General features: G+C 65.1%; 54 protein-coding genes and 3 tRNA genes (1 of these 57 only partly in view). 25 read left to right on the top strand and 32 right to left on the bottom strand.

The window, feature by feature from the left end:
• The 9 genes from Q1L50_RS05640 to Q1L50_RS05600 form a co-directional block, all read right to left on the bottom strand.
• Window positions 1-1,951, bottom strand: the 5' portion of a protein-coding gene (locus Q1L50_RS05640) for a mechanosensitive ion channel domain-containing protein (protein WP_300336592.1). 803 nt of this gene lie to the left of the window's left edge; the window shows 1,951 of its 2,754 coding nt (coding positions 1-1,951); the start codon lies at window positions 1,949-1,951; its stop codon lies off the left edge, out of view.
• Window positions 1,948-2,514 (bottom strand): PqiC family protein, encoded by a 567-nt coding sequence (locus Q1L50_RS05635; protein WP_300336590.1) that lies wholly within the window; start codon window positions 2,512-2,514, stop codon window positions 1,948-1,950. The genes Q1L50_RS05640 and Q1L50_RS05635 overlap by 4 nt, the downstream gene beginning before the upstream one ends.
• Window positions 2,515-2,532: 18 nt before the next feature.
• The gene (locus Q1L50_RS05630) at window positions 2,533-4,194 is read right to left on the bottom strand and encodes an MlaD family protein (protein ID WP_300336588.1); all 1,662 of its coding nucleotides are present in this window, start codon (window positions 4,192-4,194) and stop codon (window positions 2,533-2,535) included.
• On the bottom strand, window positions 4,187-4,828 hold the full coding sequence (locus tag Q1L50_RS05625) for a paraquat-inducible protein A (protein WP_300336586.1): 642 nt from the start codon (window positions 4,826-4,828) through the stop codon (window positions 4,187-4,189). Before Q1L50_RS05625 ends, Q1L50_RS05630 begins: the two co-directional genes overlap by 8 nt.
• Complete coding sequence (locus Q1L50_RS05620; RefSeq protein WP_300336584.1) at window positions 4,825-5,505, bottom strand: paraquat-inducible protein A; 681 nt, start codon at window positions 5,503-5,505, stop codon at window positions 4,825-4,827. Before Q1L50_RS05620 ends, Q1L50_RS05625 begins: the two co-directional genes overlap by 4 nt.
• Window positions 5,506-5,549: 44 nt before the next feature.
• Window positions 5,550-6,857 carry an outer membrane protein transport protein gene (locus Q1L50_RS05615; protein ID WP_300336582.1) on the bottom strand — a complete coding sequence of 436 codons (1,308 nt, stop codon included), beginning with the start codon at window positions 6,855-6,857 and terminating at the stop codon, window positions 5,550-5,552.
• A 153-nt stretch (window positions 6,858-7,010) separates the two neighbouring features.
• The gene (locus Q1L50_RS05610; protein WP_300336580.1) at window positions 7,011-7,544 is read right to left on the bottom strand and encodes a hypothetical protein; all 534 of its coding nucleotides are present in this window, start codon (window positions 7,542-7,544) and stop codon (window positions 7,011-7,013) included.
• A gap of 91 nt (window positions 7,545-7,635) precedes the next feature.
• Window positions 7,636-7,965: a hypothetical protein gene (locus tag Q1L50_RS05605; protein ID WP_300336578.1), complete on the bottom strand. Its 330-nt coding sequence runs from the start codon at window positions 7,963-7,965 to the stop codon at window positions 7,636-7,638.
• A 129-nt stretch (window positions 7,966-8,094) separates the two neighbouring features.
• Window positions 8,095-8,379 carry a hypothetical protein gene (locus Q1L50_RS05600; RefSeq protein ID WP_300336576.1) on the bottom strand — a complete coding sequence of 95 codons (285 nt, stop codon included), beginning with the start codon at window positions 8,377-8,379 and terminating at the stop codon, window positions 8,095-8,097.
• Window positions 8,380-8,420: 41 nt separating this feature from the next.
• Between Q1L50_RS05600 and Q1L50_RS05595 the strand changes: the two genes are divergently transcribed.
• The 3 genes from Q1L50_RS05595 to Q1L50_RS05585 all read left to right on the top strand — a co-directional run bounded on the left by Q1L50_RS05595 (window position 8,421) and on the right by Q1L50_RS05585 (window position 11,724).
• Complete coding sequence (locus Q1L50_RS05595) at window positions 8,421-8,582, top strand: hypothetical protein (RefSeq protein ID WP_300336574.1); 162 nt, start codon at window positions 8,421-8,423, stop codon at window positions 8,580-8,582.
• A 123-nt stretch (window positions 8,583-8,705) separates the two neighbouring features.
• Window positions 8,706-9,818: an AraC family transcriptional regulator gene (locus tag Q1L50_RS05590; RefSeq protein WP_300336572.1), complete on the top strand. Its 1,113-nt coding sequence runs from the start codon at window positions 8,706-8,708 to the stop codon at window positions 9,816-9,818.
• A gap of 187 nt (window positions 9,819-10,005) precedes the next feature.
• On the top strand, window positions 10,006-11,724 hold the full coding sequence (locus tag Q1L50_RS05585; protein ID WP_300336570.1) for a hypothetical protein: 1,719 nt from the start codon (window positions 10,006-10,008) through the stop codon (window positions 11,722-11,724).
• Between the two features lie 67 nt (window positions 11,725-11,791).
• Here the strand turns inward: Q1L50_RS05585 and Q1L50_RS05580 are convergent, their stop codons facing one another.
• From Q1L50_RS05580 to Q1L50_RS05545, 8 genes are read right to left on the bottom strand one after another with little or no spacing between them, the layout of a single operon-like run.
• Complete coding sequence (locus tag Q1L50_RS05580) at window positions 11,792-12,163, bottom strand: hypothetical protein (protein WP_300336568.1); 372 nt, start codon at window positions 12,161-12,163, stop codon at window positions 11,792-11,794.
• The gene (locus Q1L50_RS05575; protein WP_300336566.1) at window positions 12,156-13,904 is read right to left on the bottom strand and encodes an Hsp70 family protein; all 1,749 of its coding nucleotides are present in this window, start codon (window positions 13,902-13,904) and stop codon (window positions 12,156-12,158) included. Before Q1L50_RS05575 ends, Q1L50_RS05580 begins: the two co-directional genes overlap by 8 nt.
• Complete coding sequence (grpE, locus tag Q1L50_RS05570) at window positions 13,901-14,656, bottom strand: nucleotide exchange factor GrpE (RefSeq protein ID WP_300336564.1); 756 nt, start codon at window positions 14,654-14,656, stop codon at window positions 13,901-13,903. The genes Q1L50_RS05575 and grpE overlap by 4 nt, the downstream gene beginning before the upstream one ends.
• Before the next feature lie 5 nt (window positions 14,657-14,661).
• Window positions 14,662-14,952, bottom strand: coding sequence for a DnaJ domain-containing protein (locus tag Q1L50_RS05565; RefSeq protein WP_300336562.1), 291 nt, complete (start codon window positions 14,950-14,952; stop codon window positions 14,662-14,664).
• Window positions 14,945-17,479: a tetratricopeptide repeat protein gene (locus Q1L50_RS05560; protein WP_300336560.1), complete on the bottom strand. Its 2,535-nt coding sequence runs from the start codon at window positions 17,477-17,479 to the stop codon at window positions 14,945-14,947. Before Q1L50_RS05560 ends, Q1L50_RS05565 begins: the two co-directional genes overlap by 8 nt.
• Before the next feature lie 39 nt (window positions 17,480-17,518).
• The gene (locus tag Q1L50_RS05555; protein ID WP_300336558.1) at window positions 17,519-18,283 is read right to left on the bottom strand and encodes an arginyltransferase; all 765 of its coding nucleotides are present in this window, start codon (window positions 18,281-18,283) and stop codon (window positions 17,519-17,521) included.
• A 4-nt stretch (window positions 18,284-18,287) separates the two neighbouring features.
• Window positions 18,288-18,995: a leucyl/phenylalanyl-tRNA--protein transferase gene (gene aat, locus Q1L50_RS05550; protein ID WP_300336556.1), complete on the bottom strand. Its 708-nt coding sequence runs from the start codon at window positions 18,993-18,995 to the stop codon at window positions 18,288-18,290.
• On the bottom strand, window positions 18,992-20,101 hold the full coding sequence (locus Q1L50_RS05545; RefSeq protein WP_300336554.1) for an ABC transporter ATP-binding protein: 1,110 nt from the start codon (window positions 20,099-20,101) through the stop codon (window positions 18,992-18,994). The genes aat and Q1L50_RS05545 overlap by 4 nt, the downstream gene beginning before the upstream one ends.
• Window positions 20,102-20,225: 124 nt before the next feature.
• On the opposite strand from Q1L50_RS05545, the gene Q1L50_RS05540 reads away from it, so the two are divergent.
• Complete coding sequence (locus tag Q1L50_RS05540; protein ID WP_300336552.1) at window positions 20,226-21,878, top strand: iron ABC transporter permease; 1,653 nt, start codon at window positions 20,226-20,228, stop codon at window positions 21,876-21,878.
• A 45-nt stretch (window positions 21,879-21,923) separates the two neighbouring features.
• Here the strand turns inward: Q1L50_RS05540 and Q1L50_RS05535 are convergent, their stop codons facing one another.
• Window positions 21,924-22,904: an extracellular solute-binding protein gene (locus Q1L50_RS05535; protein WP_300336630.1), complete on the bottom strand. Its 981-nt coding sequence runs from the start codon at window positions 22,902-22,904 to the stop codon at window positions 21,924-21,926.
• A gap of 222 nt (window positions 22,905-23,126) precedes the next feature.
• Window positions 23,127-23,699, bottom strand: coding sequence for a C40 family peptidase (locus Q1L50_RS05530; RefSeq protein WP_366145215.1), 573 nt, complete (start codon window positions 23,697-23,699; stop codon window positions 23,127-23,129).
• A 337-nt stretch (window positions 23,700-24,036) separates the two neighbouring features.
• On the opposite strand from Q1L50_RS05530, the gene Q1L50_RS05525 reads away from it, so the two are divergent.
• From Q1L50_RS05525 to pyk, 7 genes are all read left to right on the top strand, one after another.
• Complete coding sequence (locus Q1L50_RS05525; RefSeq protein WP_300336550.1) at window positions 24,037-25,032, top strand: oxidoreductase; 996 nt, start codon at window positions 24,037-24,039, stop codon at window positions 25,030-25,032.
• A 19-nt stretch (window positions 25,033-25,051) separates the two neighbouring features.
• Window positions 25,052-26,176, top strand: a complete 1,125-nt coding sequence (locus tag Q1L50_RS05520) for a diguanylate cyclase (RefSeq protein WP_300336548.1) — start codon at window positions 25,052-25,054, stop codon at window positions 26,174-26,176.
• 70 nt (window positions 26,177-26,246) lie between these two features.
• Window positions 26,247-28,148: a propionate--CoA ligase gene (locus Q1L50_RS05515; protein ID WP_300336546.1), complete on the top strand. Its 1,902-nt coding sequence runs from the start codon at window positions 26,247-26,249 to the stop codon at window positions 28,146-28,148.
• Between the two features lie 141 nt (window positions 28,149-28,289).
• A complete protein-coding gene (locus tag Q1L50_RS05510) occupies window positions 28,290-29,222 on the top strand; it encodes a transglutaminase family protein (protein ID WP_300336544.1) in 933 nt (310 codons plus the stop codon).
• Between the two features lie 44 nt (window positions 29,223-29,266).
• Entirely contained in the window at window positions 29,267-29,743 is a 477-nt protein-coding gene (locus Q1L50_RS05505) for a TerB family tellurite resistance protein (protein WP_300336542.1), read from the top strand.
• Between the two features lie 86 nt (window positions 29,744-29,829).
• Entirely contained in the window at window positions 29,830-30,054 is a 225-nt protein-coding gene (locus Q1L50_RS05500) for a hypothetical protein (RefSeq protein ID WP_300336541.1), read from the top strand.
• 132 nt (window positions 30,055-30,186) lie between these two features.
• Window positions 30,187-31,596: a pyruvate kinase gene (pyk, locus tag Q1L50_RS05495; RefSeq protein ID WP_300336540.1), complete on the top strand. Its 1,410-nt coding sequence runs from the start codon at window positions 30,187-30,189 to the stop codon at window positions 31,594-31,596.
• A gap of 40 nt (window positions 31,597-31,636) precedes the next feature.
• Here pyk and menD read toward each other — a convergent pair whose 3' ends face one another.
• The 3 genes from menD to Q1L50_RS05480 are packed head-to-tail and all read right to left on the bottom strand — an operon-like array spanning window position 31,637 to window position 36,212.
• The gene (gene menD / locus Q1L50_RS05490; protein WP_300336539.1) at window positions 31,637-33,415 is read right to left on the bottom strand and encodes a 2-succinyl-5-enolpyruvyl-6-hydroxy-3-cyclohexene-1-carboxylic-acid synthase; all 1,779 of its coding nucleotides are present in this window, start codon (window positions 33,413-33,415) and stop codon (window positions 31,637-31,639) included.
• Complete coding sequence (locus Q1L50_RS05485) at window positions 33,412-34,830, bottom strand: isochorismate synthase (protein WP_300336537.1); 1,419 nt, start codon at window positions 34,828-34,830, stop codon at window positions 33,412-33,414. Before Q1L50_RS05485 ends, menD begins: the two co-directional genes overlap by 4 nt.
• A complete protein-coding gene (locus tag Q1L50_RS05480; protein ID WP_300336535.1) occupies window positions 34,827-36,212 on the bottom strand; it encodes a fatty acid--CoA ligase family protein in 1,386 nt (461 codons plus the stop codon). The genes Q1L50_RS05485 and Q1L50_RS05480 overlap by 4 nt, the downstream gene beginning before the upstream one ends.
• 180 nt (window positions 36,213-36,392) lie before the next feature.
• On the opposite strand from Q1L50_RS05480, the gene Q1L50_RS05475 reads away from it, so the two are divergent.
• The 3 genes from Q1L50_RS05475 (at window position 36,393) to Q1L50_RS05465 (ending at window position 39,426) form a co-directional block, all read left to right on the top strand.
• Window positions 36,393-37,079 carry an SOS response-associated peptidase gene (locus Q1L50_RS05475; protein WP_300336534.1) on the top strand — a complete coding sequence of 229 codons (687 nt, stop codon included), beginning with the start codon at window positions 36,393-36,395 and terminating at the stop codon, window positions 37,077-37,079.
• Window positions 37,076-37,432, top strand: coding sequence for a cupin domain-containing protein (locus Q1L50_RS05470; protein ID WP_300336532.1), 357 nt, complete (start codon window positions 37,076-37,078; stop codon window positions 37,430-37,432). Before Q1L50_RS05475 ends, Q1L50_RS05470 begins: the two co-directional genes overlap by 4 nt.
• A gap of 74 nt (window positions 37,433-37,506) precedes the next feature.
• Window positions 37,507-39,426 (top strand): HDOD domain-containing protein, encoded by a 1,920-nt coding sequence (locus Q1L50_RS05465; RefSeq protein ID WP_300336530.1) that lies wholly within the window; start codon window positions 37,507-37,509, stop codon window positions 39,424-39,426.
• A gap of 42 nt (window positions 39,427-39,468) precedes the next feature.
• Here Q1L50_RS05465 and fghA read toward each other — a convergent pair whose 3' ends face one another.
• From fghA to Q1L50_RS05445, 4 genes are all read right to left on the bottom strand, one after another.
• A complete protein-coding gene (fghA, locus tag Q1L50_RS05460) occupies window positions 39,469-40,329 on the bottom strand; it encodes an S-formylglutathione hydrolase (protein ID WP_300336529.1) in 861 nt (286 codons plus the stop codon).
• Between the two features lie 6 nt (window positions 40,330-40,335).
• Window positions 40,336-41,448, bottom strand: coding sequence for an S-(hydroxymethyl)glutathione dehydrogenase/class III alcohol dehydrogenase (locus Q1L50_RS05455; RefSeq protein WP_300336528.1), 1,113 nt, complete (start codon window positions 41,446-41,448; stop codon window positions 40,336-40,338).
• An 85-nt stretch (window positions 41,449-41,533) separates the two neighbouring features.
• Window positions 41,534-42,004, bottom strand: coding sequence for a DUF1178 family protein (locus Q1L50_RS05450; RefSeq protein ID WP_300336526.1), 471 nt, complete (start codon window positions 42,002-42,004; stop codon window positions 41,534-41,536).
• A gap of 34 nt (window positions 42,005-42,038) precedes the next feature.
• A tRNA-OTHER gene (locus Q1L50_RS05445) sits at window positions 42,039-42,171 on the bottom strand.
• Window positions 42,172-42,272: 101 nt separating this feature from the next.
• Between Q1L50_RS05445 and Q1L50_RS05440 the strand changes: the two genes are divergently transcribed.
• The 3 genes from Q1L50_RS05440 to Q1L50_RS05430 all read left to right on the top strand — a co-directional run bounded on the left by Q1L50_RS05440 (window position 42,273) and on the right by Q1L50_RS05430 (window position 45,499).
• On the top strand, window positions 42,273-43,538 hold the full coding sequence (locus tag Q1L50_RS05440; protein ID WP_300336525.1) for a tyrosine-type recombinase/integrase: 1,266 nt from the start codon (window positions 42,273-42,275) through the stop codon (window positions 43,536-43,538).
• A gap of 204 nt (window positions 43,539-43,742) precedes the next feature.
• Window positions 43,743-44,882, top strand: coding sequence for an N-6 DNA methylase (locus tag Q1L50_RS05435; RefSeq protein ID WP_300336524.1), 1,140 nt, complete (start codon window positions 43,743-43,745; stop codon window positions 44,880-44,882).
• Complete coding sequence (locus Q1L50_RS05430; RefSeq protein WP_300336522.1) at window positions 44,870-45,499, top strand: hypothetical protein; 630 nt, start codon at window positions 44,870-44,872, stop codon at window positions 45,497-45,499. Before Q1L50_RS05435 ends, Q1L50_RS05430 begins: the two co-directional genes overlap by 13 nt.
• On the opposite strand, the gene Q1L50_RS05425 is transcribed toward Q1L50_RS05430, so the two are convergent.
• Window positions 45,410-46,309 carry a hypothetical protein gene (locus Q1L50_RS05425; RefSeq protein WP_300336520.1) on the bottom strand — a complete coding sequence of 300 codons (900 nt, stop codon included), beginning with the start codon at window positions 46,307-46,309 and terminating at the stop codon, window positions 45,410-45,412. The genes Q1L50_RS05430 and Q1L50_RS05425 overlap by 90 nt on opposite strands.
• A 418-nt stretch (window positions 46,310-46,727) precedes the next feature.
• On the opposite strand from Q1L50_RS05425, the gene Q1L50_RS05420 reads away from it, so the two are divergent.
• From Q1L50_RS05420 to Q1L50_RS05385, 8 genes are all read left to right on the top strand, one after another.
• Entirely contained in the window at window positions 46,728-46,979 is a 252-nt protein-coding gene (locus Q1L50_RS05420; RefSeq protein WP_300336518.1) for a helix-turn-helix domain-containing protein, read from the top strand.
• Entirely contained in the window at window positions 46,976-49,612 is a 2,637-nt protein-coding gene (locus Q1L50_RS05415; protein ID WP_300336516.1) for a primase-helicase family protein, read from the top strand. Before Q1L50_RS05420 ends, Q1L50_RS05415 begins: the two co-directional genes overlap by 4 nt.
• A 585-nt stretch (window positions 49,613-50,197) precedes the next feature.
• The gene (locus Q1L50_RS05410) at window positions 50,198-50,635 is read left to right on the top strand and encodes a hypothetical protein (protein ID WP_300336514.1); all 438 of its coding nucleotides are present in this window, start codon (window positions 50,198-50,200) and stop codon (window positions 50,633-50,635) included.
• Between the two features lie 46 nt (window positions 50,636-50,681).
• The gene (locus Q1L50_RS05405; RefSeq protein WP_300336512.1) at window positions 50,682-51,257 is read left to right on the top strand and encodes a hypothetical protein; all 576 of its coding nucleotides are present in this window, start codon (window positions 50,682-50,684) and stop codon (window positions 51,255-51,257) included.
• On the top strand, window positions 51,235-51,468 hold the full coding sequence (locus tag Q1L50_RS05400; protein ID WP_300336510.1) for a hypothetical protein: 234 nt from the start codon (window positions 51,235-51,237) through the stop codon (window positions 51,466-51,468). The genes Q1L50_RS05405 and Q1L50_RS05400 overlap by 23 nt, the downstream gene beginning before the upstream one ends.
• Window positions 51,469-51,674: 206 nt before the next feature.
• Window positions 51,675-52,385 carry a hypothetical protein gene (locus tag Q1L50_RS05395; RefSeq protein WP_300336508.1) on the top strand — a complete coding sequence of 237 codons (711 nt, stop codon included), beginning with the start codon at window positions 51,675-51,677 and terminating at the stop codon, window positions 52,383-52,385.
• The gene (locus Q1L50_RS05390) at window positions 52,378-52,749 is read left to right on the top strand and encodes a hypothetical protein (protein ID WP_300336505.1); all 372 of its coding nucleotides are present in this window, start codon (window positions 52,378-52,380) and stop codon (window positions 52,747-52,749) included. Before Q1L50_RS05395 ends, Q1L50_RS05390 begins: the two co-directional genes overlap by 8 nt.
• A gap of 5 nt (window positions 52,750-52,754) precedes the next feature.
• A complete protein-coding gene (locus Q1L50_RS05385) occupies window positions 52,755-53,036 on the top strand; it encodes a hypothetical protein (protein ID WP_300336503.1) in 282 nt (93 codons plus the stop codon).
• Between the two features lie 170 nt (window positions 53,037-53,206).
• Here Q1L50_RS05385 and Q1L50_RS05380 read toward each other — a convergent pair whose 3' ends face one another.
• The 5 genes from Q1L50_RS05380 to Q1L50_RS05360 form a co-directional block, all read right to left on the bottom strand.
• Window positions 53,207-53,695, bottom strand: coding sequence for a JAB domain-containing protein (locus Q1L50_RS05380; protein WP_366145214.1), 489 nt, complete (start codon window positions 53,693-53,695; stop codon window positions 53,207-53,209).
• A gap of 5 nt (window positions 53,696-53,700) precedes the next feature.
• Window positions 53,701-54,225 carry a hypothetical protein gene (locus Q1L50_RS05375; RefSeq protein ID WP_300336501.1) on the bottom strand — a complete coding sequence of 175 codons (525 nt, stop codon included), beginning with the start codon at window positions 54,223-54,225 and terminating at the stop codon, window positions 53,701-53,703.
• A 222-nt stretch (window positions 54,226-54,447) separates the two neighbouring features.
• Complete coding sequence (locus Q1L50_RS05370; RefSeq protein ID WP_300336499.1) at window positions 54,448-55,029, bottom strand: hypothetical protein; 582 nt, start codon at window positions 55,027-55,029, stop codon at window positions 54,448-54,450.
• Between the two features lie 118 nt (window positions 55,030-55,147).
• Window positions 55,148-55,232 (bottom strand) — tRNA-Leu (locus Q1L50_RS05365).
• A gap of 214 nt (window positions 55,233-55,446) precedes the next feature.
• Window positions 55,447-55,522: transfer RNA gene (locus Q1L50_RS05360), tRNA-Gly, on the bottom strand.
• Between the last annotated feature and the right edge of the window lie 272 nt (window positions 55,523-55,794).

Below are 55,794 nucleotides of genomic sequence, written 5' to 3'. Positions count from 1 at the left end.
GCGCGCCGATGTTGCGCACGACCACGGCGGTGACCGCGCCGACGAGCAACGCCAGGAACAGATTGCCGACGGTCAGCGGCAGCGTCGTCGCCTGGCCATCGACCTTCGCATTGTAGGTCCACAGGGCGTAGTCGCCGATCACCGACAGCGCCGGTATGCCGCCCCGCCACACCAGCCAGATGCCACCGAGCAGCAGCAGCGTGATCAACACGTCGAGGAGCGATCGCGTCTGCTCGCCGATCGCCGCAATATCGAGCTGCGGCGGGCGCGCCTCGGCCACTTCGCCGCTCTCCTCGGTGTCCGCGTCCGCCAGAGCCAGACGCCTGGCCTCCTCGGACTGGTGACGGTCAAGCCGCCAGCGCTCGACCTGCACCCATAGCGCGATCAGGCCATACAGCGCCACGGCGGCGAAAGTCAGGAACACCGAGTACACCGTGCGCGTGAAGAAATAGCCGGCAGCGACGAAGTAGCCAGCCGCCGAGAGCGCGGCGATCGCCAGCGGCCCGGCCAGCAGGGCACCGAACCAGAGCGCGTGCAGGCGTGCCGCCCAACTGCGCGGTGCGCTCGCGTAGAGCCGCTGCATCAATGGGCTCTTGCGCCGCAGCAAGCGCATCAGGAAGACGGAGAGAACGATCATCGCCACACTGAAGGACATCCGCCCGACACTCTCACGGTTGGCGTAAGGGGCGTGGTCCAGGCCGTTCAGCGCGACGAAAAAGAGCAGCGGCACGAAGAACACGGAAAAACGCCGCAAGGCTTGCGCGCTGTAACCCGTCAGGGACTCGTCCCAGCCGAAATGGCCGCCAGCCACGCCGCGGCGGTCGAGCAGCCAGGCAAAGGCCGACAGCGCCAGCAGCAGCTTGGCGATCGCCGTCAGGGCGTCGCTCAGCGCGAGGGCGAAGGACTGCGTTTCCGGCGCCGCGGCAAGGACATTCCCCGTCGTCCACAGCACCAGCGGCACGGGCAACGCGAGGGCCATGGTGATCGCCAGCGCGGCTACGGTGTGTCCGATCCAGTAGCGGTCATAGGTCGCCGTTGCCGGCGCGAGGACGACCAGCCGGCCTTGCAGGCGTCTGCGGCCGAGATACAGGGCGCTCGCGACCAGCAGGGCCAGCGCCGGCCAGAACGGCCGCGGCGGCACCTGGTCAACCAGCACCTGGCCGGCAGCGCGCCAGTTGGCGCCCGAGAGCATCCACGCCATCGCCGCAGGAATCTCGCTGATCGTCTGCGCCCCGGGACGTGCCGGTACCCAGAACAGCAGGCGGGTCAGTTCCGAACGGGCCGCCTGCGTCCTTCGCGCGAGGTCGAGATCGGCCTCGTCACTGTCCAGCAGCGCGCGCAGCAATTGGCGCTGGACCTCGTCGAGCCGGGCCAGCAAGACGCGCTGCTCTCCGAGTCGGGCCCACGCCGCCGCCTGAAAGTCCGGCCACAGCGCTTCGGCAAGCGGTGGCTCGGCCTCGGCGAAGCGCGTCGCGACCACCGCCTGCAGGTCGCCGAGTTCGTCGAGCGCACGCTCGGCGCGCAGATTGGCGTCGCTGGTCGACGCCAGCAGTCCTTCACGCTGCCGGCGCTCGGCGTCGAAACGCTCGGGCTTGGGCAGGACGCGCAATTGCCCGATCACCGTCTGCGCGAACTCCCGGCCCAGCGCATGCACCTGCGCGTGCCTTTCGATGCGCTCCATGCTCTCCGCCAGGTCGCGCTGGCTACTGCGCAAGCGCGCGAGGTCGATGCGCGCCAGTTCGAGCGCCGTCGTCGCGTCAGCGATCTGGACGCCCAGCCTGATGTTTTCGGTTGTCATATCGCTCGCCAGACTTGCCGGCAGGCCACCGGTCGCCCGCGCCGGCAGTACGGCGAGACAAAACCAGACCAGCACGGCGCACGCCCAGCGACCGACCCCGGCCACGGATCGGCGCACCAGCCAGCGATCCAGCACTGCCAGCAAGCCGTTCACGGCGCCCTAATCGCCGCCGCGATATCGCCGCTGACGCGGGCCAGCGCGCGACTGTGGGCGGCGACCAGTGCTTCAAAGCCAGCGCCGGCGGTCGGCTCGCGCACTTGCGAGCGGCCGCTCTTCGCTGCGCCGCCGGCCGCTGGGCGGACCGTCCACAGCGCTTCGATCAGCACCCCCTCGCCGAGCGTCGAGTCAAGACGCTGGAAGTCGATCAGCACCTGGTGGTCGGGGCTCGACCGGGTGGCCTGGCCGTAGGGCCAGACGCGCGCCGTGCCGAGTTCCCGCGCCAGGTTGTCGGCGAGCACACGCACGATGTTGTCGGCAAGTGGCGACGCCCAGCGGTTGAACTCGTCCAGCCGCACCTCGTTGGCGCCAGTGCTGACCACGATCTGCGGTCGGTCGACGACCGCCGGCAGCGACACCGGGCCGACAGCGACCGACACCGTCGATACCGTCGCGGCGGGGGCGGCGGCGGCACTCAGGGTGTAGAAGCGCGACGGCGGCGAAGCGCAACCGCTGGCGATGGCCAGCAGCAGGCAGGCGATGACAGCCGGGTGACGCATCGGGATTCCTCCTCGGTCTCAGTTCTTGCCGCGCAGCAGCGCTTCGGGATGGCGTTCGAGATAGTCGGTCAGGACCCGCAACGAACGCGCCGCGCGGGCGACCTCGCGCATCGCATCGCGTAGCTCCTGCTGGCCGGCCGCGTCCGGGGCAAGCAACGCGGTGTCGGTGTTCTTGATCGCCCGGTCGGCCGAAACAGTCGCCCGGCGGAACTCTTCCAGCGCCTTCTTGAGCTCCGGGGTAACCTCCGAGTCCAGGCGCTTGATCGCCTTGTCGGTATCCTTCAGCGTCTGGTTGAAAGTTTCGAGCACCTTCCGGGTATCGGTACCGATGGCCTCGTACGGCAGCTTGTCGAGCTTCGCGAGAATGCTGCCGATCTTCGCCTCGAAGTTCGGGAGCGTGCTGGGGATTGACGGCACCACCGACGTTTCCTTGCCCCAGTCAACCTTGACCTTCGGTGCATCCGGGTGAAAATCGAAAGATATGTAGCGCTGGCCGGTAAGCAGGTTGCCACTCTGAATCTGCGCCCGCAGGCCGAAATCCTCGACCATCCGCTCGAAGAACGCCTCACGTCTGGCACTCACGCGCGCGAGCATTTCACCGCGGATTTGCTGCGCGTTGTGCACTTGTGCAACCAGACGCTCGGGATAGACGACGAACTCGACGCGGCCACGAAGGCGCTCGGTCTTCGGGTCGATGTCGAGGCCGACACTGGTCACCTCGCCGCCTGGCAGACCGAGCAGCGTAACCGGCGCGCCGAGCGACAATCCACGCAGCGATTCATTGAAATAAAGGACATAGCGTCTGGCCATCGGCTCGGGCTGCTTCATCGCTGTCGGCCGATCGTCATAAAGCGTGAATTCGGTATCGGCAGCGGCGGGTTCCGTTTGCTGCGAAAACGGTGGCGTCTCGAATGCCAGGCCACCGGCGATCAACGCGACCATCGACTGCGTTCGCACATCCAGACCGCTGGCGCCGAGCGACACATCAACGCCGCTGGCGTTCCAGAAACGCGTTCCCGGGTTTACGAACTGGTCGTATGGCGCGTGCACGAAGATCTTGATCTCAACCGACTTGCCGTCCTTTGCCAGTTCGTAAGCGACGACTTGGCCGGCCGGCAAGCGTCGGTAGTATACCGGCGAGCCAATGCCCAGCGAACCCAGATCACTTGCCTTGAGCAGAAACTGCCGCCCAGGCTGATCGCCGGTGATGATCGGCGGCACTTCGAGGCCGTTGAAGCGGCGCTCGCTACCGTCCGACTGGCCGGCCTCGAAACCGATATAGTTGCCGGAGAGCAGCGTGCCGAGACCCGATACTCCGCTCAGCGTGATGCGCGGCTCGACGACCCAGAACTTGGCGTCCTTGACCATCAAGCCAGCAGCGCTCTTGGCAATCTTGGCGGTCACCTTGACAGTGGAGTAATCGTCGGAAAGCTGCACAGCGGCTACCTGACCGATGTTGACGTCCTTGTATTTGACGACCGTCTTGCCAGCCTCGATACCCTGCGCATTCTTGAAGACGATGGTGACCGTCGGGCCTTCGCTGAGAATCCGCTGCACAGCGATGCCGAAAGCGACCACGGCTGCCAGGATCGGGATCACCCAAACCGTCGACAGCCGCGTCCGCTTCCTTGGCACGACCGTCGCCTGCGGTAGATCATTGCGTTCGCCTCCTTCAGCCATCGTGCTTCTCCATACTATTTGCCGAATCCCAGATCAGGCGGGGATCGAAGCTCTCCGCCGCAAGCATGGTCAGCACCACCACCGCTGCGAAGAACAGGACTCCCGGCCCTGGAAGCACCGACATCAGCGGCTGTAACTGCACCAGCGCGACGGTAAAGGTGTCGACGAAAACGTCGAGCATCGACCAGCGACCAATGAAGGTGACGATCCGGAACAGGCGCGCGCGCTCGTGGTGCCGCCAAGCCATACCACGCTGAACGCTGACCAGAAGGTAAGCGAGTGCGAGCAGCTTGCCAAGCGGCACCATGACGCTGGCGACAAGCACGATCAGCGCCAGTGGCCACGATCCGGAGCCATACAGGAAGGCGACGCCGCCCATGATCGTTTCGGCGTCAGACGTTGCGAAGGTGTTGCTGACCATCACCGGCAGCAGGTTGGCCGGAACGTAACAGATTGCGGCGGCGATGATCAGCGCCCAAGTACGCTGCAGCGACTGCACGCGGCGAAGTTCGAGCGCCGCGCCGCAGCGCGGACAGTGGCCGGCATGCTCGGCGTCCAGCGGCCGCGTCAGCAGGTTGCAGGTTTCGCAAGAGACCAATCCGGCCTGCGCACCGGTAACGAACGTGCCACTCATCGTCCGCGCCCCGCGAAATTCTCTTCAACGAGAGCCGCTGCAGCGCGATCGTCGCCATGCTTCCACTCGACCAACTCCCAGACTTCGCGGGCGTCAAAAGTAACCGAAATCGCCGGCAGCAGTACAGCCAGCAAACCCATCGCGTACATCCCGACGCCGGGTTCTACGGTCGCCAGTTCGGCGATCTTGATCAATGCCACCAGGATACCCAGCAACATCACGTCGTACATTGCCCACGGTTGCATGTGCAGACCCCAGCGCAACAACTCGCCGCTCCAGTGCGGCAGTGGTGGCCGCCTCGCGGCGAGCAGCACGGTCAGCATCAGCAGAATGTAGCAGGCGGGCGCGATCACCGCACAGAACGTGACGATAATGGCGGTGAGCCGTTCACCGTCCAGCCACATCTGGCGGGCACCGCCGAGAATCGTCGTGCTCGCATAGCGCCCGACCGCCTCAAGATCCATCAGTGGCATGGCGTTGGCGACGATGAACACGATCAGCGCGGTGAGCGTCAGCGCCAGAGGAAGCTCGAGCGGATCGGTGGGCCTCGCCGCCAGCCCGAAACCGCAGCGCGCACAGCGTGCCCTGCCGCCGACCGGCAGCGGCGGAATCCGCTGCAGCAGATCGCACTCCTGGCAAGCCATCAGCGCTGGCGACGACGGGGCCGGATCGCTCATCGCTCCGGCCTCGGCTGGCAAGCGCCAGGAATGCCCATCGCCGCCTAGAATTTCCAGTTGTGGTAGACCGCAACAAAGATCGTGCCGGTGTTGTGGTACGCGCCGGCGACGTCACCGCGCCCACCGACCAGCACCGGCGCCGAGCCCTGCAGGCTGGTGTCGAGCGTCCCGCCGTACAGGTACTCGGCGGCGATCCCCCAGGCAGCGTTCTTGCTCAGCTGCTGCTCGCCACCGATGGCGAAGCGCCACGCCGCGTTAACCGGCAGCAACGGCGAGACATCGCCCGACTGCATCGCGGAGTCGTAGGCAACGCCGAAGTTGAGCAGCCACGGTTCGCTCAGGCGGTGTTGCGCGCCCAGCGCGAGGTGCCAGGTGTCCTTGAATTTCAGGTCCTTCGTCAGGCTGAGGGGATTCATGGTGTCGTCGATTCCGATCTGGAGCTGGCCAAATTTCGACCACTGCTGCCAGCCGATACTGCCGAGCAGCGCCCACCGATCGTTGACCTGTGTGAAGACACTGGCCATCGCCTGCTGCGGAACCTTGATTCCGACCTTCAGCTCGGCGTTCAGCGCGCCACGGCTGGCCAGTAGCGAGGCCAGGCCAGGAGCGAGGTTCGAAAACTTCGCCGGGGCCGCGAAATCAAGATCGACCTGCGAGTTCCAGGTCAACCCGACCCGGGTGCCCGGATCGACTTCGTAGAGCAGACCGAGGTTGAGTCCCCAGCCCCAGGTGCTGTCGTCGAGCTTCAGCCGGCCATCACCGAAGCGGGGTGCCGGATTGTTGATCGCCACCTGGTTGGTATAAACCCCGTACAGGGCATTGACGCTGGCGCCGAGCGAGAGCTTGTCGTTCACCTTGTAGGCGATCGACGGCAGGAGCGAAATTCCCAGCAGCGTCGCCTCCTGGACGTAGTAGCGGCCGACCCAGCTGTTGTCGTACTTCAACGGCGCACCGAAGTTGCCGGTGACGGCGAACCCGAGCTTCAGATCCGGCGATACGCTGTAGCTTGCGAAACCGCCGCCGCCCGGAAACCAGCCGTCCGAGCCGACGACGTAGCCTCCGTTGTCGCTGCCGAGCCCCGGCGAGGTGCCAGAGCTGGCGGAGAAGCGGGTATTGCCCCACAGCGCTTGCCCACCCGCCAGAACCTGGGTCCCTTCCAGCCGCGTCATGCCGGCAGGATTGGTGAATACCGTCGACGCGTCCTGCGCACGCGCGCCGTAGCCCGCCGAAGCGAGACCGACGTCGGCCGTCCCGACCTCGTAGGCGATCAGGCCGCCGGCGGTCGCCTGCCCGGCAGCCAGCGCGCCGGCACACCAGGCCACCCTCGCTGCGGCGCGACACCGCCCTGTCATCGATACCCGCCAGGCCGTCATCTCCTCTCCCATTTCCTGAACAGCAGTCACCATCTTCGAGCCAGCATCAGCCTTCGCCGCGACCAACAACGTGGACCGGTGGCACGCCATTCGTCGCCTCGGCCAGCGGCGCGCCTGGCGCGCGCCCGACGCTTACCGCCAACCCACTCCCCGACCACCGACACCGACGCCGTGGAAGCCGACGCCGACGCCGCCGCCAGGACCGATCCAGTCGATGAACAAGGACGTCGCGCCACCGGCCGTCGGCACCTTGCCTTCGATCAGCCTGTAACTGTACACCAGGTCCTTGCCTTCGACGACCGGCTTGCTGATTTCGATCACGGTCAGCGTGTTGGTGCTCTGCCCCGGCTCATACACCGACAGCGTGGCGTTCGGAGGATCCTTGCTGAAGTTGTCCGGACCGGCAGCGGCCGTCCACTCCTTCAGATACGCCGGCATGGTGATATGCCCGGCGATGCGCTCGGGCCGGTCGGAAAAGTAGATTGTCTGCGGCGCCACATTGATCAGGCGCAGCGTCTTGTCGTCCGCCTTGAGGCCTTCGGCGCTTTGCACGAACATCAGCTGGACCTTGCTTTCCGCGGCAGCCGCCGGGTTGAGCACGGCACCGATCGGGGCAGCAACTGCCGCCAAGGTAGCGGCAATCATGAACTTGCGTCTGCTTTTCATCTATCTTCCTTTCTATCCAAGAATGTGCCGCGCTCCGCGACCGCCGCGCGCCGGGCGGAACCCGCCTCCTCGCCCTCGTCTGCTCCCTGCATCAGGGGGTGGGGACGACGCGATAGTACACGCCGTTTGCGCCATATGCCGGTTTGAACCAGGTATTGCCGCACAGGTAGTAGGTCTGGCCAGCGACGACGGGGTTGGCACAGCCCGCCGGAATACTGGCGTAATTGATCCCGACCACGTAGGCCACCCCTCCGCTGTATGCCGCTGCCGTGCTGGCGCTGCCAGCCGCCACTCCGGCCGCATAGGCATTCGACGTTGCTGCCTGCGTGTTGGCGGATGCGACTGCCGCTCCGGCGGCCACGCCGACGACCGCTCCGGCGGCAGCCGCACAGCCGTAGCAGCCGCCAGAGTAGTACGGCACGGCGGTCGGCGGATGATACCCCGGGTAGCCATGCCCGCCAGCAGCCCGAGCACCACGGTCGTCGCTGGCAGGCGCCCACAGCGTGTTCGCGTGGTGATGTCTATCATCTGACTCATGGCATCAAACGGATCAGGGGATCATGCCGCAGTCGAACATCTTGTTCATGACCGGCCCGGCAATCTGGTTGAAGAAGGCCTGTCGCATTTGCGGGTCGCCGCGCAGCACGCTCATCGCGCGCTGTTCCTCGGCCGAAGCCGGCTTCCCGCGGCTTTGCCATAGCTGCTCGCAGGTCGAGGTCTGATACTTTTCGATGACCCTCTGGGCGATCATGTCCATGATCGGGTATTGGGCGACAGCGGCGCCCGCAAAGAAAGCGGCGGGAGCAACTCCGATGAGCCAGAACCGTGTGCGCATGACATCCTCCGTGCGAGTAAGTAGACAACAAGACAACAAAGGTGCAAGCCAACACTGACCGCGTTGCACCCGCCGCGGCCAACGCCGACGAGCCGAAGGTCATCGCTCCCAAGCACTGCGACTCGACGATGATCCTGGCAGCAAGCAGCTTCGCCGCCAGACGAGGAGAAGCCGCCGGAAACGCCAGCGCGGCCGCCCAGTGACCATTTTAGCGTGCCGCACGGAACGCCCCAGCGAACGTCCGGGAGCGATTGTCTACTTGCCGCGTGCAAACTGCTTGATAATTTGCGACAACCCCACGCCGCTGAAAGCGAGTGCAGACGACCATGGAGAAGTTGGACAGGGCACCCGTAGCGAAGATTGAGAAGCCCTACGGCGACGTTCCGGAGGGCTTTGTTCGAGTTGCTCCGCTGGCCAACCTGGCGCAGTCAATCCGTCGCTTCGGCGTCGATCCCGAAGCGCTGTTCGCCAGTATCGGGCTTTCAGGCGAACTGTTTGCCAACCCCGACAACACGATCTCGCTGCAAACGGTGGGAGAGCTGCTGGATCGCTGCGTTGCAGCGACCGGCTGTCGCCATTTTGGCCTGACCCTGGGGCGAACGGTTACCGCACGGTCGCTTGGCATGATCGGCGAGCTTCTGCCGCACTGCGCCGACGTCGGCACGGCGCTGGTACACCTGCAGAACTTCTTTCACCTCAACGACCGCGGGGCGATCCCGACACGCACGGTAGACGGTGACACCGCCACCCTCGGCTACACCTTGTTTGCCGGACCGGTCGCCGGCGTTGACCAGATCCTCGACGGCACGATGGTAGTTGCGCTGAACCTGATGCGCCTGCTCTGCGGCCCGCAGTGGAAGCCGCGGGCCGTACTGCTCTCGCGGTGCCGGCCGGAGAACCAGCGACCGTATCAACAGATCTTTCAGTGCCCGATCGAGTTCGATGCCGAGAACTCGTCACTGGTCTTTCCCGCCGGTGATCTGAAACTCCCGATTGCCGGCGCGGACCCCAATCAATTCAAACTGCTGAAGGAACAACTAGACAACATCAGCAGCCAGCACGGCCTAGATACCCTCGCGCAGGTCCGCCGACTGGTGCTGGCGATGGCGGTCCTGCGGCGGTGCTCCCTGGCCGCCGTCGCCGGCGCAATGTCGATCAACCCTCGCCGCCTGAACCGGATGCTCGAACGCGAGGGGACAAGCTACCGGGAATTGTTCGACGACGTTCGCTGCGGCCTGGCGCTACGCCTGATTCGACATACCGACCTGTCGCTGGCCCAGATCGCAACCGTGCTCGACTATTCCGGCGCCAGCGCCTTTGCGCACGCCTTCAAGCGCTGGCAGAACGTCTCGCCGCTGGCATGGCGCCGAATGCATGGGCGCCCGGTCGCGGCGACCGCGGTGACGCCGCCATCACCGGCCGACGCTGAACGTCCCTGATCGTGCCCGGGTCGGCCTACCGGGCAATGCGGGTCGACACGGCTTCGACGCTGCCGATATACTCTGTCTTCAACAGCTTTTCGTCCCCACCTGCCGACCCTGACCGCTCGCCTTGCCGCGTGCGCTGCGACGCCGTGCAGGTGGCCCAGCCACACCGAGCACGAGTTGCACGACCCGGGAGCACGAAGTGGACAAGTTGGCCAGCAGGTTGCGCATCGGTGAGAAGATCGGACTCGGCTTCGCGCTGGTCGGACTGCTGTTCGTCGGTGTCGTCTGGCAGTACCACCAGACGCTTCAGTCGGTCCTCGGCGACTACCACCAGCTGCAGGGTTTCGAGCTGCGAAAGTCGCTGGCACTGGAGATCGAGATCGAGCTGGCCGCCGTTCGCGACGCGGAGAAGAGCTTCCTCATCGAACGTCGGGAGAGCTTCGCCGGCGAGGTCGATCAGCGCCTGCAAACCTTGCTCGGCAAAATCGCTGCCCTGGCCGCGGTAGACCAGGACTCGCGACAGACGGCGGCCTCGCTGCAGCAACTGGTGACCACCTACCAGCAGAGCTTCGAGGCGGTGGCCGGCGCCTGGCGGATGATGGGTCTGGACGAGAACTCGGGGCTGCAGGGCGCCTTCCGCGAGAACGTCCATCGCTTGCAGGAGCTTTCGGCGGCCTACAACGTCGACCGCCTCTACACGCTCCTGCTGCAGATCCGCCGTAGCGAGAAGGACCTCGCCTTGCGGCAGGACGCGGCCTATCGCGAGCGCGTTCGCAAACTGCTCGGCGAATTGCGTCGACTGCTGGAAACGTCTGAACTTCAGGCAGCGGTCAGGCAACAACTGCTGGCCGAACTGGCGACGTACGCCAGGACCTTTGAGCCTTACGCTGAACGCGCGCTCAAATCGGGCAATATCGACGGCGGCAAAGGGCCTTTCCGCGACGCCGCACACCACATCGAGGCGATCCTCACCGCTTATCACGTCCCCAATCTGGAGACCAGCGTCCTGCAGATGCGGCGGCGCGAGAAGGACTTCCTGCTCCGCGGCGACGACTCCTACCCGCCGATGGTCGTCGCCATCGCCAGGTCGATTCGCGCGCAGATCACCGAATCGGCACTATCGGACGCCGACAAGACGCTGCTCACCGGCTTGTTGCACGATTACGAGCGCGACTTCCTGGCGCTGGTCGCGCAGACTTCCAGCATCGCGACGCTGACCAGGGAAATGAACTCGGCGGCTGATCGCGTCGCGCCGCTGGTCAAACAGAACGTCGACCAGGCCAATCAGGTGATGGCCAGCCGCGTCGCCGAGATCGACCAGTCGTCGCAGGAGAGCGCCCGCGCGAGCCTGCTGCTGATGAGCTGTGCAATCGTGCTGTCGGTCGCCCTGGCTCTGGCGATCACCGCGCGCATCGTCCGCCCGGTCCGGCAAATGGCCGGCCTGCTCGACGGCCTGGCCTACGGCAGGCCGAGCGACCATGTCCCGACGATCAGCGGTGGTCGCGACGAGATCAATTCGATGGGCGAGTCCCTGAACGCACTGGTCGATCACCGGACGACATTCCTGCGTTGGTGGAAGGAATCGATGGACGAAGTAAGCGCCCGCCGCGAGTTGCTGGGCGCCAGCACCGATGAGGAAAAGGACGAGGCGATGCAGGATCTGCGCCGCGCCACGATCGCCAGGCTTCAGCAACTCAACGCCATCCGTGGCCGCCTGCTGCGGCACGGCGAGCAAGTGATCGAGGTCGCCCAGCGGCTGCAGTCGGCCCCCGGCAGCCTGACTGCCGAAGACGCCAAGTCGCTCGAACACGCGGCCGAGGGAATCGCGACGCTGTTCGAGGTGCTGGCCATGGAACAGGTGCCGGCTGGCGACAGCGCCGCGACGCCGGGCGCTGCGCCACCCGCGGCAAGCGGCTGACGCGGCTGATCTGCTCTCTATCCGACCAACGCCGCGTTTCAGCTCGCGTCCCGGCCGGCTCGCACCATTACTGGGCCTCGACCCGATCCGGGTCAGGCAATTCACCGTGCGGCAGACCGTCCGGGCCGATCTCGGCGCGACGCGATGACGCGTCCGCATTCGCGTCGAACCTCGTTCGGCGGGAGCGCGGTTCGCCGGCGAGGAAGGCCTTCATGGCCAGTGCCAGGCGCGGTCCGCTCAAGGCCAGAGCGGCATCGACCTGGCGCCGGGCCGCCGCCCGGTCACCGACCGCCAGCGAGCGCAGCGCGTCGTCCAGCCAATGCCGGCCCTGCTCCAGCGCCCTGCGTGCGAGCGAGAAATCGCAGCCACAACGCGGACAGACCGCGCTCTCGGTCAAGCGTGCACGGCAGGCCTGACAGCGATCGAGGACTTCAGGCATCAAGATAATAGAGCAGGTCGGCGAGCGCATCGATGGCCGTCTTCAGTTCGGCTTCGGAGCGGGATCCGGCGAGGCAGTCCTTGACGGCCTCGATACCATTCACCAGGTCCTCCGAGTCTTCGGCACCTGTGGAGGTCATCAGGCGCTCGGCTTTTTCGATCAGCGCCGTCGCCTCGACACGCAGCCGCCGACCGCCGACAGCTTCGGCCGCGCCCGCCTCTTCCCGATCGCCGAACATCCCGTCGATCCGATCGCGCGCGGCCGTCAACTTGTCACCGGCAAAACGCCCGATGGCGTTGTCGATGGTGATCGAATGCACCAGGCCGCTTTCCTTTTCGCGCGAAGTCACCTGCAGGATGCCGTTCACATCCAGCGCGAAGGTAGTGATCAGCGGGTTGCCTGCCGGAGCATCGCGCAGGCCCTCGATGGTGAACCGCCCGATCTCGATGTTGTTCAGCGCATCGGGGTCTTCTCCCTGGTAGACGTTGACATCGACCTTGGTCTGGCCATCGTAAACGGTGAAAAAGCCTTCGCTCCTGGAAACCGGAATCGGCGTGTTCTTGCGGATCAGCGGAACGAAGCAGTAGGGATAGATCTCGCCGTTGAGCGGACCGATGGCGCTGGTACCGAAGGTGTAGGGCGTGACGTCGACCAGCACCGTCGGCGCCTGGCCACCGGCGATCACCGCCGCCTGGATGGCGGCGCCCATCGCGACGCAGAGGTCGGGATCGACCTCTGCGCGCGGTTGCAGGCCGAGATCCTGTTCCAGCCGCCGCTGCACCAGCGGCGTGCGCGTCGCGCCTCCGACCAGCAGGATTTCGTTGATCTCGCTGACCGTCAACCCGGCGCCACTCAGCGCGACGTGCACCGCCTCGATCGTTTCGGCAACGAAGGGGGCGATCATTTCCTCGTACTCGTCGCGCGAGACCTCGACCGACAGGTGCACGGGGACGCCGTCCTTCTCCAGCAGGTACTCTTCGGACAAGATCGCGTAGGGCTGGTCCGACAGGGCGATCTTGGCGGCTTCGGCGGCTCGCTGCAGGCGCGCCATGGCGACCGCATTATCGCGAACGTCGATGCCGTTCTCGCGCTGCAGGTGTTCGACGGCAAAGGTGACGAGTTGCAGGTCGAAGTCGTCGCCGCCGAGGTGATTGTTGCCGTGACTGGCGAGGACCTCGACGACGGCACTCTCCAGATTGACCACCGAGACGTCGAAAGTGCCACCACCAAGGTCGTAGACCAGTACCTTGCGCGCACCGCTGTGGCAACTTTCGTAGGCCAGCGCGGCAGCCGTCGGCTCGTTGATGATGCGCATCACCTCCAGGCCGGCGATCTCGCCAGCCTCGCGCGTCGCCTGACGCTGCGCATCCGAGAAATACGCGGGTACGGTAATCACCGCCTTGGTGACGGTCTCGCCGGTATGCGCCTCGGCAATCTCGCGCAGCCGGCGCAAGATCATCGCCGAGATTTCCTGCGGGCTGTAATCCTTACCGGCCATGTGCACCGCCGTGAATTCGCCCATCCGGCGTTTGATCGAGCGCACGCTGCGCTCGGGATGCAGCACGTACTGGTTGCGCGCCGCCTGGCCGATCAGCAGCGCGCCGTCATCACCAACGCCAACGACCGAGGGGAGAATACGCACCCCCGGCGCCACTTCCAGGACCTCGACACGCCCGTCACGGACGATCGCCACCTCGGAGTTGGTGGTTCCAAGATCGATGCCGACGATGATTTCTGTCATGTTCTGTTCGCTTTCTTGCTGACGATGACTTCGGCGACTCGCAACAGCTCGCCTTCGTGAAAAAACCCGCGCCGGATCTCGCGCAGAACGGTACCGTCAGGAACCGTCGCCGACGCGGCAGCGGCTTCGAGACCGACCACGCGCATCCGTTCGGGGTCGAGAATTTCGCCGACCACGCGCATCGGCCGCACACCATTGCTGGCGAGCAGCTCGTCCAGCCGTTGCAGGGTCAAGCGCTGTCCATCGGCCAGACTGTTGGCAAGACGCGTCGACCGCGAAAACAGGCGCGCCAGGAGCGACGAGGGCGGCCGCCGGGCCGCATCGACGCCACTCTGCAGGCGATCACGCAGATCAAGCAGCGCCAGCAGAAATTGCCGTGCGGTCCGGCTCTCGATCGACGCCGCGTGCTCGCGCGCACGTTCGAGTTCACGTTGCAGACGCTCGCTGTGCGCGCGCAGGTCGCCGCCGAAGGCACGCAGCTCGTCGAGCGTATTCTTGAACTGTCGCGATTGCAGCCGCAGCTCGTTCTTGAGCACCGCCATTTCGCCGAGCAGGGTGACCAGGTCGACGGCCGGTTGCGCCGCGTCCACGGCTTCGTCATCGGCTTCACGATCTGACCAGCCGCCGGCTTCGGGCTGCCTTGCAGCGTCCTCAAGAGCGGCGCGGAACTGCTCGACCAGAAGCTCCCTTTCCTCGGCGGAGAAGGCTCCCGGGACTGGCCTCGACGGCTGGGCCGGCAGGTACGTCAACACCGGTGTCACTTCGCCCCCAGTACGCGCAGCAAGCGGTTCTCGCTCGGCGGACGCGGTACGAAATCGCTGCTGACGGCACTCAGCAAGTCATCGAGCGTTGGCGGCGAATGGTCGAAGAGCTGGTGCGCGAGGCGGCGGCGCCGGTCTGAAATCGCCTCGTAAGCAGCGCGGACGCTTTCGAAACGCTCACGGTCGCGTTCTGGCGGCGATTCGCGAATCGCCGCCAGGTAAGCGCTGCGGATCGTTTCGTCGCTGGCGGCGAACTCGACGCCAAGAATGCGGTAAGGGTCAATCATCGAACAGGTCTTTCTGCCGGTCATCGTGAACGGGCTGCACGGGTGGTGCTGGCGGCTTGCGTCTCGGAGCCAAGCGCGGAGGTGGCGCGGCCGGCGGAGGTGGCAACGGGTCCGATGGGAGATCAGCCGCCCGGCGCTCCACCCGATCGCCGACCGCCTCGACCAACAGCCTGGCCAGTTTCTTGCGGTTGCCGCCGGCGGCACGCTCAAGCTGCCGAAACTCGCTGGCCGAGAAACCTTCGCGAGCCATGCTGATGACCTGCTCTTCGCCGGCCATGCCCAGCATCATTTCCAGGACCGCGCGTGGATCGAGGGGCAGCCCATTGCCCAAGTCCGCAAAGGCGTCTTCCAGGTCGCCCCAGTCATCGGAATCGCCCGTAGGGCAGCTGTGGAAACGCTCCGGCGGCTCGATCAAGCCGCGAATTCGCAAGGCGGTCCGTTGATCGCCATCGTCCTGGGCCTGATCCAGCGCTCGCGCCAGGGCCGTCTCTTCACGCACGGAGATGACGAAATAGGCGCGCGCGCCGTGCCGGGCAAAGGTCGTGAAATAGACGAAGATCGGCCGTGCGGGCCAGCGCTTCAGGCCGACATCCGCATAGGCCTGCAGCAGCGACCGCTCGTCCCAGCGCAGCAGCGCTTCGCAGATCGAAACCCGCTCGGATTCACTGAAGTCTTCACCGGCAGCACGACGCAGCGGTGCACGCAGTGAATCGAGCAGCGTCCGCAGCGCCCGCGGTTCTTCTCGCAGCGTATTCAGCGCGTGCGCCACCGCCAGGACTTCGCTCGCGTTCGGTTTGCCCGACAGATCGATGCCGGCACGACGCAGCGTCGCTGGCGCCGGAATGCCGACGCGGGCGCATTCCAGCAACAGGTGAAAAGCCGCCAGCAACTGGCCGCCGAGTTCGCGCACCACATCGCTCAGCAGCGCGCTCGCCGTCTGATCGGTAGCACTCAGGCCACGCAGCAGTTTGACGACGCTGCGCTCGTCGGCCGAAATGAGCCACTGCTCGGCGAGAGCGAGTTCCTTGGCAGCCGCGTCCGGCCGCTTCGCGCGAATCTGCTTGCGCGCATGCGAAACATGCGCCTGGCCGATCAGCGCGCGCACCCGTGAATTGATCGGATCGAGTTCCAGCAGGCGCTTCGCCAGGGTCACCGCTTTCTTGAAGGCATTGCCGGCCAGGGCCACCTCGACCGCTTCGAGCAGCACCGCCGGATCGTTGGCAAAGCGCGCCAGCGCGCGGTCGACCATCGCCCGCGCCGCCCTGAGGTCACGACCCTGTCGATGGATTCGAATCACTTTCAGGTACGTGGCGAGGTCGTCCGGGTCCAACGCCAGGCTGCGTTGCAGCCAGTCGATGCACTCCGCATCCGGATCCGCGCGCTCGGCATCGCCGACGAACACCTCAAACAGACGGCGCAGGATCAGCGCCGCCTGCAGCGGCTCCTTTTCGGGCGGCGAGTACCATTCTGCGGCACGCAACCAGTGCGCCCTGCTCAGTCTCGAATCGCCCTGATGTTCGGCTGCCAGCGCCGCAATGCACTCCTGCTCGCCTTCGGTCAGCGGACCGAAAGCGCCCTGGTATTCCGACATGCGTTGCTGCGCGTAGGGCAACAGTCGCCGGCAAAGCGTCGCCACGCTCGCCGGCAAGCCGCGATGGCGCCGTAGCAGCAACTCGACCACCTTGGCGGGTGGTGGCGTGCTACCAAGCCGGGCAAGGTCGAAAAGAACGGAACGACGGTCTTCCGGGCACCCCTTGAGGTCCAGCAGCAACTGCCGACCCTCGTCGTCGAGAGCTGGCATGGCGGCAAGCCAGCGGCTGCCGGGAAGAATGGCGGCGCGAACGACCGCGGCGAGGCCTTCGAAAGGGCCAGCGACGACCGCCCGGCCGATCAGGCCGGCGGCCTGGGCCGGGTCACTGCCGACCACCGACAGCGCCTTGAGGATGAAACGAAGGTCGCGATATGGCGAACGAAACGGTATCGCACGCAAGTGCTGCTCCAGCTCGGTCTGGTCGCCGCGGCAGCAAGCGGCGATGGCGGCCAACGCGATCGGACGCTGGCGAAATAGCGGGCTGTCGGCGGCGAGCCGCGCCAGCGCGCTGTCGGGCGAGGTCAGCACCACCGCGGCCAGCCCGGTTTCCAGCTCGGCAGCCGCGGTCGCCGAAAGGCCATCAGCGGTCAGCAAAGCCAGTGCGGCATCGTGCTCGCCAGCGCGCAGCAGCCAGCCAAGGTAGGGTCCTTCGGCCAGCGGCCGACCACACAGGCTGGCGCGATTACGCCACACCACCAGCGCCTCGGAAAGCATGCCCTTGTCGGCCAGTTCGGCGGCGCGGCCGGCATAGCTGTCGGCCAGGCCATCGAGCCACTCGACGCGGCGCTCCTGTTTCAGCAAGGTCTTGTAGTGTTCTATAGCCTCGCGGAAGTGGCGCGTGTCCAGCGCCTGTCGGGCTCTTGCCTCGGGCGAAAGCACGCCCCCGACAGCAGCTGGACGAGCGCGCGCGGCAGAAGGTCTTTTCTTGCTGGACATGGACGAAGCTCAGCGGGGAGCAAAGCGCAAACCGACATTCTATCCGGAAAGCGCGCCCGCTTGCAGCCCCAACCGCGATCTCAGATCGCTCCACCGACCGTCGACCAGTCCCTCGATGGCCTTGAAATTGGCTTTGTAGGCCATTTTCCGGCTACCGCCAATCCAGTAGCCGAGATACAGGTAGGGCAGGCCGTTGGCAAGGCACTGGGAGATCTGCCAGAGGATGTTGTAGGTGCCGAAACTGGCCGACTGCAGGTCCGGATCGTAGAAGGTGTAGACCGAAGACAGACCGTCGCTCAGCACGTCGACGATACTGACCATGCGCAGCTCGCCGTGGTCGGTGAATTCGACCAGGCGGGTGTCCACCCGGCTCTGCAGCAGGAAGTGCGCGTACTGGTCGTGGCTGTCCTGATCCATGCCGCCGCCGGCGTGCCGGGCCGACTGGTAGCGCAGGTAGAGCTGGTAGTGTTCGTCGCGAAAAACGAGCGGCAACTCGCGTGCGTGCAGCGCGCCGTGCATCCGGAGGCTGCGGCGCTGGCTGCGGTTGGGTGCGAAGGCCTTGACCGGGATGCGCACCGGGACGCAGGCCTGGCAGGCATCGCACTTCGGCCGGTAGGTGAACATCCCGCTGCGTCGAAAGCCGCTGCGTACGAGTTCGCCGTAGACCTCGCTATTGATCAGATGGCTTGGTGCGGCAACCTGCGAACGTGCCCGCTCACCCGGCAGGTAGCTGCAGGTGTAGGGCGCCGTGGCGTAGAACTGCAGCAAGGAGAACGGCAGGTCGGAGTCGTTGAGTCGCGCCATGTATCTAGTTCCAGGCCTGGCTGGCGCCGTTCGTCGGCCAGCGGCCGGGCTGCCAGGGGACGGCGACCAGGGCCCGCAGACGCGCCATGAAAACCGCACGAGGAATCTCCCGCGCGCCAAGCGACGCCAGGTGCGGCGTACTCATCTGGCAATCTATCATGCCGTATCCTTCGCCTTCGAGAAAGCGGGCAAGATGCGCGGCGGCAACCTTCGAGGCGTCGGTGACCCGCGAGAACATCGACTCTCCGTAGAACATGCGGCCGATCGCCAGGCCGTATAGGCCGCCAACCAGCTCGCCGTCAAGCCAGGTTTCCACCGAATGGGCGAATCCCAGTTGGGCCAGCTGCCAGTAGGCGTGCTGGATGTCGCGGACGATCCAGGTGCCGTCCTGGCCGCTGCGTGGCGCTTCGGCGCAGGCCCGGATGACCGCCGGGAAATCGCGGTCCAGGGTCACCTGCCAGCGACCGGCGCGCAAACTGCGGCGCAGCGAGCGCGAGACCCGGAATTCGCCGGGATCGAGAACCATGCGCGGGTCCGGACTCCACCAGAGGATCGGCTCGCCCCTCGAATACCAGGGAAAGATTCCATGTTGGTAGGCGTCGAGCAAGCGTTTCGGTGACAGGTCGCCACCCGCACAGAGCAGGCCGTTCGGATCGCTCAGGGCGCCCTCCAGCGGCGGGAAGGGTTCGCTGCCTTCGAGCCATGGAATCATCGATGGAACTGGATAGCCTGCGCGTTCGACGGGAAAGCGCGGGTCGGCGTCTTGAAGGCAACGACGTGGTCAACGTCCAGCCGGATACCGATCTTCTCGCCAAGGGCGTGATTGTGATGCGAGGGGACCAGCGACAGGACTTCGACGCCGCTGTCGAGTCGCAAGGTATAGAGGATCTCGGCGCCGCGAAAGGCCTTGTGCCGGACCTCCGCCAACAGATCGCTGCGATCGTCGTGAATGATGTCATCCGGACGCAGCAGCACTTCGACGCCACAACCCTGACCACAGGCCTCGCAACCCTGGCTGCATTCGAGCGGCAGACGCGATTCGAGGACGCCCAGTTCGACTTCGACGCTGCTGTCGTCGATCACCACGCCGGCGACGAAAACGCCCTGCCCGACAAAATCGGCGACAAAACGGTTCACCGGCTGATGGTACAGGCGGTATGGGGTGTCCCATTGCTGAATGATTCCGGCGGCCATCACCCCGATTTCGTCGGCCATCGCGAATGCTTCGTGCTGATCATGGGTGACCAGCACCGCGGTAATGTTCTGGCTTTTCAGGATCTCGCGCACTTCGAGCGACAGCCGCTCGCGCAGACCGACGTCGAGGTTCGAGAAGGGCTCGTCGAGCAGCAGCAGCTCCGGTTGCGGCGCCAGGGCGCGCGCCAGCGCGACGCGCTGCTGCTGGCCGCCCGAAAGTTCGTGCGGGTACTTGCTGCCCTGGCCACCGAGGCCGACCGTCGCCAGCAACTCGGCGACCCGTTGCTGGCGGTCACGGGCGGCCAGCCCGGCGAGGCCAAAACCGACATTGGCCGCGACGCTGAGATGCGGGAACAGGGCGTAATCCTGAAAAACCATGCCGATCTGCCGCTTCTCCGGCGGCACGCGACGCCCGGCGCGGCTCACCGTCCGGCCGTCGATCCGAATCTCGCCGGCGGCGATTTCCTCGAAACCGGCAATGCACCGCAGCAGGGTCGTCTTGCCGCAGCCCGAAGGGCCAAGCAGGCAGGCAATGGTGCCCGTTTCGACGCCAAAGCCGACGCCATCGACCACCGTATGCGATCCGTAACGCTGGACGATTCCTTCGAGTTCGAGGTGGGCCATCGATGCCTGGTGATCGGGTGCTGCCGGTTGGCGGGATCCGCTGGCGCCGCAGCCGGCGCGGCGCCAGCTGGCAAGGTCAAACGGGGTACTTGTCAATTATAATTCTCATTTAGCCGCTTGAACCATGACCCGCTCGCGCCTCAATCCCCTGCGTCTGGCTTCCCCCCTGCTTGTGGTTTCCGCCACCGTCGCGGCACTGGTCGGCCTGCCGGTGCTGAGCGTCCTGGCGAACATCTTCAGCGGCGGTACCGGCGCCACCTGGTCGCATCTGGCGGCGACGGTTCTTCCGAGCTACGTCGGCAATACCCTGGTGTTGTGCCTCGCGGTCGGTCTGGGGGTGATGGCCGTCGGCGTGGCGACGGCGTGGCTGACGACCATGCACTCCTTCCCCGGTCGGCGGGTGTTCGAGTGGGCGCTGGTCTTGCCTCTGGCGATGCCGGCGTACGTCCTGGCCTACGTGTATACCGATTTTCTGCAGTTCGTCGGGCCACTGCAGAGTTTCCTGCGCGAATCCTTCGGCTGGAGCAAGGCCGACTACTGGTTTCCGGAAGTGCGCAGCCTCGGTGGCGCGGTCAGCATGTTCATCTTCGTGCTCTACCCGTACGTCTACCTGCTGACCCGCGCGGCCTTCCTGGAACGGGCCAGCGGCATGCTCGAAGCATCGCGCACGCTGGGCCTCGGGCCGTGGCGCGGCTTCTTTCGGGTGTCGCTGCCGCTGGCCAGGCCAGCGATCGCGGCCGGTACCGCGCTGGCGCTGATGGAGACCCTCGCTGATTACGGGACGGTTTCATACTTCGGCGTGCAAACCTTCACCACCGGCATCTATCGCGCCTGGTTCTCGCTTGGCGATCGCATAGCCGCGGCCCAGCTGGCGGCGGCCCTGCTGCTCTTCGTAATGCTCCTGCTGCTGATCGAGCGCGGCTCACGCGGTCGCTCGCGCTTTCACGACACCACCGGACGCCACCGCCAGAGGGCGGGGCGCCCCTTGCCGGGCTGGCTTGGCTGGCTGGCCAGTGCGCTGTGCGCGCTGCCGCTGACGATCGGCTTCCTGCTCCCCGCGTACCTGCTGCTGCGCCTGGCGCTGGCCGACGGCCAGGCACGCTTCGGCGAGCATTTCTTCGGCATGGTGCGCAACAGCTTCCTGCTGGCCGGGCTGACCGCCGTCATCGCCGTCGCCCTGGCGGTCCTGCTCGCGTACGGCGCGCGCCTGTCCAGGGGCTTTGTCGCGCGGACGCTGAACCGCCTGGTTGGCCTCGGCTACGCGGTCCCCGGTTCCGTGATCGCCGTTGGCGTCCTGATTCCGGTCAGCCGTCTGGACATCTGGCTGGCCGGGCAATGGCAGGAGTGGTTCGGGGGCAACCCCGGCCTGCTGATCACCGGCGGCATTGCCGCGCTGATCTATGCCTACCTGGTGCGCTTCCTCGCCGTCGCCTTGCAGGCGGTCAGCACCAGCCTGGCCAAGATCACCACCAACATGGACGATGCAGCGCGCAGCCTGGGCCTCGGACAAGCAGCGACGCTGCGCCGGGTACACCTGCCGATCCTGCGCAGCAGCCTGTTCACCGCCGGCCTGCTGGTATTCGTCGACGTCATGAAGGAGTTGCCGGCGACGCTGGTCATGCGCCCTTTCGATTTCGATACGCTGGCGACCCAGGCCTATACCCTCGCTTCGGACGAGCGGCTCGCCGAGGCGGCCAGCGCGTCACTGGCGATCGTCGCCGTCGGGCTCCTGCCGCTGATCGCGCTATCGCGCCAGATCGCCCGTCGCCGCCGCTGACGGCGCGTCGCGGCAACCCGATACACCGCCGCCCGCCGCAGGATATCAGCGGTAGCCGGCGCGATCGAAAATGATCTGCGCCTTGGCACGATACATCGCCAGCGACGCCACCGGCAGACTGTCGGCCTTGAACTTGCCGAGCGCCTCCAGCGCCGGATTGTCGATCTTGATCCCGGCGACGACCGGCCACTCGTTGTTGCCGTCTGCAAAATAGCGTTGCGCCTGGTCGCTGGCGAGATATTCGAGGAACCTGACCGCCGCTTCCCGGTGCGGAGCGTGCTTCAAGACGCCGCCGCCCGAGACGTTGATGTGCGCACCAACGCCCCGCTGGTCTGGCCAGACGACGCCGACCTTGTCCATCGTCTTGCGATCCTCGGCCTTGTCCGACCGCATCAGGCGCGCCAGGTAGTAGGTATTGGAAACCGCCACCGCACACTCGCCGGCGGCGACGGCCCGAATCTGATCGGTATCGCCTCCCTTGGGTGCACGAGCAAAGTTGGCCACCACGCCCTTCGCCCACTGCTCCGCTTCCGCCTCACCGTGATGGGCGATGATCGAAGCCATCAACGACAGGTTGTAGGGGTGCGAGCCCGAACGCGAGCAGACCTTGCCTTTCAGGCGCGGGTTCGCCAGATCGCCGTAGGTCTTCACTTGATCGGGGTCGATCACGCCCTTGGCGTAGATGATGACCCGCGCGCGGGTCGAGAAGGAGAACCAGTCGCCGGTCCTCAGGTTGGCCGGAATGCGCTTCTCCAGAGTTGGCGAAGTGACCGGTGCGAAGAGCCCCAGTTCGTGCGCGGCCGACAGCCGTGCCGCATCGACGGTCAGCAAGACATCCGCCGGGCTATAAGCGCCCTCGTTCCTGATCCGTTCGAGCAACTCGTCTTCCTTGCCCTCGATGCGCTTGATCTTGATCCCGGTCTGCCGCGTGAATCCCTCGTACAGGGCCTCATCGGTCTGGTAGTGGCGAGCCGAGTAGAGGTTCAGGACCTTCTCTTCGGCCTGCGCCTCGGGCAGCGCCACCATCACCGCGAGGGTCGCCAGGGTCAACAGCGAACGCGAAAAAAACAACTTCATTGTCATGTCTCCAGGTTATTGCATGCGAACCACGATGGCTCCTGGAAGATCATAGCAACCGTAATCACGTCTGTAAATGAGAATCGTTCTTGACTGGTGGCTAAAAAAAACGACGCGTCACGTCGTTTCACGGTGCTTCCGGGAGGTTCTTGCCACCCGGCGTTGCGCTACTCAGCGCACCAACAGGCGGCGCGCGCCGTTGTAACGACGCACCCAGTAACTCTGTCGCATGTCCTCGATGCGGACTTCGGCGCCGGTGCGCGGCGCGTGCATGAAACGGTTGTCGCCCAGATAGATTCCGACGTGCGAAAAAGCGTTGCGCATGGTGTTGAAGAAAACGAGGTCGCCCGCCTTCAACTCCTGAAAGTCAATGACCGCCCCCACCTCGCTTTGCTCCCTGGCAGTACGCGGCAGCAGCACGCCGATCGCGTCCTTGAAAACAAGCTGAACAAAACCGCTGCAGTCGAGGCCGGAATCCGGATCCGTGCCGCCCCGACGATAGTTGATACCGATCAACTCCAGGCCCTTGAGGATCAGGTCCTGTGCGTTGTTGGTATAGCGCGCGAAGAGCGAAGGTTCATCGAGCGGCCTTTGCTGCTCATCGGCGTGGGCCAGGTCTGCTCCCGAGAAAGCAATCAGGGCAGCGGCGAGAAGAGATGCGAAGGGGTGTTTTCTGGACATGGGGACGAAATCTATGTGAAAAATGTCACACTGTAAACCCCTAATCAAGCTCTCGCCATCCAAGAAACCCGCTCAGCATCACGCTGCAAGCATCTAATTTACATATGATACTTCTCCAAAAAGCACGTTTGAGTCGGCGATCAGCCACACGTGCGATTGGTGGAACAAACGACACATATTTCTTGTCGCGGTGCCGCGACCTTTGAAAACTTTCTTGTCGCGGTGCCGCGAGCATTGAAAGACCTGACTTGGCGCCGCGATTGCGGCGGCTCTTGCCAGCACCGCTTCGCACGGGAGGCTGCCGGGGTTTGTGTTTATAATTCTTGACGTTCATCATCCGTGCGCCGCTCGACGCCTGTCGTTGCGCCAACGCGGCCACCCGCCACCGCAAGGAAGCAGCATGACCCCGTTCAAGGCCTACCTGATCGACGAAAAGGAAGGGGTGACGAGAAGCGACTTCGTCACCGTTGACGAGTCGCAACTCGACCCGGGCGAGGTCACGATCAAGGTTGCCTACTCCAGCGTCAACTTCAAGGATGCGCTGGCGGCGACGGGTGCCGGCCGGATCATCCGTCGTTATCCCTGCGTCGGTGGCATAGACCTCTCTGGCACCGTAGAAGCGAGCAGCGACCCCCGTTTCCAGGCAGGCGACGCAGTGATCGCCACCAGCTTTGACATCGGGGTCGCTCACCACGGCGGCTACGCCGAATACGCCAGGGTGCCGGCCAAATGGGTGGTTCCCCTGCCCAAGGGGCTGTCGCTTTACGAATCGATGGCCCTGGGCACGGCCGGCTTTACCGCTGCGCTGGGCGTCGTCCGGATGGAGGAAAACGGTCTCGATCCGACCAGGGGGCCAGTGCTCGTCAGCGGCGCCAGCGGTGGCGTCGGCAGCCTGGCGGTGGACATGCTGGCCAGACGTGGCTACCAGGTAACCGCATTGACCGGCAAGGCAAGCGAAGCGGAGTACCTGGCTGGCCTAGGCGCAACGAAGGTGACGCTTCGGTCGACGATCGATCTGTCGCGGATCCGGCCGCTCGACAAGACGCTGTGGGCGGGCGCGGTCGACAACCTCGGCGGCGAGGTCCTGGCGTGGATCGCCAGCACCATGAAGCAGGGAGGGACAATCGCCAGCATCGGCCTGGCGGCCAGCCCGTCGCTCAACACCACGGTAATGCCTTTCATCCTGCGCGGTGCGTGCCTGCTCGGCATCGATTCCGGCTACATCGGCGAGCCCTATCGCACCGGCATCTGGCAGCGGCTGGCGAGCGACTTGCGCCCGCAGCACCTGCACACGATGACGCGCAGTATCGCCTTCGACGACTTGCCCGGCGTTTTCGACGACTACCTCAAGGGTCGCGCGCACGGCCGGGTGGTCGTCGACATTTGCGGCGCCTGAGCCACGACCGCAAGACTCGATGGACGACCCGCAGCAACGGCCTCGCATCCTGATTGTCGACCAGTCGCGGATCGTCCGCGCGACGCTGATCAAGCTGATTCGTGAACACTACAGTTTTCGCGAAGAAATCAATGGCGAAGGCGGTTGGCAGGCGCTGGTCATCGACCATTCGATCCAGCTGGTGATCTGCTCGCTGTCGATGTCGCTGCCGGCGCTCGATGGCGACGGCCTGCTGGCTCGGGTACGTTCGTCCAGGCTGGCGCGGCTGCGCCAGATGCCGGTGCTGCTGATCGCCGGCGACAACGAGGAAGCCAAGGAGCGCGCCCGGGCGCTGGGCGCCAGCGACTTCATTGCCAGCGGAATTGGCGCCAGCGAACTGCTCGCCCGCATCGACTCGCTGCTCCGCCTGGCCAAGGCCCAGAACGAACTGAGGGAGAACCCCGAGCGCGACTCGCAGCACCCCGACACCGGACTTCCGACACGCCAGCGGGTCGAAGTGCAGGCGGCGCAGGCGATGTCGCATGCGCTTCGCCACGACAGCCCGGTGAGCATACTGGTGATGGGGTTTGACCGATTCGACGCGCTGCGTGAAGATCTCGGAATCGATCTGGCGAGGGAATTGCACAAGCGTTTCGCCAGCATCATCGCCAACAAGGTGCGCAAGGAAGACAGCCTCGGGCACTATTCCGGCGACAGTCTGGCGGTGGTTTCGCCGGGCACCCCCTACCCGGCGTGCGAGGCCTTCGCCAATCGCCTGCGCGAAGCTTTTGCCGTGGCCAACATCGCGGTACATGGTCAGCGCCTGAATCTTTCGGTCAGCGTCGGGGTAGCGAACATCCCGGTTGATCAGTTAAGCTCCGCAGCTTCCTTGCTCGAATTGGCGGCAGAACGCCTCCAGGCCGCGCAGCACGCTGGTGGCAACCGTGTCGTGGCGTGTGGCAGCAAAGCGTCGACCGAGCTGCCAACGCCGCGCCTGAGCCACGCCATCGACCTGATCAAGGCCGGACACGAGAGCGCGGTCATCCCGCACCTGGTGAAGCTCGGCAAGGAAATACTGCCCTTTCTCGAATTGCTGGAAAGGGAGTTGAAGTTGGGCCTGCCTTTGGCAGAAATCCAAAAACGGACGCTTGACCGGGAGCACTAGAACAAAGACACTCGGCAGGCGTTGTTTCCACTGGTGCAGCTGGTTCACATTTTTTGGAAGAGGGAGTCTCATGACGACAGTTCAAGAGTTTCACAAGAAATCAATCGACAATCCGGACGCCTTCTGGAGCGAAGAGGCCAAACTCATCGACTGGCACAAGCCGTTCACCCAGACACTCGATTTCTCACGCCCGCCTTTCGCCAAGTGGTTCGTCGGCGGCGAAACGAATCTGTGCTACAACGCGGTCGATCGTCACGCGGCCAAGCGCCCGAATGACCGGGCACTGGTCTTCATCTCGACCGAGACCGACCAGGAAGTGGTGTACACCTTCGCCGAGCTGAAGACCGAGGTGATGCGCATGGCGGCGATCATGCAGAGCCTCGGCGTCGTCAAGGGCGACCGCGTCCTGATCTACATGCCGATGGTCGCCGAGGCGGCGTTCGCGATGCTCGCCTGCGCGCGCATCGGCGCCATCCACTCCGTTGTTTTCGGCGGTTTTGCCTCGGGATCGCTGGCCACCCGGATCGACGATGCGACGCCGAAGTTGGTGGTCTCTTCCGATGCCGGCATGCGCGGCGGCAAGGCGGTGCCCTACAAGGGCCTGCTCGACGAGGCGATTTCTCTGGCCGAACACAAACCGGCAAAGGTGCTGATGATCGACCGTGGTCTGGACAAGGGCTTCAACAAGGTTGAAGGTCGCGACGTAGACTACGCCACGCTGCGCGCCCAGTTCATGGACGCCGACGTACCGGTCACCTGGCTGGAGTCCTCCGAGCCGTCCTACATCCTCTATACCTCGGGCACCACCGGCAAGCCGAAGGGCGTGCAGCGTGACACTGGCGGCTACGCCGTCGCCCTGGCGGCGTCGATCAGGAACATCTTCTGCGGCGAGTCGGGCGAGACCTTCTTCGCCACTTCCGACATCGGTTGGGTGGTCGGCCACTCGTACATCGTCTACGGGCCGCTGCTCGCCGGCATGGCGACCATCATGTACGAGGGAACGCCACTGCGCCCCGACCCCGGCATCTGGTGGCAGATCGTCGAGAAGTACAAGGTCAGCGTCATGTTCTCGGCGCCGACTGCCGCGCGGGTCCTCAAGAAGCACGACACCGAATACATGCACAAGTACGACCTGTCGACGCTCAAGCACCTGTTCCTCGCCGGCGAGCCGCTCGATCAGCCGACGCACGAATGGCTGATGGGCGAACTCGGCCTGCCGGTGATCGACAACTACTGGCAGACCGAAAGCGGCTGGCCGATGCTGTCGGCGATGCCCGGGGTCGAGAAGACCGAGATTCGCTTCGGTACACCGAGCTTCCCGGTCTACGGTTACAACCTGAAGATCTTCCGCGAAGACGGCACGATCTGCGACCGGGATGAAAAAGGCATCGTCGGCATCCTGCCACCACTGCCGCCTGGCTGTCTGTCGACCGTCTGGGGCGACGACGAACGCTTTGTGTCGACCTACTTCTCGCTGTTCCGCGAGCCGCAGGTGTACTCGTCGTTCGACTGGGGTATCCAGGACCAGGACGGCTACCACTACATCCTCGGCCGCACTGACGACGTGATCAACGTTGCCGGTCACCGTCTCGGCACGCGCGAGATCGAGGAAGCGATCCAGGGGCATGCGGCGATCGCCGAAGTCGCCGTCGTCGGCGTTGCCGACAAGCTCAAGGGTCAGATGCCGATGGCGTTCGCGGTGGTCAAGAGCGCCGACAGTATCGCCACGCCGGAACTCGTCAAAGCGCTCGAGAAGGCAGTGATGAAGAAGGTCGACGAGAGCCTCGGCGCAATCGCCCGCCCGAGCCGGGTGCACTTCCTGAGCGTCTTGCCGAAGACCCGCTCGGGCAAGCTGCTGCGGCGGACCATCCAGGCGTTGGCCGAAGGCCGCGACCCGGGCGATCTGACGACCATCGAAGATCCGAAAGCTCTCGAGCAGCTGCAGCGCGCGCTGAGCGGCGAGCAGGCGTAGCCGCCGGCAGGCCAATCGATGTGACAGGCCTGTCGCCTTTGCCGGCGACAGGCTTTTTTTTTTCGCCCCTGTTGCTGACTATCCCGGCGCTGGCGAGAAACGCGATCGAACGTCAGCCACCCCTTGACCACCTGGAAACCCATGCCCGTTCACTACGACATCGTCCACACCACCTGCTACCGGTACAGCTCGCCGGTGACTTTCGGCGAACACCGGGTGATGTTCCGCCCGCGCGACAGCCACGACCAGCGGGTTCTGGCGACCGACCTGCAGGTCAGCCCTGAAGCGGTCGTGCGGATGATCCAGGACCCGCACTCCAACTCGGTGGCGCTGGTGACGCCACTCGGCGCGGCCACGGAACTGAAGTTCGTCTGCTCATTCACTATCGAACAGGCGCGCAGCCTTTATCCCGAACTCCAGCTCTCGCCCAGCGCGCTGATTTTTCCCTTTGCTTATTCCGTCGAAGAGCGTTTCGACCTCGAACACTACATGCGCCCGCACCACGACGACCCCGAGGGCGTACTGACCCACTGGGCTCGCCAGTTCATGCGTACCGACGGCCCGACCGGCACACGCGACCTGCTGCTGCACATGAACCAGTTCATTCGTGACCACTTCGGCTATGCGCAGCGCGAACAGGAGGGCACGCAAACGCCATTGCAGACGCTGGGCCTGGGCACCGGCAGCTGCCGCGATTTTGCGCTGCTGATGATGGAGGCCATGCGGCGCCTCGGCGTCGCCACCCGTTTCGTCTCCGGCTACCTGTATGACCAGGCGCTCGATAGCGACCAGGGTAGCAGCGGCCTGAGCGGCCACGCCGGCGGCCGGGAGAGCGGCACCGTTGGCGCCGGAACGACGCACGCCTGGCTGCAGGCCTACCTGCCCGGCGCCGGCTGGGTGACCTTCGACCCGACCAACAACCTGCTCGGCGGCAGCGATCAGCTGATCCGCGTCGGCGTGGCACGCGACCCCAGCCAGGCCTCGCCGATATCCGGCAACTGGTTTGGCGCAGCCAACGCGTACCTGGGAATGACGGCGACGGTGCAGGTGCGGCGCGTGACGCCTGGCGGCTGAGCCGCTGCTAGAATGGCCGCTCGCCAGCCGGAGACAAGCCGCACATGATCGCCAGCATCAAGGAGTTCTTCGAGCAATTCATCGAACCCGGGACCCGGCAGACCGACGCCGCGGGCGAACACGCCCTGCAGATCGCCACCGCCGCCCTGCTGCTGGAAGTAATGCGCATGGATGCGCGCATCGCCGACCAGGAACGGGATGCCGTAGCCGCCGCACTGCGCCAACAGTTCGGGCTGGACGCCACCGAGATCGACCGCTTGCTCGCGCTCGCCGAACACGAGGCACGCCAGGCCAGTGGCTACTACCAGTTCACTTCCTTGATCAACAAGACCTGCGACGCCGCCCAGAAGCTCCGCATCATCGAGAACATGTGGCAGGTCGCTCTCGCCGACGGTCATCTTGACGCGCATGAATCACACCTGATGCGAAAGATCGGCAACCTGCTCCACATCGGCCATGCCGACTACATCGCCGCCAAGCAGCGCGCCCGCGCGGCGACCGGCGTCCCGCCGGCGAGCTAGCCACTCTGGCCGCCCGCCAAGGTCGAAGCGACACCAGCGCCCGCGAGCCCAGGCTGGCTGCCCACCGGTCTGTGAAGGAACCGCCGATGCTCCTGTTCTTCTTCCTGCTGCTGATGCTGGCCATCGCCTGGGGAGTCGCCGACCACTTACAGAGTCTGGCGCACCGGGCACCGCCACCAGCAGCCACGGCAATAACGATCGAGGCGGCAACCCCGCAAGCCCCGGCCGTCACGCCACCGGGCACGCCACCGGTGGCCGACGGCGATGCGGCTGGTGACGCCGGGGGCGACCGCGCCGGCAGCCGTGATTGACTATGGCTGCGACCGCTCCCTATACTGCCGGCCGATTTGTCGATTTCCCTGCCGCACGCGATCGCGGTTGCGCGCCGCGACCGCCGTCCGGCGACACCCTGCCCGGGCGTTGAAGCAATTGAGGAGGACCAGATGCGCCGAACCAAGATCGTGGCCACCATCGGCCCCGCCACCGCCACGCCGGCGACCCTGCGGCAGCTCCTGGAGGCCGGTGTCGACGTCGTGCGGCTCAACGCGGCGCACTCGGACATGGCCACCCACGCCAACAATGCACGGCTGGTCCGCGAAGTGGCCAGTGACCTGGGCCGTAACGTCGGCGTGCTGGTCGATATGCCCGGACCGAAAATCCGCAGCGGTGTCGTGGCGAACGACGAGGTCGAACTCGAGAGCGGCCAGGAGTTCGTCCTGAGCAGCGGCGACGGCATCGGCGATGCACGGCACGTCGCCACGACGCTGCCCGACATGGCGAAGTGGACCCGCCGCGACGACGAGGTCTACCTCGCCGACGGGGCGATCGTGCTGCGCGTTCTGGAGACGCTCGGCAGCGACGTGCGCACCGAAGTCGTGCGCGGCGGTACGCTGCGCTCGCGCAAAGGCATGCACCTGCCGCGCGCCGAAGCGCACGTCGAGCCATTCACCGCTCGCGATGCGCTGGCGCTGGAGATGGCCATCGCCGCCAAGGTCGATTTTCTCGGACTTTCTTTCGTCCGCCGCGCCGAGGATGTCGAGCGCGTGCGCGCGCGGCTCCCCAAGCGCGGGATGCGGCCGGCGCTGGTGCCGAAGATCGAGACCGCCGCCGCGGTCGACAACCTTGCCGGGATCATCGCCGCGGCCGACGCGGTGATGGTTGCCCGCGGCGACCTGGGGATCCAGATGCCGGCACGGCGGGTGCCGCTACTCCAGAAGGAAATCATTCGCGCCTGCAACCTGGCCGGAATACCGGTGATCACCGCGACGCAGATGCTCGAGTCGATGACCCGCTCGCCGTTGCCGACCCGCGCCGAGGTGAACGATGTGGCCAACGCTGTGCTCGACGGCACCGACGCCCTGATGCTCTCGGAAGAGACCGCGGTTGGCCTGTTCCCGAGCGCAACCGTGCGGATGATGAGCGAAGTCGCCGAAGCGGCCGAGGGCTGGCCGCACGACCGCGTCCATCCGGCGGCGATCGCCGGCGCCGACGCCGACCGGGTGGCGTGGGCGGTGGCGCACGCTGCGGTGCAGGCGGCAGAGGATCTCCGCGTCGCCGCGATCCTGTGCCCGACGCGCAGCGGCAAGACGGCGCATCGAGTCGCCGCTTTCCGGCCGACGGTCCCGATCGCCGGCATCTCGACCTCGCCGCAGGTCCTCGGCAGCCTGGCGCTGGTATGGGGCGTGCTGCCACTGCTGGTCCCGGAAAACCGCGAGGAAGAACCCCTGCGACTGGCGCTGGCGGCTGCGCGCAAGGCCGGCATCGTCCGCGACGGCGATCTGGTGGCGGTTGTTTTCGGGGCCACCGGGCCGCGTACCGGCAGCACCGACTGCGTGCGCATCGTCCGGGCCTGACGCCGCCAACGCGCACGACCTGCCCGGCGGCGACCGGTCGCTAACTGCCAGCGGCCGCGACCCCCTGCCAGTAAGCCCGGTGCGCGGCGATGCTCGCGTGGCGATCGATCACCACTTCGAGCAACGTCGCGCCGCCTCGCTGCAGCGCACGATCGAGGCCCGACCGGAATTCCGCCAGCGACGACAGCCGCTCGCCGGCAACGCCAAAGCTCTGCGCCGCGGCGACCAGGTCGACCGGCTGCGGCGTCAGCCAGGCGATGTCGAACTCCGGCAAGGCGGCGACCGGCAGGTACTCGAAAATGCCACCGCCGCCGTTGTTGATCACCACCACAACGATCTCGCGGCCGCCGGCAGCGGCCAGCGCCGTCAGGTCATGCTGGGCCGTCAGGTCGCCGACCAGCGCCACGCAGGGGCCGTCGCTGGCAATACCCAGCGCGGTCGACAGATTGCCGTCGATACCGCTGGCGCCACGATTGCCGAAGATGCGCAACGGCTGGTCGCTGCTGCCGGAAAAGGCGTCGAGGTCACGGATCGCCAACGAGTTGCCGCAGAACAGGCGATGACCGGCTGGCAGGCGTTCGAGCAGGGCCGGGATCAGCGCGCCTTCGAAGTTCTCCTGCCGCCGGCAGCTCCCGGCGACCCTCCCGGCGTGCGCTTCCGCGCGCGCGAACGACGCTCGCCAGGCACCCGGCGCGCGCTCGCCGCCGCCAGCCAGCAAGGCCTCGCAGACCAGGACCGGATCAGCTTGCAGCAGGGTCGTGGCGAGGTGCAGCGGGTCTGGCCAGCGGCCGTCCGGACTGACCAGGATCTGCGCTGCCGGCGCTGCCGCGCGCAGCCAGTCCTGCAGCGCACGGGTGACCGGAAAAGCGCCGAAGCGCAGCAGCCACGCCGGCCGCGCGGTCGCCAGCACCGCTGGCTGGCGCAGGAAAGCCTCGTAGCGCACGCACAGCCGGCTGCGGTCGTGCGCGCCGAAACGCAGGTTGGACAGCGGTTCGGCGAGAATCGGGCAGTCCAGCCGCTCGGCCAGCGCGCTCACCGCGTCGGCGAATCCTGGCGGATAGGCGGCACCGCCACAGACGATCACCCCCGGTCGGCCGCTGACCCTGGCCAGCGTGCTCGCGATCTGCCGCGGGTCGGGAAGCAGGCGCGGCGCAGCCAGATCGACCACTGGCTCGCCGGTCGCGGCGCACGCCGCCGGAAGTGCGTCGCCGACAGACAACAAGGGCTCGCGAAAAGCCAGGTTGAGATGCACCGGACCGGCCAGTGGCCAGCCGCTCTCGGCCATTGCGCGGGCCGCCAGACGCTGCAGGTAAGCGGCCGGGAATTCGCTGCCAGGCGCCGCTGGCGCGTGAAAGGCGCGCACGTGGCTGCCGAACAGGCGCTGCTGGTCGATGGTCTGGTTGGCGCCCCAGCCGAGCAGCTCGGGCGGCCGATCGGCTGACAGCAGGAGCAGCGGAACCGCGCCGAGATCGGCCTCGATGACCGCCGGAAACCAGTTGGCCGGCGCCGATCCCGAGGTGCACAGAAGCGCCACCGGGCGAGCGCTGGCCCTGGCGATGCCCAAAGCGAAAAAGGCGGCGCTGCGCTCGTCGAGAATCACCTGGCAGCGGATCGCCGGCTGCCGCAGGAAGGCCAGCGCCAGGGGACTCGAACGGGAACCTGGCGAGAGCACCAGGTCCCTGAGGCCGGCGGCGGCCAGCGCATCGACCAGCACCTGCGACCAGCGCAGATTGAGCTCCCCGAGGTCGTCGGCGGTGGCGCCGGAAGCGACTTCGGAAGCTGCCCCGGGAGAGGTGGAACTTGCGTCGGGACGCTTCATGCGGCACCGCTCCGGGGTGTCTGGCGAGACGCGACGCGGCGCGGCCGGCGCAGCTCTGCGCTGATCACCGACAGTTTCGCTTCGGTTTCGGCGAGTTCCTGCGTCGGGTCCGATCCGGCAACGATCCCGGCACCGGCGAACAGCTCGGCGGCACGGCCCTTGATCCGCGCGCAGCGCAGCGCGACGACCACCTCGCCGTCACCGTCACGGTCGATCCAGCCGACGCCGCCGGTGTACCAGGCGCCACGGCGGTCGCCATGGCGCCGTAACCACTGCCGGGCAGCGCTGCCGGGCGAGCCGCCGACGGCGGGTGTCGGGTGCAGGCCGGCGACCAGATCGAACAGGCCGACCCCAGCCCGCAGCCGGCCGGTGATCCGCGTGCGCAGGTGCTGCAATTCGCCAAGCTGCATGATCTCGGCCGCCTGCGGCGGATTCAGCTCGGCGCACACCGGCTCCAGGGCAGCGCGCACCGCGTCAACCACCAGTTGCTGCTCACGGCTGTTCTTCTCGTGCTGCAAGGCCAGTGAGACCGGCTGCCCGGGCAGCGGGTCGGCCAGCAGCCAGGCGGTGCCGGCCAGTGCATCGGCGTGCACCATCCCGTCGCGCAGCGACACCAGCCGCTCGGGTGTGGCGCCGACGAAACACTGGCCATGCTGGCCAACGCTGTAGGTGGTGCACTCGCGATGGCGATCGGCCAGCGCCGCCAGCAGGGGCGCCAGGGCGATCGGCGTCTCGCTGTCGAAGCGCACGCTGCGCGCGAGAACCAGCTTGTCGACGGTGCCGCGCGCGATCTCGGCCAGCGCTGCGCGGGCGCGCGCCAGGAAAGCGCGATCGGCCAGCGGCTCGCTCTGGCGCAGCCAGACGCCCGCGGTCACCGCCCGGTCGGGTGCTGGCGCGGCGGCCCGCAACTCGGCCAGCCAGCGCGCGATGGCGCTCTCACCTTCGCGCACCGCGCAAGTGAAGCTGGCGCTGCAGCGCCCGGCGCGGCTGTGCAGGAGGATGGCAGGGACCAGCAGGCGGGCGTTGGGCAGCTCGTCACGGCTCTCTTCGTCGAAGGCAAAGCCGATGTGCGCCGCCGGAACGACGCCGGTCTGCTGGTCGTCGTCGTGCAGCCAGACCGCTGCCAGGCCCGTGAAAGCTGCCTGCAGCGCGGCGAAGCGCGCCGGCCCCGCGGTCGCAAAGCTCATCGCGCTGCCGAGTGCCAGGCGATAGTCGCCGGCCCCGCCGGCCGCTGGTCGCGCCCACCAGTTGACCTGGCTTCGCGCCAGATCGACGTTCAACCATTGCGCATCGCCCGCGCCAAGGTCGAGCGTGATGCTCAGCAGGCCGTTCGCTGGCGCTCCGGGCAGCCGCGCACGCAGCCGACGGCGCAGCAACGCGAGCTGCGCGGCGCCGAGCAGCCGTGCGAAGTTCATGCTCCTCCCCGCTGCTGGAGCAGTTCGCGCAGGGTCTGCCTGGCCAGCTTGCCGATCGCGTTGCGCGGCAGCGCTTCGACCCGCAGCACGCGCCGCGGCCGCTTGGCAGCCACCAGATGGCGCCGGCACCAGTCGTGCAGCGTACGGATCTCGGCCCGACCGACGACCAGCGCGACCAGCACGTCGCCCCACACCGGGTCGGGCGCCGCGGTGACCGCCACGTCGCTGACGCCAGGACAAGCCGCCAGGCAGCTCTCGACCTCGAGCGGGTGAAGCGTGACGCCGCCACTGATCAGCAGATCATCGGCGCGACCGATGATCGTCACCTGCCCGCGCTCGTCGAGCAGGCCGAGGTCGCCGGTCCGCAGCCAGCCATCGTCGAGTCCGTGGCCGCGCTGCCCCTCGGGGTTCAGATAACCGTCCATCACCTGCTCGCCACGCAGGCACAGGCGACCGTCGGCAGCGACCCGTGCCTGCAGCCCCGGCAGCAAGGTGCCGACCTGTCCGACCTGCCAGTCGCTGCCGGGCTGCACCAGCGTCGCCGCCTGCGCGGCGGTCTCGCTCATCCCCCAGCTCGGGCGGATCGGCCAACCGCTGGCCAGCGCACGTTCGCACAGCGGTCGCGACAGCGCCGCGCCGCCGATCAGGGCATGGCGCAGGCTGGGCGGTGGGTGCGCGCCGTCAGCCACGTCGAGCAGGCGCGCGAGCATCGCCGGAACCAGCGACAGGTGACTGACACGGAGGCGGTGCAGATCGTCCCAAACGGCCGCGGCCGCAAAACCCTCGTGCAAGCGCATGCTGGCGCCGGCACGCAGGCAGCGATAAAGAATCGAGATGCCGCCGATGTGATGCAGCGGCAGGCAAGCCAGCCAGACGTCACCAGCGGCCAGCGGCAGGCGCTGGTTCGACGCGGCTGCCGCGGCAGCGAGATTGCCCCGGGTCAGCTGGACGACCTTTGGCGCGCCTTCGCTGCCGCTGGTGGCGATCAGCAACGCCACCTCGCCTGCGTTGCCGGCAGGCGCTGGCGGCGCGGCGCCGGCACTGAAATCACCTGGCCAGCGCAGCGGCGCGAAGCGCTGCAAGCGACCACCCGCCAGCGTCTGCAGAGCCGGCCAGGCGGCATCGGCGGTCAGCGGGTCGAGGGGCAACAGCGCCGCACTCGCCGCCGCACAGGCCAGTGCCGCCAGCGCCAGCTCGCTGGCACTTCCGGCTATCGCCACGATGTCGCCGGGCTGCACCGCCTGGCGGCGCAGAAAGCGGCCACCCGCGTCGGCCAGCGAAGCCAGTTCGCCGTATCGCCAGTTGCCGTGCGGGCCGAGCAAGGCCGGCGCCGCCGGATGCCGGCGAGCGCCGTCGGCCAGCCAATGGGCGAGAGGACTCATCGGCCCCTGAGCGTGCTTGTGTTCATCGGCCGCAGATTATACGCAGCGACCCGGCAAGCGCCTTTGCTGCCGATCAAGAAAACGCCGCCGCGTGTCTGCGTCGGTCCGCATCGGCCGGCACCGGGTCGTTGGCGACGCTTCCCAGGCCCGTTCGAGCCGATCCAGCGTTACACTTCGCCGATGTGTGGACGCTATGCTCTGGAAGCTCCCAGCTCGCGTTTGTCCTGGCGCTTCGGCCTCGACGAATGCGCCGCCGTCGTCGCCCGCTACAACATCGCGCCGGCGACCGACATTCCCGTGATCCGCCAGTCGCCGGCCGGCCAGCGCGTTTTGCACCTGCTGCGCTGGGGGCTGCTGCCGCATTGGGCGAAAGACCCGGCGATCGCCAGCCGGCTGATCAACGCGCGTGGCGAATCGCTGGCTGAAAAGCCCGCGTTCCGCGACGCCTTCCAGCGCCGCCGCTGCCTGATTCCGGCCAGCGGCTTCTACGAATGGCAGGCGATCGCCGGAACGGCCGCGGCAGCGCGCAAGCAACCCTGGTACATCTCGCTGTCGTCGGGCGAAACGATGGCCTTCGGCGGCCTCTGGGAGTCGTGGACGGCGCCTGGCGGAGACGTCGTTCGCAGCTGCTGCATCGTCACCACCGCCGCCAATGGCCTGCTGCGCGCCGTCCACGAGCGGATGCCGCTGATCCTCGCGGCCGAGCACTGGCAGGACTGGCTGGCTGCCGGCGTCGACCGGGCCGGGGCGCTGATCCAGCCGTATCCCGAGGCCGGGATGCAGCGCTGGCCGGTGAGCAGCCGGGTCGGCAAGGCCAGCGAGGACGATCCGGCGCTGATCGTCTCCATCAGCAGCGAACCGCAATGAGAACGCGCTACCGCGAGATCGCCGCCTACACCACCCGCGACAGCTCCGAAATCCGCGAGCTGATGCACCCCGGCGTCCATGGCAACCGCCAGCAGAGCCTGGCCGAGGCGATCATCCAGCCCGGCCAGCAGACGCTTCTGCATCGCCACCGGATCAGCGAGGAGCTGTACCACGTGACCCGCGGCACCGGCCTGATGACGCTGGCCGGCGAGACGCTGGAAATCGCCGTTGGCGACACCGTCCTGATCCCGCCGGGGACGGCGCATGGCGTCACCGCCACTGGCAGCGAGGCGCTGCACCTGCTCTGCTGCTGCAGTCCGGCCTACGACCACGGCGATACCGAGCTGCTGTAGGGCCTTGGCGATCGGACCGCAGCGGCCCGGGTTTTGTAGCATAATCGGCCGCTTATGCTCGACTTGAAACTTCCTTGATCCCCTTCGTCGACCACGACCGCTACCATGCGATGAAGGCGACCGGCAAGCTGCCGTCGCCGAAGGGCGTTGCCTTTTCGATCATCAAACTCCTGCAGCGCGACGACTTCCGGGTCTCCGAACTGGTGCGGCTGGTCCAGTCCGACCCGGCGATTGCCGGACGCCTGCTCAAGTTCGCCAACGCCGCCGCCTTTGGCCGGACCAGGCCGATCGTCTCGCTGCAGCGGGCGATCGTCGCCCTCGGATCGTTCAAGGTGCGCGACCTGGTGATCGGCCTGTCGGTGATGCACAGCAACAAGAGCGGTCAGTGCGCGGCTTTCGATTACGGAGCATTCTGGGGACATTCGCTGGCCACCGGCATTGCTTGCCAGGAACTCGCTCATTTCGCGCAGATTTCGACTGAAGACATCTTCACCATCGGCTTGCTGAGCCGCGTCGGCGAGCTGGCGATGGCCTCGCTGTACCCCGACGAATACGCCGGCGTGCTGATCAGGGTGCAGGAAACGCGACAGGATCTGGTCGATCTCGAACGCCAGCGCTTCGCCATGGACCACCGCCAGCTCGGCGCGACGATGCTCGCCGAATGGGGCTTGCCCGAGATGCTGATTCAGGCCGCCTACCACCATGAGCAACCCGACGTCGCCGGTTTTCCGGATGGCTCGCGCTTGCAGACGCTTACCCAGTCGCTGAACTTCGCCCGCTCGCTCGCCGAGGTCTGCATGGCCGACGAAGAGTCGCGCTGGAGCCTGCTGCCAGCCCTGCTGACCCGGGCGGCTCGCCTGGGGATCAGCGGTGACGCGCTGAACGACATCGTCGACCGGATGGCCCGCCGCTGGCGCGAGTGGGGTGCGCTGCTGCAGGTCCGAACACAGGAGATACCCCCTTTCGCCGAGATTCTGGCGGCCAGCCCGCCCAGCCTGCGGGTCAGCGCGGCCAGTCCCGAACAAAGCGGCAAGGGCGGCGCGCCGCGCCTGCAGGTGCAGCTCCTCGGCATTCCCCCGGCCGAGCTGCCGGTGCTGATAAAGCAGATCGAAAGCCTGGGGCACCAGCCGATGCTGATGGAAAGCAGCGTCGAAGGACTCCAGCAGACGCTCCGCCAGCCGGCGCAGATCGTCATCGCCGACATGGCCATGCCCGGACTGCAACCGGCGGTCTTCTGCCGCCGCCTGCGCCAGACCGCGGCCGGCAAGGAGAGCTATGCGCTGCTCCTGGCTTCACCGGAAAGCGAACGGCACATCCTGGAGGCGATCGATGCCGGCGCCGACGACGTTCTGGTCAAGCCGCTGACCATGCAGACGCTGCGCGTGCGCCTCAATACGGCGAGCCGCATGCTGCTGCTGCGCGAAGAGATTCAGCGCGAGCGCCGCGGCATCATGCGCTCGACCGACGAGTTTGCGGTGGCCCATAAGCGCCTGCTGCAGGACGCTCTGACAGACACCCTGACGCAACTCCCGAACCGCCGTCACGGCCTCGATTTCCTGGCCTCCGAATGGGCCTTTGCGCAGTCCAACGGACTGCCGATGGCCTGCCTGCTGCTCGATATCGACCACTTCAAGCGGATCAACGACACCTACGGCCATGCCGCCGGCGACGCCGTCCTGCGGCAGCTCTCGGATCTGCTCAAGCGCACCTCGCGCGGCGAGGATCTGGTCTTCCGCTATGGCGGCGAGGAATTCGCGGCGGTCCTGCCCAACGCCAGTGCGCGCATCGCGGCGCAGATCGCCGAACGGATCCGGGCGCTGGTCGAGAAATACGACTTCCTGTGGACGCGGCAATCGCTGCCGCTCACCGTCAGCATCGGCGTCGCCCACCTCGGGACAGCGGTAAAGGACAGCCAGGCGCTGATCCAGGCCGCCGATGCGGCGCTTTACCAGGCCAAGAACGGCGGCCGCAACCGCGTCGTCGTCGCCGCCTGAGCACCGCTGCCGCCGGCCAGGCACCGTTCGGGGCAGTGCGCGTCAGGGCAGCAGCGCTGCGGCGTGATGGCGCAGGTGATCGTCGATGAAGCTGGCGATGAAGAAGTAGCTGTGGTCGTAGCCCGCCTGCAAGCGCAGCGTGAGCGGGTGGCCAGCGGCAGCACACGCCTGCCGCAGCGTCTCCGGCTGCAGTTGCTCGGCCAGGAAGCCGTCAGCCAGGCCCTGATCAACCAGCAAGGGCAGACGCTCGCCGACGCCGGCGGCGATCAGCTCGCAGGCATCCCACGCTTTCCAGGCGCTACGGTCGGCGCCGAGGTAACGCGAGAAGGCCTTCTCTCCCCAGGGACTGGCGAGCGCGTGGCTGATTGGCGCAAAGGCCGACAGCGAGCGGTAGCGACCGGGGTTGCGCAGCGCACAGACCAGCGCGCCGTGGCCGCCCATCGAATGGCCACTGAGGCCACGGCGGGTGTTGACCGGCAGACTCGCTTCGATCAACTCCGGCAGCTCGAAGACCACGTAGTCGTGCATCCGGTAATGCTCGGCCCATGGTTGCTGCGTGGCGTTCACATAAAAACCCGCGCCGTGTCCGAAATCCCACGCGCCGTCGGGGTCACCCGGCACCTGCGCGCCACGCGGGCTGGTATCGGGAGCGACGATGGCGATTCCCAGTTCGGCGGCGACGCGCAGCGCACCGGCCTTCTGCATGAAGTTCTCGTCGCTGCAGGTAAGCCCGGACAGCCAGTACAGCGCCGGCACTCGCGCATCGGCGGCCTGCGGCGGCAGATAGACGGCGAACACCATCTCGCAACGCAGGGTCGCCGAATAATGACGGTAGCGCCTGTGCCAGCCACCGAAACAGCGGTTGGCGGCGATCTCCTCGATGGGCACTGCCTTTCGGGTCATCACCGCTCAGAAGTGGATCACCGAGCGAATGCTCTTGCCTTGGTGCATCAGCTCGAAAGCGTGATTGATCTCCGCCAGCGGCAGGCGGTGGGTGATGAAGGTGTCCAGCGGAATCTCGCCGCTTTGTGCGCGCTCCACGTAGCCCGGCAATTCCGTCCGCCCGCGAACACCGCCGAACGCCGAACCGCGCCAAACACGGCCGGTCACCAGCTGGAACGGTCGGGTCGAGATCTCTTCGCCGGCGCCCGCGACGCCGATGATCACCGATTCGCCCCAGCCCTTGTGGCAGCACTCGAGCGCCGCGCGCATGACGTTTACGTTGCCGATGCACTCGAACGAATAGTCCACCCCGCCATCGGTCAGATCGACGATCACTTCCTGGATCGGGAGGTCGAAGTCGGCCGGATTGACGCAGTCGGTCGCGCCGAGTTGCCTGGCGATGGCAAACTTGCCCGGATTGGTGTCCACCGCAATGATCCGTGCAGCCTTGGCCAGCACCGCGCCGATCACCACCGACAGACCGATGCCGCCGAGGCCAAATACCGCCACCGTCGCCCCGGCTTCGACCTTGGCGGTGTTGACCACCGCGCCGATGCCCGTCGTCACGCCGCAACCCAAAAGGCAGACCTTCTCCAGCGGTGCATCCCTGGCGATTCTGGCCAGCGAGATTTCCGGCAGCACGGTGTACTCGGAAAAGGTCGAGGTGCCCATGTAATGAAAGATCGATTGCCCCTTGTGCGAGAAGCGGCTGCTGCCATCGGGCATCAGGCCCTTGCCCTGGGTGGCGCGAATCGCCTGACAAAGATTGGTCTTGCCCGACTTGCAGAACTTGCACTGCCGGCACTCGGGCGTGTACAGCGGGATCACGTGGTCACCGACGGCAACCGAAGTCACCCCGGGACCGAGCGCCTCGACGATGCCACCACCCTCGTGGCCGAGAATACTTGGAAAAATCCCTTCCGGGTCGGCACCCGAGAGCGTGAAGGCATCGGTATGGCAAACACCGGTGGCGACGATGCGCACCAGCACCTCGCCCTGGCGTGGCGCCGCGACGTCGACCTCGGTGACTTCCAGAGGCTGCCCTGCAGCCCAGGCCACGGCAGCGCGTGCTTTGATCATGGCGAAACCTCCTCGAAATGTCTTGCCGCGGGAACTGGCGATGGGCTGCGCCTGGGCTGCCGCGATGGTGCCCTCAGCCAGCGCATCAGTGCAGATCCTCGACCTTCAGCCGCGGCAGGCGCAGCACCTCGACGCCCTCCTCGCGCAGCGCTTCGTATTCCTCGGCGCTGGCCTCACCGCGAATCGCGCGGTCCGGGGCCTCCAGGTAGTGGATCTTTCGCGCCTCTTCGGCAAAGTCGGGACCGACGTCCTCGCACCTGGCGAGCAGCATCGCCGTCAGCTGCCGATAGGCGGACCGAGCGCCGGCACGCGCGTCGATCGCGGTCGCGTCCGGAACGCTTGCCAAAGCACCTGTCGAAGCGCTGACCGGAGCGGCCGCCGGGGTCTGCAGCTGCTTGCCCAGGTGGAGCGCCGACGGGATGCGACGAACTACCGGCGAGCCACAGTCCGGACAGCAAACCAGGCCGCGCGACAACTGGCTGTCGAATTCGTCCCGCGACTGGAACCAGCCTTCGAAGCGATGGTCGTGCTGGCAGGCAAGGTCAAAAATGATCATTGGGACCCATGGCAGGAATCTCGCGGTACAGCGATGGTACCCGGAGCCGGGGTCGAACCGGCACAGCCGCAAAGCCGAGAGATTTTAAGTTCAGCTCTTGCCGTCCTTTCAGGGCATTTAGAGGCATCTAAGCTCCCAAATGTCATGAAATGATTGGCGCTCCGGGCGCTTTGCTCCAGAGTTTTGCATTAGGGCGTATCCCTACTCCCTAACCAAGACGGTGCGCAAACGGTTCGCACCGCCCCTGCAAACCTTTGGAGCGTTAAAAGTGGCGAATTATAAACCGACGAAGCTGACAATTCGATTTGTCGATACCCTCCCCTGGGCCGAACGAGACGAGCGCGGCAGGGTTCTTTCCTATTCCGTCCGGGACACCGTAGTAAAGGGCCTCATGGTTGTGGTCCATGCCTCCAGCAAGACCTACGCCGTGCAGCGCGACCTGTACGCCCAGGAGCGGGATGCCCAAGGGCGACGGGTGAAGCTCGGAACTCGCCGTGTGCGCCTGGGCGATGCACGGGACTTCCTTTCCATTGAGGCCGTCCGGACCAAGGCGCTGGAAGTGATCGAGCAGGTCCGCGCTGGCATCGACCCGAACAAGCCCGCCGTGCCGGAAGCTCCGAAGAAGGAATTCACCTTTGCCCAGGCGTTGGACTCCTACATCGACCGTTGCGAGCGCAAAGCTCGCCGACCTTCTACCATCGACGGCTACCGCAACCTGTTTGAGCGTTACCTGAAGGACTGGGCCGACCGACCACTAAAGGAACTCGGCGACGACACCCTGGGCGTTGATGAACGGCACCGCCACATCACCAAGAAGAACGGCCCCGTGGCTGCCAACCAGACGATGCGCCTCGTCCGGGCTGTCTATCGGCACGCTCGCCGGAAGCTGCGCGACCTCCCCCCGCCGCCGACCGATGCGGTCGATTTCAACGACGAGAAGCGCCGAGACGTCATCATCACCGACTGGCCCGCCTTCTGGGCAACCGTCCATGAACTCCGCAACCCGGTCACACGAGACTGGTATCTGTTCCTCGCCTTCACGGGGATGCGCAGAGGTGCCACCAGCGAGGCCCGCATCGAGCACCTGAACCTTGAGAAGGGTTTTCTCCATGTGCCCAATCCGAAGGGCGGGCCGAAGCGGGCATTCGACCTGCCGCTGTCCGGGTTCCTCGTCGAGATGCTGCGCAACCGGGCGAAGGAAAACTGCGAAATATTCGGCAAGGACTACCCGTGGCTCTTCCCGTCGCACACCTCGGCGACTGGATACATCACCCAGGGGCTGAAAGCGAACCAAGGGTTGGTGAATCCGCACGCGCTGCGGCACTCCTTCGCCACGGCGGCTACCGCCGCTGGGCTGGACCCGTTCGCCATCAAGCTCCTGCTGAATCACCAACTTCCGGGGGTGACGGGCGGATACATCCACGGCTCGGCGCTTGGAGTAACCCTACGGGAGGCGCAGGAGCGCGTTACAGCCTACCTCCTGGGCCAGATTCACGGGAACGTTCTAGCTCTCCCTAGGCGGGCTGTTGCGTAACAGCCCAGGGGCACCCAGGGAACCATAAGGGGGTAGAGAGATCGTCTTTCGCCACCCCAATCGGACTTAACTATTGCCTTCTGAAGTTCACCCCATAATAATGACCTAGGTCACAACAACACGATTGTCACTCGTCACATGGCAAAAAGACATCAATTCGGGATAGATTTCGTCTCCCGCATCCGCCGGATGCAGGAGATCATCATGGCCAACAGCGGGGTGGATGAGTTCTACGAAATCATCAGGCTGATCCTGGCTAAGTATTTTGCAGAAGGAAACGGGCAGAGGGACCTGCCTGACAAAGCAAGCTGCGACCAGCTCCTTACTGAACATGGCCCAGAAATCGCGTTTATTCTCGATGGTGTATTAGAGCTTCAGACCCCTGAGAGCATCTTTGATGAAGTCCGCAGGGTCTTCGGTACGACTAGTATCCGAGGGCAGGATTTCACCGCTCTGGACCAAGCCTTCGAGCAGCTAACAAGCCGTTCCTACAAAGCTGACAAGGGGCAGTATTTCACCCCCCGCCACGTCATCGACATGTGTGTCGAAGCAGTTGATCCCAAGCCGGGCGAACTGGTTTGCGACCCAGCTTGCGGCAGCGCTGCATTTCTCAAATCTGCACACAGCTACGGCATCGAGAAGTACGGTAAGGCGGCTAGCCTTTATGGTTTCGACTACTCACATCGAGCCTGCCAAGTCGCTAAAGTTGTGTCACTCATCGGCACTAAGGGAGCCATCCACATTGAGCAGGTGGATAGCCTGCAATTACCAGAACGAACGCTCTTGAGCGAAACGGGCGACACGATTGAAGCTCTCATGGGACCAGATTCCCCAGGCTTCGATGTTATTTTGACCAACCCCCCATTTGCAGGCGATGTCGCGGCAGAGACGTTTGCCACCGCCTATGATGTTGCGAGGGTTTCAGGGAAGCGTCTCGAGCGTGACGTTCTATTTATAGAACGATGCATCCGGCTGCTTAAAGTTGGAGGGCGGCTTGCCATTGTCCTCCCCGACAACAAGGTGAGTAGCCGAGTCTTTCGTGATGTCCGCCTTTGGTTGGGCAAGAACAGTGAAATCCGAGCGGTAGTAAGCCTCCACCGTTACACCTTTTTGCCCTACACCACGCAAAAGGCAGCAGTCATCTTCGCAGTCAAGCAAGCCCCCTCTCTCTCCCCCTATAAGTCCGAGGTTCACTTCTTCCGCTCGGATGCGGCAGGCAAATCTAGTAACGGCTCACCGAACTACCGACCCGATGCCGATCCTGACGCACCGGCGTACCGCTCACTCAACCATGACCTTGATGAGATTGCCCCCCGTATTAGGAGCGTAATGTGCGCTGGATAACTCGATCGTTCTCAGAAACAGGTGCTGACTTCAGCCTCTCACCAGAGCACTGGCTGGCCAGCGAGACCGCAAGCCAGCTTGCGGACGGCAAACTCTTAAGCGAGATTGTGCAGTCCGTCACTCAGACGCAGGTGCCTCCGGAAGACGCCCGATTTGTGCTCGACACAGGGAATGCTCGAGAAGGATTGCTGGACATTACGATCCTTGGCGATCCGATCTCCGGACGCACAAGTAATAAAAAGATTGTTAGGGACGGGGACGTAATCATTTCACGCCTCCGCCCCTATCTCCGGCAAGTTACGTTTATTCCGCCCGGCACGTGCGATCTTCTTGGAGTTGACCAGCTCTACTGCTCGACAGAGTTCTTCGTCTTGCGCTCGCTTGAGGAAGGCAGAAGTGTTGCCGGACTGGTCGCATGGTTGCTGAGCGAGCCCATACAGGAAATGCTTTCTGCCGCCGCGACAGGTGGGCACCACCCGCGCATCAGCGTTGATCTCCTGCTCAACTCGCCGGTAGGAGAGCGCTACCTAGATGCTGGGATCTGCGAGAGAATCACCACCGTTCTCCGCCGTCATATCGAGGGCCAGCGCGAACTCTTGGTCCTGCTTCGACATTGACCACGGCACTGGATAACTGCCTGTAGCTGAAAATTGACAACCCGCCCGCTTCAGAAACTCCTGGAGCGGGCGATATGGTATGCGCTTCAGCTTTCCAAAGTTGGTATCTTCGTTGAAGTGATAGCCTTCACTTTCCTTCCGACCGTACCCATTTGAGTTCAAAGACACCCCGCCGACGACAGCCCTCTTTCCCGCCTTGCTGAGGATTGTGGGTGTCTCATAGTTACCAAACCACCGGCCACCGCCACTTATCATGCGATGGTCACGCGCATTTATGCACTCGATGACTGGGAATAACCCGAGATCAACAATGGTTGGCGAAAGAAGGGAAGGGTCATTCCACGTCGGTCGCAACTCGTAGACCAGTATCAGTAAGGCATCCCTGTCTGGATCGACATTCTTAACGGTAACTTTCTGAGTGAGGCGTGCTGACGGCTCTCTGGGTGTTGGCGGCCTCTTCATCGGCACATGGGGGTTGTCCCGGAAGGCTCCCTTTAACTCAATTCGATACCCTGAGTTATGCTCGAAATCAGGGTAGTCCTCCCGGTCACCCAGAATTCCCGCCGCCTTCGTTAGGCCAATCCCCTGCTCAAGTGCGATACGCGGCAGAAGAAGGTCCGTCAAGGTTCCGACAATTGTTCCCACCTGAGATGGTTCGATCTGCAAGGCGAGGTCAGCCGGAAGCTGAAGATAGTTTACCTGCACACCACAAAGCCGTTGCAGTGCAGAAGTCAGCGCATTCAATGCGTTGTTAGTAGTTATAGAGCCCCATGCAAGCACATCCATGCCTCCAAGCAATTGATTCAGCATGCATGATATGGGCCACGGGGAATCCCGTCTAGCGCAGAAAGCCGAGTGCATGACCGGGTAACGCCGCGTTACCGCTCCGGCATAGTCTGGCGGGCAGCTGGCGCTTCCTTGGCAGTGCGCGCACCGCGAGACCGACCGCGTGCCTTTCTCATGACATCTCAGGAATGGCACTGGCCGGTGTCAGGAGGAACTGTTGTCCTGTTGCGGCTGGGAGCGTAGATGCCAGATAATTGGTGCCGTTAGCGAGAGCGTGCCTGAATCGACAGGACGAACCAGGGAAGCCAACGGAAGGTTTCTCGCGTAGCGGTGGCAGTCCGCAGCTAATAAGCGAACCGAATTCCCGCCGAGTCCGGTTCTCTGCACGGCCCGCAGTGTCCTGGGCGCTTCCGAATTGGCTTCACCAGATTCGGAGACTGCCATGTCCCACACCCCTGCCCAAGACACTAATCTAGCTGATTCCATCTCTTTCCAAATGCCCAAGCGGTGGCTCCGTGCAAAGGAAGCCGCTGAATACCTGGGCGTTTCCATCCCGCATCTGGCCCGCCTGCGCGAAGTGAAGAAAGGCCCGCCGTACCGGAAGTTCGGTTCGGTCGTCCTATACGACGTTCGGGAACTGGATACTTTTGTCGAGTCGCTGCCCCGCGTGGAAACGAAAGGGGGTGGCGTATGACAGACCACAGGAAAAACGAAAGCCCCGAGCGCCGAGACACCTCTGAATCGACGAACGGGGCTTACGGAAGCAACGAGGGCGGGTCACCTCAGGGCAAATTCTCGGCTGCCAGTTCGGCCCCGGCAATCATCGACACCGCTTCCGCTGTCAGTTTCCTGCGATGGCTCCGCCCGGCTGGTCCGTGGTTGCTGGCTGCCAAGCATCCCGAACGGAACGGCTTCCGCTTTAAGTCTTTCTCGCTTGGGGAAGAGGCTGAACTCGGCCAGTGGCTCGATGGCCTGTCGTCGCAGAATGTCTATTACCACCTCAACCCCACCCGCCAGGGGCTAGAAACGAAGGCAGCCAAGTCAGACGTTGCCGCCGTCAGCTTCCTTCACGTCGATATTGATCCGCGTGCCGGGGAAAACGTGGGCGAGGAGCGCCAGCGCATCATCAGCCGCCTGACGCAAGGCCTACCGAAGGAGCTTCCGCCACCCACCGCGATCATCAGCTCGGGCGCTGGTGCCCAGGCGCTGTGGGCGCTGCGCGAGCCGATACTGCTGGACGGCTCCGAGGCCCAGGCGGCAGAGGCCGAGCGTTACACCCGCTGGATTCAGGACGTATTCGGCGAAGCCGACAACTGCCACAACGTGGATCGTATCCTTCGGCTGCCGGGCAGCATCAACAATCCGGACGCCAAGAAGCGAGCAAAAGGCCGCACCGCCGCCCCAGCCACCGTCGTGGAGCTGCACCCCGAGCGCGTCTATGGGCTAGAGAGCTTCCAGCAGGCTCCGGCCCAGGGCGCTGCCGCGCCCGCGACTTTGCGGGCGCCTAGCGCAGCTCTCGCTGGTGTCTCGCTGGGTGAGGTGGAACACCTGGAATCGGTGGATGCCCTCGACAAATGGAACGTGCCTGGCTGGCTGAAGGTACTAATTGTCCAGGGTAACGATCCTGACAACCCGACCAAGTATCCTAGCCGTTCCGAGGCGCTGTTCGCCTGTGCGTGTGAGTTGGTGCGCCGGGGCGTTCCTGACGAAGTGATTTTCTCAGTTCTCACCGACGAATCGTTCGGCATCGCCGAATCGGTGGTCGAGCACAAGAGCCCGGAAAGGTACGCACGCCGTCAGATCGAGCGTGCGCATGAGGACGCCATCAACCCGATGCTGCGCAAGCTCAACGAGGAGTTCGCCGTCGTCGGAAACTTCGGGGGCAAGTGCGTCGTGGTCAGCGAAGTGGCCGACCAAGGGCTTGGCCGTGTCAATCTTGTGGCGCAGAGCTTCGCCGACTTCAAGAACCGATTCCTCAACATCATGGTAGATCTCGGCACTGACACCAAGGGCAACCCGGTCACGAAGCCTGCTGGCGCTTGGTGGCTGGCCCACCCGAACCGTCGCCAGTACGAGAGAGTCGCCTTCGCTCCTGGGCAGGACACGCCGCCCGACGTGTACAACACGTGGAAGGGCTTCGCAGTGAATGCCGTCTCCGGGAACCAGCACCTGCCGTTCCTCGACCACATCCGCGATAACGTCTGCTCGGGCAACGAAGAGCACTACCGCTACCTCCTCGGTTGGATGGCGCGGGCGGTGCAGCAACCGGGCTGCCCAGGCGAGGTAGCCGTCGTCCTGCGGGGCAAACGTGGCACGGGCAAGGGCTTCCTTGCAAAGGTGTTTGGTGGGCTGTTCGGACGGCACTACCTTCCCGTCACCGACTCCCGCCACGTCACAGGCAACTTCAACGCCCACCTGCGCGACTGCGTCGTGTTGTTCGGTGACGAAGCCCTCTACGCGGGCGACAAGAGGCACGAATCCACGCTCAAGTCCCTCATCACCGAGGAAACCATCGCCATCGAGCGCAAAGGCTTCGATACAGAGGCCGCCCGGAACTGTCTCCACATCATCATGGCCTCGAACGAGGCCTGGGTCGTACCCGCAGGGGAGTTCGAGCGCCGGTTTTTCGTGCTGGATGTCGGCTCCGAACGGATGCAGGACACCGCCTACTTCGGCGAACTGAACCGTATCTTGGAGGCTGGCGGGCGCGAGAACCTACTGCACTTCCTGATGAACTACGACATCAGCGACTTCAACGTCCGCGCTGTTCCCCGGACGCGGGCGCTGGAGGAGCAGCAGGCACGGAGCCTTGGGCCTATCCGTGGCTTCATCCGCGAGATGTTCCGGACGGGGCAGCTCCCACCCGAGTGGCTGCCCAACGAGGTGAATCCGGGCTACAGCGAGCGAATGGTGCATGTGAAGAAAACTGGCGAAGTCGGGCTTCACCCGGACAAGCTGGCCCAGTGGATCGGGATGCGCCTAAAGATTCGCCCGGTCAGCGTCGAGGACTTGGAGAAGGAGTTTGCCAAGCTCGGGTTCCGCAAGGAGAAGGTCACTGGCAACAAGCGTCGCATCATGCTGAGCGTGTCGGTGGAGCGTGCGCGGGAAGCCTGGAACGCTTTCTCCGGTGCGCCGTGTCAGTGGGAGGAGCCGGTGGAGAAGTGGCTGCCGTACTCCGTGCAGGAGCACCCCGCCGACGACCAGGGCGACGATGACGACTCGCGCATCGAGCAAATGACGAGCGACGAGTGGGAGGTGTTCCTAGCACTCCAGAACGCCGCCCTGCGGGAACGGATTCTCGCTCTGGTGCGGAGCGCGACAGCCTAACGCCCAACACGCTCGCAGGAGGCCGCCCAACGAGGCGGCCTTTTTGCATGTGCGCGGCTGGGCTGCCTAGAGCGGGAACGGGAAACCCGTTTTCCCGGCCCGAAGGGAAATGCGCCAGGCCGCGTGGCTACAGGGGAAGCGTCGGAATTTTTCCCGGTTTCCCGGCCCGGTGGTGCAACTTGCCCAGTAGCAGCACAGGTACATCACAGCAGTGTGGTGTGGTGCTACTTCTTTTTCCTCTCTCTACTTAAATGAGGGAAAACGGGAAATAAACGGCTAGGAGCCCCGTGGCTACAGGGGTTGGGCGTTTCCCGCAACGCGGAAAAGCTCGGGAAATTCCCGCCCGAGTCTTCCTGACCCTTAGCGACTAGCCCGCACCTGGGTTTTCTGCGCTATCCATCTCAGTTCTATCTCGCGCTCGCGTGCGTGTCGGCGGTATGCGCCAGTAAGTTCGAGTTACCACGCAACCTGCACGAGACAAGGGCATGCCCGCCTGCTGGGCATTGCGCACCGCGAGACGGACCGGCCACCGCCACCGCCAAAACTGACAGCGCCAGACGGCACGGGCAGGAATCATTCGGTCTCATGAACCAGACCGCCACGACTCCCCAGAAGACAGGCACCGCCGACCAAGCTGCACACGCGTGGGCCAGCGGGCGAGCATCCGGCGTGCCGAACTATTTCATCGAAGGACGCGGCGAGCATCGGATTACTGCCCGCCCCCGAAAAGGCACGGAGCCGCAATTCTCCCCGCTTCTCCAAGAGGATCAGAACCACAGCAGCCCGGAGCGCAGCCTTGCCGCTGCCGTACTTATGCAGGCGTGGCAGGACGCCTCGGGGCGGGTCTATCCGAGGGAAGGTGGCGAAGGCGGCGACGAGGCCGTTGCAAGCGAAGCAAGGGCCTTCCTCACCGCCAAGATGCCGAGTGCTTGGGCCAGGAGCCGGCAGCGCTACACCGCGCTCCTTGGGCTTGACGACGACAGCTTCCGGGAAGCGGTGGTCCGAAAACTTGCGAGGGATTGAGATGACGAAAGCGACAACTGGAGGCGGAGCGCGGCCCGGTGCTCCCGTGGGCCGGAAGCCCGGCAGCGTAGTACCCAATCAGGCGCTGGACGAAAACCGGAAGGCGATCTTCCTCGCCGAACTCCGGCGGCACGGTATCCCCGTGGCTGCCGCTCGCGCTGCCAGCCCGCATTCGGCTGGAGGTGCTATCTCGTCCTTCTACCATCTCCGACGGATGGACCCGGAATTTGCCGCCGCCTGGGCCGACGCGCTCCAAGAAGCCTGTGCCAACGTGGAATCCGAGATTCACCGCCGCGCCGTGGAAGGCTGGGACGAGCCGGTTTATCAGAGGGGCGAACTCGTCGGCACCGTGACGAAGTATTCCGACCGGCTGCTGGAGTTGCGAGCCAAGGGCCTGATGCCCGAACGCTACGCCATCGAGCGTCGTGACGTGAAGGTTTCCGGCGAGATCACGCACCAGCACCACCACACGGCGGCAATCCTGACCATCAGCGCCGAGGACGTGCTGTTGCTGGCCCACGAAGAGCGCGAGCAGCTGATGGGGCTGCTAGGGCTGATTGCCGAGGCGCGAGGCGAAATCATCGACGCGGAGGATGCCGATGTACAGCTCCTTCCTCAGTAAGGTCCGCAGCATCGTTTCCTTCGAGGAAGCGCACGGTGTTCCGCCCCGGATGACGCCCCTGGGCTTCCCGTTGCCCGACTACGCCAGCCAGGGTGAGGCTGGGATGGAGTTGTGGGAGAACCACTACGGGGCGACGGCCCGCGCCGCCCCCGGCTCTATCCCGTTCAGTGTCATTTCGGACACCTCCACGCTACCGACCATCGCCTTTTAGCCTGCACACGGTCCTTCTCGCGGTTCGCACCCACCGGACCACCGCGCAAGCCTTGCGAGAACAGGCCAGCGTAGTAACTCAGCCTCCCTGCGCCGCTTCTCTGCTGCGTCAAAAACTGACAGCGCCTGCCGGATGCCTGCGGAATAGTTCGTCTCGCAGGTTCCGGGATGGTCCCGGTGCCGCTAATCCAAGGTGGAGAAGCTGCGATGGCAAAACTCTCAATCAAGCGTGTCCTCAATCGCGGACACGTCCAAGAACTCCGCGCCGCCCTCAAGGGGCACGTCCAGACCCTGGGCGATCTGCGCACTGCCCTGAAGGATGCCCCGGCCACGGCCTACAAGCGTGCGCTGGAAGAAATGGGGCGAATCGACATGCCGCAATCCGAGCGCGAACTGTTCGCCCGCCGCAAGGCCGATACCCAAGTCGCAGACATCCGCAAGGCTGCCAAGGAACGGGCCAACGCACTCAAGAAGGACTTGGCCGGGGCCAAGGAACTGCTGGCCCTGTCGAAGGACGCTCTCAGCAACCCGTTCGCCGTCCTCGATGCCCAGACCCTGGGCGACGCTCGCCGGGCAACCTACATGGCGAACCTCTCGGGCGCTGGTCCGCTGGCGCTGAAGCACGCCGCCGAGCAGGCTGCCGCCACGAACGACGCTGCCCTGGCTGCCGCCGTCATCAGCGTTCTGGAACGGATGCCGAATGCCGAGCGCCCGTTCTTCCCGCAAGCGGTCCTCGAAATCTTCCCCGACGATCATGAGGTTTTCGAGCCGATGCGTGAATACCTGGACGCCGAGCGTGCCCTGTACGACTCGCTCTCCCTGTTCGGCGAAGTCGTGAATGGTGCTGCCAACCCGGCTGCCCGGATTGCCCGCGCCATCCGTGCCAAGGAAGCCCCGGAGGAAAACAACGATGAATAACGAACACCTGCAATCTCTCACCGACGAGGAACTGGCCGAAGCCATCATCCAGTCGCTAACCGAAGCCGAGGCGGCTGCGCTGATGTCGGCTTGCCTGATTGCCAGCGCCAAGGGCGAGGACCGCGTCGATATCCGCGTCGCCAAGTCCTGCTGCGACCTCGCCGGTGCCGACCCGGAACGGCTGCTGCCCTTCCTGGGCTATGTGCCGCTCAAGGGCCACGCCAACGGCTGGGCGAACGTCGAGAAGGGCTCGAACGGCCCCGGCCTGGTTGGTCCGGGCCAGACCCTGGGCCTGTTTGTGTTCCGCGCTCTCGGGGGCGTTCTCCGAGCCAACCTTCGTTTCAACCACACCCCTGAGGAGTAACGACCATGCCGACCTTCCTGCTTTACCCCGCCGCACCCAATTTCCGCCGTGCCGATGGCTTCAACGCTGTCGTCGTCCCCGCTGCCAATGCCGCTGCGGCCCCGGCTGCCGCCCGCGCTCTCTTCAAGCGCGTCGAGCCGGATGCCTTCGACAAATTCACCGCCGTCGAGATCGGTGCCGCTACCGTGTTCGCTGTGCAGGGCCATCCGCCCGTGAGCCAGCCCGGCAACGCCGAGGGCCTGCCGATCCTCGGGCGAGGCGGTCACGAAGACATGCTCCCGGCCTAACCGAATCCATTGTGCTCCTGTTGAACGGGCTTGGCCCCGGTACTCCGAAAGGAGCCGGGGCTTCTTTTTGCCGTTCGACGGTTCGCCTACACGGTGCGTCATGCCCAAACGCGCTGCCGCGCCTGTTCTGCCTGGGCATCACCAGCAACCAAGACTTACCGGGGCAGTTCTCATATCAGCCCGCGCTCGGCGAGGCTGACTTGCATGTCGTTGGTGACGACGAAATGATCCACGACACGAACATCCACGAAGGCCAGCGCATCCCGGAGATTGCGTGTCAGCTTCTCGTCGGCGCTGCTGGGTTCGGCGGAGCCGCTTGGATGGTTGTGGGCGAAGATGGCGCTGCCCGCGTTCCAGTGCAGCGCACGTTTCACGATCTCACGCGGATAGACCGATGTTTGCGTCAGCGTCCCGGAAAACAGCTCCTCGAAGGCGATCAGCCCGTTTTGCGAGTCGAGCCAGAGGACGCTGAACACCTCGCGGGCAAGGCCCGCCATCTGGAGCTTGAGAAACGTCCGCACCTGCACCGGGGAGCCCAGGCACTCCCCGGATTTGCGGATGCGGTTCTCAAGGATGCGCAGCGCATCGTAGATCACCAGTGACTCCGAGGCCGTCAGCCCCTCGGCCCACTCGGGAACCGGCAGGCGGTTGTCAGCCATCCGACTCACTCCCCGGCGAGGGAGAAAGTACCCCGGCCAACGCAGGCGATGGAGTGACCCGCCCGACGTGCCGCGTCGATCAGGCTGCGCGCCCGTTTCTCGTTCGCCAGCTTCAGCCTCTGGGCAATCTCGGCAACCGTCTGCGGCCCCGAGGCAAGGAAATCAACGAGCGCCCCAACCTGGGTCTTGAGGGCGGGCTTCTCGGCGCTGCTAGGGGCCGTAGCGGGGGCTGCCTCCATGCCGGCGGGCAACTCGGGCGTCTCTGCGCGCTCCTGCTCGCAGTCGGCACCTTCTTTCGGCGAATCTACGACAACGAACTTGATGCCTTCAACGGCGGCAGGAGCAGGTTCCTGCTTGGTGACATCGGCCTCGATCAAGGCCCAAATCTGCTGCATACCCTTGGCCCGCTTGGAGAACTGCTTGGTGTTCTTGCCGGTGAGGCCGTTGTAGTAGTCGAGAAGGTCGGCGGTGCTGATCTTGTTCAGATCGGCGAAGCAGTGGATTTCGGTATCGAAGATGCGGACGGACATGGTGGCTCTCCTTTTCTTTCGTCGCCGGGGAAGTCCCGGTCGGTAAGGAGAAGTCTGTCCAGGTGCGCCGAAGTCCGACAACAATTTTATGGCAATTGCGTTGCCGGGAACGTCCAGGCAGCGGCTGGCTCCCTGGGCGCTCGGACGGCGGACGGTTCGCTGGGACACCCATCGAACCGCCTACGGGCTGCAATCCCTTGCCAGACGGGGAGGCGCAAGGGACTAAGGATTACTTGGGGAGGGGGCGCCAGGGTATTGGCCGGTTCGCACGCGGCGACGAATCTCACGTTGGACGGCACTAAGGGCGTAGCTCTTGTTGCCGCCTTCAACCACCCCGACGGTTCGGTGTCCGCAGTGCTCGCAGATGAACTCGGTTTTAGGTTTGTCTCGCCGGTAGATGTCATTGACGGAACTGTCGTCATAGACAAGTTCCGCATCACAGCTTGGGCAGAAGCACCACAGTCCATGAATCTGGTGACTCGCCCACGACCAGCGCCACTTCGCACCGAAAAGGATGTCTTCAATGTAGCTCGCGTGCGGAGCTTCGGGCACCGCGACCGAACGCAGGCCGACAAGGATTCGGAATACGGTTACGAGCGCAAGGAGTCCCAGGAGGGCGACGAGCCAGCCAGGAACCGAGTAGGAAGAACTGAACAAGCCGAGGAAAGCTAGGAACTTCTCCCAGAGCCAGACCAGCGCCGTTTTAGCAGGAGGCCAGAGTTCCGCGAGCACGGCCAGAATGACCCCGCCAACGACCGTGGCGACCGTGCCATTCCGTACCGAATGCGACTCTTGAGCTGCCATGGTCTCCTTTTCGCTGTCTCAGCTAAACCTCTATCGGCTGCCCGGCGAAAACTACAGGCCGTGCTGCCAAGGAAACAGGTCTGCGCCTGCACGGTTCGCTGGACGGTCCGCAAGGTATTGGTGCCCGGGACGGGACTCGAACCCGTAAGGATTTCTCCGGCGGATTTTAAGTCCGCTATGGTTACCAATTTCATCACCCGGGCCTTGCTAGTACAGGCTTTGCAGCCCGTTTTGACCCCGCCGAAATATATCCCAAAAGGATGCATCCGGCTGCATCCTCACAGCCCGAGGCGGACAGGACTAAGTAATTTTAAGTCTCTTGTGTCTACCTATTCCACCATCCGGGCGACGCAGGCCATTATACCTGCCCCAAAAAGCGGAAAAGGGAAAGTGCTTGCGCACTTTCCCTTCGATGTCTGGAGCGGGAGAAGAGTCTCGAACTCTCGACCTATACCTTGGCAAGGTATCGCTCTACCAACTGAGCTACTCCCGCTTGAAAGCCCTGCTGGAAGCCTGCATCGCGCTCCAGCGGAGCGGTGCCGGTCGTTCCGGATCGAATCGGATTGCAGGCACCAGCGGGGCGCATTATCCCGATGCCCGCGACCCCTGTCAAGCGCCAGCCTTGTCCACTGTGGTATGGGCCTGAACGGGCCGCGCGTTTCCACTGAGACATGAGCCTCAAGGAAAATGTAGGGAGAGGACGAAACGGGTTGATCATCCTGCAGATGGTGATCAACATGAACGAAACACAGCTTTGCACGATCG

The sequence above is a fragment of the Accumulibacter sp. genome (genome assembly GCF_029255145.1).
Lineage (GTDB): Bacteria > Pseudomonadota > Gammaproteobacteria > Burkholderiales > Rhodocyclaceae > Accumulibacter.
This window is presented reverse-complemented; position numbering and strand designations above follow the sequence as displayed.

What these genes read in the sequence shown, in the direction of transcription:
- Q1L50_RS05635 (WP_300336590.1), bottom strand. Translation starts at nt 2,514, where the DNA reads ATGCGTCACCCGGCTGTCATCGCCTGCCTGCTGCTGGCCATCGCCAGC.
- Q1L50_RS05630 (WP_300336588.1), bottom strand. Translation starts at nt 4,194, where the DNA reads ATGGCTGAAGGAGGCGAACGCAATGATCTACCGCAGGCGACGGTCGTG.
- Q1L50_RS05625 (WP_300336586.1), bottom strand. Translation starts at nt 4,828, where the DNA reads ATGAGTGGCACGTTCGTTACCGGTGCGCAGGCCGGATTGGTCTCTTGC.
- Q1L50_RS05620 (WP_300336584.1), bottom strand. Translation starts at nt 5,505, where the DNA reads ATGAGCGATCCGGCCCCGTCGTCGCCAGCGCTGATGGCTTGCCAGGAG.
- Q1L50_RS05615 (WP_300336582.1), bottom strand. Translation starts at nt 6,857, where the DNA reads ATGACAGGGCGGTGTCGCGCCGCAGCGAGGGTGGCCTGGTGTGCCGGC.
- Q1L50_RS05610 (WP_300336580.1), bottom strand. Translation starts at nt 7,544, where the DNA reads ATGAAAAGCAGACGCAAGTTCATGATTGCCGCTACCTTGGCGGCAGTT.
- Q1L50_RS05600 (WP_300336576.1), bottom strand. Translation starts at nt 8,379, where the DNA reads ATGCGCACACGGTTCTGGCTCATCGGAGTTGCTCCCGCCGCTTTCTTT.
- Q1L50_RS05590 (WP_300336572.1), top strand. Translation starts at nt 8,706, where the DNA reads ATGGAGAAGTTGGACAGGGCACCCGTAGCGAAGATTGAGAAGCCCTAC.
- Q1L50_RS05580 (WP_300336568.1), bottom strand. Translation starts at nt 12,163, where the DNA reads ATGCCTGAAGTCCTCGATCGCTGTCAGGCCTGCCGTGCACGCTTGACC.
- Q1L50_RS05575 (WP_300336566.1), bottom strand. Translation starts at nt 13,904, where the DNA reads ATGACAGAAATCATCGTCGGCATCGATCTTGGAACCACCAACTCCGAG.
- Q1L50_RS05565 (WP_300336562.1), bottom strand. Translation starts at nt 14,952, where the DNA reads ATGATTGACCCTTACCGCATTCTTGGCGTCGAGTTCGCCGCCAGCGAC.
- Q1L50_RS05560 (WP_300336560.1), bottom strand. Translation starts at nt 17,479, where the DNA reads ATGTCCAGCAAGAAAAGACCTTCTGCCGCGCGCGCTCGTCCAGCTGCT.
- Q1L50_RS05555 (WP_300336558.1), bottom strand. Translation starts at nt 18,283, where the DNA reads ATGGCGCGACTCAACGACTCCGACCTGCCGTTCTCCTTGCTGCAGTTC.
- aat (WP_300336556.1), bottom strand. Translation starts at nt 18,995, where the DNA reads ATGATTCCATGGCTCGAAGGCAGCGAACCCTTCCCGCCGCTGGAGGGC.
- Q1L50_RS05545 (WP_300336554.1), bottom strand. Translation starts at nt 20,101, where the DNA reads ATGGCCCACCTCGAACTCGAAGGAATCGTCCAGCGTTACGGATCGCAT.
- Q1L50_RS05540 (WP_300336552.1), top strand. Translation starts at nt 20,226, where the DNA reads ATGACCCGCTCGCGCCTCAATCCCCTGCGTCTGGCTTCCCCCCTGCTT.
- Q1L50_RS05535 (WP_300336630.1), bottom strand. Translation starts at nt 22,904, where the DNA reads ATGGTGGCGCTGCCCGAGGCGCAGGCCGAAGAGAAGGTCCTGAACCTC.
- Q1L50_RS05525 (WP_300336550.1), top strand. Translation starts at nt 24,037, where the DNA reads ATGACCCCGTTCAAGGCCTACCTGATCGACGAAAAGGAAGGGGTGACG.
- Q1L50_RS05520 (WP_300336548.1), top strand. Translation starts at nt 25,052, where the DNA reads ATGGACGACCCGCAGCAACGGCCTCGCATCCTGATTGTCGACCAGTCG.
- Q1L50_RS05515 (WP_300336546.1), top strand. Translation starts at nt 26,247, where the DNA reads ATGACGACAGTTCAAGAGTTTCACAAGAAATCAATCGACAATCCGGAC.
- Q1L50_RS05510 (WP_300336544.1), top strand. Translation starts at nt 28,290, where the DNA reads ATGCCCGTTCACTACGACATCGTCCACACCACCTGCTACCGGTACAGC.
- Q1L50_RS05505 (WP_300336542.1), top strand. Translation starts at nt 29,267, where the DNA reads ATGATCGCCAGCATCAAGGAGTTCTTCGAGCAATTCATCGAACCCGGG.
- Q1L50_RS05500 (WP_300336541.1), top strand. Translation starts at nt 29,830, where the DNA reads ATGCTCCTGTTCTTCTTCCTGCTGCTGATGCTGGCCATCGCCTGGGGA.
- pyk (WP_300336540.1), top strand. Translation starts at nt 30,187, where the DNA reads ATGCGCCGAACCAAGATCGTGGCCACCATCGGCCCCGCCACCGCCACG.
- menD (WP_300336539.1), bottom strand. Translation starts at nt 33,415, where the DNA reads ATGAAGCGTCCCGACGCAAGTTCCACCTCTCCCGGGGCAGCTTCCGAA.
- Q1L50_RS05485 (WP_300336537.1), bottom strand. Translation starts at nt 34,830, where the DNA reads ATGAACTTCGCACGGCTGCTCGGCGCCGCGCAGCTCGCGTTGCTGCGC.
- Q1L50_RS05480 (WP_300336535.1), bottom strand. Translation starts at nt 36,212, where the DNA reads ATGAGTCCTCTCGCCCATTGGCTGGCCGACGGCGCTCGCCGGCATCCG.
- Q1L50_RS05475 (WP_300336534.1), top strand. Translation starts at nt 36,393, where the DNA reads ATGTGTGGACGCTATGCTCTGGAAGCTCCCAGCTCGCGTTTGTCCTGG.
- Q1L50_RS05470 (WP_300336532.1), top strand. Translation starts at nt 37,076, where the DNA reads ATGAGAACGCGCTACCGCGAGATCGCCGCCTACACCACCCGCGACAGC.
- fghA (WP_300336529.1), bottom strand. Translation starts at nt 40,329, where the DNA reads ATGACCCGAAAGGCAGTGCCCATCGAGGAGATCGCCGCCAACCGCTGT.
- Q1L50_RS05455 (WP_300336528.1), bottom strand. Translation starts at nt 41,448, where the DNA reads ATGATCAAAGCACGCGCTGCCGTGGCCTGGGCTGCAGGGCAGCCTCTG.
- Q1L50_RS05450 (WP_300336526.1), bottom strand. Translation starts at nt 42,004, where the DNA reads ATGATCATTTTTGACCTTGCCTGCCAGCACGACCATCGCTTCGAAGGC.
- Q1L50_RS05435 (WP_300336524.1), top strand. Translation starts at nt 43,743, where the DNA reads ATGGCCAACAGCGGGGTGGATGAGTTCTACGAAATCATCAGGCTGATC.
- Q1L50_RS05425 (WP_300336520.1), bottom strand. Translation starts at nt 46,309, where the DNA reads ATGCTGAATCAATTGCTTGGAGGCATGGATGTGCTTGCATGGGGCTCT.
- Q1L50_RS05420 (WP_300336518.1), top strand. Translation starts at nt 46,728, where the DNA reads ATGTCCCACACCCCTGCCCAAGACACTAATCTAGCTGATTCCATCTCT.
- Q1L50_RS05415 (WP_300336516.1), top strand. Translation starts at nt 46,976, where the DNA reads ATGACAGACCACAGGAAAAACGAAAGCCCCGAGCGCCGAGACACCTCT.
- Q1L50_RS05410 (WP_300336514.1), top strand. Translation starts at nt 50,198, where the DNA reads ATGAACCAGACCGCCACGACTCCCCAGAAGACAGGCACCGCCGACCAA.
- Q1L50_RS05400 (WP_300336510.1), top strand. Translation starts at nt 51,235, where the DNA reads ATGTACAGCTCCTTCCTCAGTAAGGTCCGCAGCATCGTTTCCTTCGAG.
- Q1L50_RS05395 (WP_300336508.1), top strand. Translation starts at nt 51,675, where the DNA reads ATGGCAAAACTCTCAATCAAGCGTGTCCTCAATCGCGGACACGTCCAA.
- Q1L50_RS05390 (WP_300336505.1), top strand. Translation starts at nt 52,378, where the DNA reads ATGAATAACGAACACCTGCAATCTCTCACCGACGAGGAACTGGCCGAA.
- Q1L50_RS05385 (WP_300336503.1), top strand. Translation starts at nt 52,755, where the DNA reads ATGCCGACCTTCCTGCTTTACCCCGCCGCACCCAATTTCCGCCGTGCC.
- Q1L50_RS05380 (WP_366145214.1), bottom strand. Translation starts at nt 53,695, where the DNA reads ATGGCTGACAACCGCCTGCCGGTTCCCGAGTGGGCCGAGGGGCTGACG.
- Q1L50_RS05375 (WP_300336501.1), bottom strand. Translation starts at nt 54,225, where the DNA reads ATGTCCGTCCGCATCTTCGATACCGAAATCCACTGCTTCGCCGATCTG.
- Q1L50_RS05370 (WP_300336499.1), bottom strand. Translation starts at nt 55,029, where the DNA reads ATGGCAGCTCAAGAGTCGCATTCGGTACGGAATGGCACGGTCGCCACG.